The following is a 57,671-nucleotide window of genomic DNA, read 5'->3' as shown; positions in this document are numbered from 1 at the left end:
CGCGCGCACGCTCATGGATGCGCATAACTGCTATCCCTATTACGAGTGGTGGTCGGATCGCATTGACCGCGCGCTCTCTGCAGGAACACCGCTGGCGATCGAACAGGACCTCGCATGGTACACCGATGCGAAGACGGGAAAGTCCTGGTCCATCGTCACGCATGGCGTTCCTTCGAGCGGCCATGAGCCCACGATGAAGCAGTATTTCTTTGAGCGCGTGCGGCCCATTGTGGAGAAGGCTATGCGCGAAGGCAATCATGGCGACTGGCCCCTTATTACGCTCAATCTTGATTTCAAGACAGAAGAGCCGGAGCATTTGCGCGCCGTGCTGGCTCTGCTGAATGAGTACCGCGACTGGCTTACGACAGCTCCACGCACTGATGATCCATCCAAAGTCGAACCGCTCACAGTTCGTCCGATACTTGTTCTGACTGGGGAATCGGATGCACAGGAAAAAGTCTTTTACGGCGAGACTCCTGTTGGCGGGAAGCTGCTTGTCTTCGGCTCAGCGCATACCAATGAAAAAGACCCGATGGCTGCGCCGGAAATTCTCGAACCAGGCAAGGCTACCAATTACCGCCGCTGGTGGAATAATCCATGGAACGTCGTCGAGCAGGGCGGCCAGAACAAGGCCGGCGAATGGACAAAGGCTGACAACCTGCGTCTACGCGCGCTGGTGGAGCACGCGCATCAGAATGGCCTGTGGATCCGCTTCTACACGCTCGACGGCGTAGACAACAAGCAGGACCTTAGCTGTCACGGATGGTTCAACGGATATAACTTCGGTTCATTCAACGCTGCTCAAGCCCGCTGGCGCGCTGCGCTCGAGGCCGGCGTCGACTACATTGCCAGCGACCAGTATGAGGCCCTGGGCAAGTTCATCAGGGAAAACCAAAGTGTAGCGAGGCAGCGCTCCGGACGCTGAATCCGCTTGGGTGTGCGCGCATGTTCGCGAAAGAATAAGCGCACATGGCACTACTCGAATCTTCCCGGCTGAGGCTTTTCGAGACCTTCGTCAATATGGCGTCACGCCGGCGCACCAGAGAGCCTGAACACCTGGCCACGGGCCGACGCGGGGAGCTGGCGGCATACTTTTACCTTCGCCGCCAGAAATACATCATTGTGGCTCGCGGATGGCGTTCTGCGCGTCTGCGTGGCGACATTGATCTCATCGGCTGGGAGGACGACATTCTCTGCTTCATCGAAGTCAAGACGCGGACCACGCGCGATGTAGCTACTGCAGAGGCCGCCGTAGATGAAGACAAACGCCGCACGCTGCGCAGGCTGGCACGTCAATATGTGCGCCAGATACTGAACCACGAGATCCAGACGCGCTTCGATATCCTCTCAATCTATTTTCAGGAAGAAAGAGCGGCAGAATTTGAGCTCTTCCGTGGCGCGTTCAGTGGCTCCTGAAATGGCATCAAAATATTGCTCTGGGGAAAGCGCTTACTCCTGTCCGGGGAATCAGGATTCCCTAAATATTTATCTGAATATTTATCCAGGAGTTCATCGGCGAGTCTAAGGTATTCTTCAATCATCGGTTTACGCTCTACTGCTGTCTACTGCACCCAAAGGCGCATGGATGTTGAAGCGGTCACACTGCCGCTCGTTGCCATTACCGCATGTATTGAGGCACGAGTTTTCCGTTGGCAGAAATTGTCTTGCTGAACTATCTAGCTCCTCTTTCGGGAGAGTATCTGCAAGGTAGCAGGCATGACGACACGAAACATCTCCCATTTGGGATATGTTTCATGGCAAAATAATTTCCCCCAATAAGCTCGGCCAGTTCGCGCCAGATCCACGTTGATTATGGTTTCGCTTGAGGCATTTTCGGAGCTTTTGGAAGCCCTATACTCTGCGCCTCTCCAGCCGGAGAAGTGGCAACATTTTCTTACACTGGTAAGCAAACATACGGGATCCCGGAGCGGCTTTTTTATCTCCGCAGATTCGCGTTCGGGACTGGCGATTCTGGCGGAGGGTGGAAAGCACCAGGACAGCGAGCTAGTCTCCTCCTACAACCAGAAATACGCGCAGAGCGACCCCTTCCGGCCTGCAGTGATACGTTATGCACGCACAAAAAATCCCGTGGGTGTTCTCACGGAAGAAGAACTGCTGCCGGATAATGGGCTGCTTCGCACGGAAATGTACCGGGAATTGCTCTCTCAAGCGAACCTTCGCCATGCGGCCATCATTACGCTTGCGCTTTCAGTTCGCCGCCTGGATGTAATCAGTCTGTGGCGGACTCCGGAAGAAGGCCCGATTGATGCCGACTCACGCAGGCTGCTCGATCTTCTGGTTCCTCACATTCAGACGGCACTTGAAGTGCGCCGCGTTTTTGGCGTGATGCAGCAACGCCTGGCCAGCGCTGAGGCCATGGCGAATGCCAGCTCGACGGCGACATTTGTGATGACGAAGAGAGGCCTCGTACGGCATTCGAACGCTGCCGCAGAATCTCTGATTCGCAGCGGCGACGGCCTCACGCTGGTGCATAACCATTTGACAGCGCGCGATGGGAAAGCAAATGCCGCGCTGGCAAAACTGTTTCAGGACGTGGCGGCGCCCTCATTCTCGCTTTCGGAGTCTCATCCCAGCCGCTTCCTTATGCTGGAACGTGCTTCAGGAAAGCGCCCATTGCAGCTCGTAGCCACTCCGTTGCCGGAAACGCACCGCAAGCACGCAGGCGGCGAGCTGCTGCTGCTCGTCACCGATCCGGAAAAACCTTCGAGCTTTCCTGATGATGTGCTGCATGCGCTCTTCGATCTCACTCCCGCAGAAACCGAAGTGGCCAATGGCCTGCTGATGGGTTATTCGCTGCAGGAGATTGCCAGCCTGCGCCGCGTATCGACGGGGACAGTGCGCCAGCAGGTGAAAAGCATGCTGAGCAAAACGGGAACCAGCCGGCAGAGCGATATGATCCGCCTGTTCATGACCCTGCCGCAGCTTCCACTGCAGACCCAGGATCGATGAGGGCAATAAATAATCAGACGGCGGGGAGGTTTTAGCGACACTTCAATATGTCAGGCGTGTACAGCCTTGATCGGTCTGATATTGTTCATTTTCGCAGAATCTGCATTGCGGGCTTGTGCTAACTCGTACTGCTTTTGCAGATCGAGCCAGAACTCGCCAGGATTACCGAAGAACTTCTCCAATCTCAATGCCATTCCTGCAGAAATACCTGCATGACCATTCAGAATCTGTGAAAGAGCCGTGCGTGACACCATGAGACGCTCAGCAGCGTCGGTGACATTCATGTCACTGAGTGCGGCCTTTAATATGATCCCCGGATGTACAGGATTCTTCATCCTCATATATGAATTTCTCTCCTTAGTGGTAGTCCAGGTAATCAACCACTTCCACGTCTTCATCTTTGAACGAAAATGTAATTCGCCAGTTTCCGCTGACTGACAGTCCGTAATGGTTCTTGAGGGCGCCTTTCAATGGGTGCACATCCCAGGCTTTCGCCAGTGGAGCTGGAATATCGCTGATCTTCTTGATAACACTTAAAACAGTCAATCGTTCGCGCAGTTTATCGGCGTGCTCAGGTCTGATACCGGCTTTCTTATCTGTCAGGAAGAACCTCTCCAGCCCTTTATGCCGGAAACTAACGATCATGCGTTAAGTGTAAACTACCACTTAACAGATAGAAAAGCAAACTCCTGGGCAGGAGAGAGTAACGCTTAACGCGTCATGTAAAAATCCGAAGACATGCACGAAGTGTTACTGCGAAGCGTCCGTGTATTCCTCGTGCCATGCCATCTGGATGGCTTCGAGTTTCGATTCGTTCGATTGTGCCGGGTCGTCGGCGAAGCCTTCGAGCTCGGTCACGTATTTGTGCAGATCGGTGAACCGCACTGTCAGCGGGTCGAGGTCGGGGAATTTTTCCTGCAGCTGAATGCCGATCTCTTCGGCATCGGTCCAGTGAATTTCGCGCGCCATTACTTCTCCTCCGCCAATGCCAACGGTTTGCCTTCAGAAACATAGTTGCGGTTCCACTTCGGAATCTCAACGACGTAAGCGCCAGGTTTTGTGATGACAGCCTGGCAGCCGAGGCGCGAATTGAGCTGCAGGTCCGCGGCCATGTCGAGGCGGTCAAGCTCATCTTCTTCTGCTTCATTGAGGCCCTGTGCGCCATCCTTGATCCACAAGTGGCAGGTGGTGCAGGCGCATGATCCCCCGCAGGCGTGGTCGAGGAAGATGCCGTAGTTTTCTGCCACATCGAGGAACGACATCGGCTTGCCGTGATGGTCATAGGGCATGGAGCCGAATTCAAACTCAACGGTTTTACCTTCGGGCATAAATGTGACGCGCACCATGTTGGGCGCGGGCGGCTTGCTCAGATCGATTTCGTTGTTCGTCTTCAAATTGCTCATGCTGTTCCTTACTGACTCTTACTGATTTCTGCGGGCGCAAATGGATGCGGCGCGGTTGGGCCTTCGCCCAGCTTCTCGCCGGCTGAATCCATGGTTTCGCCCTTGATTGCGCTGGAAACTGCGGCGTCCATCATCAGCTCTGCGAAGTGGCGCGTTGCTTTATCCAGAACCTCGGTTCCGGCGCGGAGCGCCTGCAGATCATCGCCTTGCTTCAGAACATGGAGCTCGTCTTTAAGGAGGCCGATCTGCGTCCGCTCTTCATCGGCCAGCTGCTGCCATGCCGGATTTGCCGGCGCTTTTTCGACTGCGGCCAGGATCGTATCCGCTTCATTGCGGGCTTCGATCAGTTGGCGCTGGTGGAAGTCGTCTTCGGCATGATCGAAGGACTCGAGAATCATGGTCTCGACCTGCTCGTCGGTGAGGCCATAGGTCGGCTTCACCTCAATCTCGGCTTCTTTGCCGGAGCGCTGCTCGCGCGCCGAGACATGCAGGATGCCGTTGGCGTCGATGAGGAGCTTCACCTCTATGCGCGGCAGTCCAGCAGACATTGGTGGAATGCCCTTCAGGTCAAAACGCGCCAGAGAGCGGCAGTCCTTGGCCAGTTCGCGCTCGCCCTGCAACACATGAATGGCGACGTTGGTCTGGCCGTCGACTCCGGTGGTGAAGTGCTCGGTCGCCGAAGCGGGGATGGTCGAATTGCGCTGGATGATTTTTGCCACTACGCCGCCGAGCGCTTCAATGCCGAGCGAGAGCGGAGTCACATCGAGCAGCAGCATGTCTTCGGTCGCCTTCGAACCGCCGCCGAGAATATTGGCCTGCACGGCAGCGCCGAGCGCGACGACTTCATCTGGATTGAGCTCTGTGTGCGGCTTCTTTCCGCGTTCGCTCAGATGGAAGACTTCATCGGTGAGTTTGCGCACGGAGGGAATGCGCGTCGAGCCACCGACGAGGACAACTTCGTCGATCTGTTCCGGAGTGACGCCCGCGTCCTTGAGAGCTTGTTTGCATGGGCCGATGGTCTTTTCGATCACCGGACGGATGATCTCTTCGAAGGCCTCGCGGGGAAGCTCGCGCTGGTACTTGCGTCCGTCGGGGAGATCGACATTGATGCGCGCCATGTCTGCGGAAGACAGCGCGATCTTCGCTTCGATCACGGCCTTGCGAATGGCCTGCACAGTCTCCGGGCTCTTGCTGACATCGAGATCAAGCTCGCCCTTGATGTCTTCGATCGCAATGGCGATGAGCAGGTTGTCGATATCGTCGCCGCCGAGGTGTGTGTCGCCATTCGTCGCGATGACTTCAAAGATGCCCTCGTGCAGCTTGAGGATCGAGATATCAAAGGTGCCGCCGCCGAGGTCGTAGACCGCGACAATGCCTTCCTTGTTGCGGTCGAGGCCATAGGCCAACGCTGCTGCTGTGGGCTCATTCACCAGGCGCAGCACTTCGAGGCCGGCCATGCGGCCTGCGTCCTTTGTGGCCTGCCGCTGCGCGTCATTGAAATATGCGGGGACAGTGATCACGGCCTTCGTGACAGGAGCGCCGAAGTACCGCTCGGCGTTGCGCTTCAGCTGGCGCAGCACATAGGCGGAAATCTCCGGGGGAGTGAACTCGGCTTTGTCCGAGTCGCTGCCCAGCTGGATGCGCAGCACTTCTCCGGGCTGGAGATCGGCAGCTAGACGGAATGGGAAGAGCTTCAGCTCCTCCTGAATGTCTTCGACGCCGCGGCCCATCAACCGCTTGACGGAGTAGATCACGCGCTCCGGCGTGCTGATCAGATGTTCGCGTGCGGCATTGCCGATGACAAATTTACGCTGACCATCATTCGCGGCCAGCGCGACGACTGAAGGCACGAGGTTCGAACCATCCTCGCCGGGAATCACAACGGGGCGGTCGCCCTGCATAAAGGCCACGAGCGAGTTGGTAGTGCCCAGATCGATGCCAACAATGCGTTCCTGTTTGTTTTCGCTCACACCAACGCCTCAGTTTTCTGCGCCTGCGCGGGAGGGTTGAGGACGTACTGCGCTTCGCCTTTGCCGAACGACCAGTCATCCAGATCGTTTTCCGAGAGCACGATCATTACGTCGTCGGGCGCAACTCCGGCGCGCTCCTGTGCCAGGCGCACAATTTCGCGGTACAGCTTCTGCTTCATTTCGGTCGAGCGTCCGCGCCTCAGAGTGATGTGAACCAGAGTGAATCCATCGGTGCGCTGCATGCCCATGAAGTTCGGGTCGGCCACAAGCTCGCCTTCGCCGTGAGCTGTCAGCACGACAAACAGATCCTTCTCGGGGATGGCAATGGCCGCGCGCATGGCATCATACACAGCCTGCGGAAGGTTTTTGCGCTTCTCCGGCGCCATCTTGTCTGAGACAGAAATACGAACCAGCGGCATGCAAAAACTCCTCTTTTATGAGCCCAGCGCCTCGTTTACGTCACGCACCAGGTTGCGAACATACCGGCGGCGATCGAGCAGCGTCACCATCTTTTCTTTTGCGTCCTGCGGATCGGTTCCCGCGTCCCACTTCGTCCAGAGCGATTGCAATTGCGCATCAGTATCGGCAAGCTGGCCTTCAAACTGTGTCTTCGCTTTTTCGAGGTCGCTTCTGAGCTGCGGATCATCTTCGCCCATCTTCCGGGTCATACGCATCTCTTCCAGCTGCATATTCAACTCGAAGACTTCTTCAAGCAGGTCGGGCGGCACGCGCGATTCCTTCTTTCCGTTGCCGGCATGCTCTTCGCCAATCTCGACGCCTTCGAGCTTCAGCAGATACTCGGTGCGCGAGATCGGGTTCTTCAGCGTGCGGTAGGCATCGTTCAGCAGCGAAGTCTGCTCGAGACTCCACTGCTGCTCCTGCGCGCTTGCCTGCGCGTACACATCAGGATGCAGCTTGCGGCTCAGCTTGTAGAAGGCGCGTTCCAGCGCTGCTGTGTCGAGCGCCAGCTTCCCTGGCAATCCGAAGACATCGAAGTAGGTTACGCCTGCCGTAGGAGCCTGCACTTTACCGCAGGCATCGCAGAAGGGCTGTCCGGCTGTCAAAGCAGAGCCGCACGACCAGCATGCCGTCTTCACGGATTGTTGTTCCACAGTTTGCATCGAAAATGCTCTAGCTAGTTTGCTCGCATTTTTTGCGCCGCAAGGCGTCCTTCGGCTCCGCTCAGGACAGGCTATGCCTAGGCGGAGAATGACGAGCCGCAGCCGCAGGACCTGCTCGAGTTCGGATTGATGAAGTTGAAGCCCTGCCGCATCAGTGTCTCTTCGTAGTCGAGGATCATTCCGCTGAGATAGATGAACGATTTCGGATCGACGAAGACGCGCACATCTTCGAACTGATAGACACGGTCGCGTTCGCGCGGCTGCGTATCAAAACGCACGTTGTACGACAGGCCCGAGCAGCCGCCGCCCTGCACGCCGAGACGCAGTCCACCCTCGGTGGGCGAGATGCCTTCCTTCGCCAGGGCGATGCGGATGCGCTTGATGGCGCGCTCCGTCACCTGAATGCCCTTCTGGCCCTGCGCCGGGCTTTCGGCGTTCAGTACGTTCAACTGTGTGCTCATCTTTGATCCCCGGTTGTCAGTTCCAAGTCCGGAATAGCGTTCCCCTCAGGGCTAAAGCCCCCTTCATTCTGCATTCCGGCGGCACGGCTAAAGCCGTGCCCTTTCAAAAAACTACGCAGAACTGACTATTATGCTACCGGCTGCGCAGCTTCCGCCGTCTCGGCAACGCCGTTCTTCTTCTTCCAGTCGCCGATAGCCGCACGGATCGCGTCTTCAGCCAGCACGGAGCAGTGAATCTTGACCGGAGGAAGCGAGAGCTCCTTAACGATGTCAGTGTTCTTGATCTCTAGCGCCTCGGAGACGGTCTTGCCTTTCACCCACTCGGTGGCGAGCGAGGAGGAAGCAATGGCCGAGCCGCAGCCGAAGGTCTTGAACTTCGCTTCTTCGATGACCTGAGTTTCCGGGTTCACCTTGATCTGCAGGCGCATCACGTCGCCGCATTCCGGCGCGCCCACCAGGCCCGTGCCTACTTCCTGGCTGGACTTGTCGAGCTGTCCAACGTTGCGGGGATTGTTGTAGTGGTCAATTACCTTGTCGCTATATGCCATGTGAGAATCTCCTCTGATTCTTCGATTCTGATTTCATTACTGAGTCGAAGCGGAAGAAAACAGATCCTTCGCTGCGCTCAGGATAACAACCGATCAATGCGCCTGCCATTCGATCTTGGTCAGGTCAATGCCTTCCTTCACCATCTCGTACAGCGGTGAAAGCTCGCGCAGCTTCTGCACAATGTCAATCACCTTGTCGGCCACGTAGTCCACTTCAGCCTCAGTATTGAAGCGGCCCAGCCCGAAGCGAATCGAGCTGTGGGCCACGTCATCGCCCAATCCTAGAGCCTTCAATACATAAGATGGCTCAAGCGTCGCCGAGGTGCATGCCGATCCGCTGGAAACTGCAACATCGTTGATGCCCATCAGCAGCGACTCGCCTTCCACGTGAACGAAGCTCATGTTCAGGTTGCCCGGGAGACGATGCTCCCATGAGCCGTTGACGTGGATGAAGTCGAGATGAGCTTCAAACTTTGCCTTCAGTCTGTCGCGCAGCCCTGAGAGCCGCTTGCCCTCGCTCTCCATTTCAGCTGCGGCGATTTCGCAGGCCTTGCCCAGACCTACGATGCCGGGAACATTCAGCGTGCCGGAACGCATGCCGCGCTCGTGGCCTCCGCCGTTGATCTGCTCGGAAATCTGCACGCGTGGATTGCGGCGGCGGACATAGAGAGCGCCGACGCCCTTGGGGCCGTAAATTTTGTGCCCGGACAGCGAGAGCACGTCGATGTTCATCGCATTTACGTCAACCGGGACCTTGCCGACTGCCTGCACTGCGTCAGTGTGGAAGATCACGCCCTTCTCACGGCAGAGCTTGCCGATCTCGGCCACCGGCTGCAGCACGCCGATTTCGTTATTCGCGTACATGATCGTGACCAGGATGGTCTTGTCATCCATGGCACGCTTCAGGTCTTCGAGGTCGATCAGGCCATCAGCCTTGACGGGAAGATAGGTAACGCGGAAGCCGGCCTTCTCCATGCGCTTACAGGTGTCGAGAACGGCCTTGTGCTCAGTGACCTGCGTGATGATGTGGTTGCCGCGCTCGCGGTACATCTCGCCGATGCCCTTGATGGCGAGGTTGTTCGATTCGGTCGCGCCGGAGGTGAAGATGATCTCCTTTGCCGTGGCGCCGATGATTTTGGCAATCTGCGCGCGCGCGTCTTCGACTGCGGCTTCAGCTTCCCATCCAAAGGAGTGGTTGCGGCTGGCGGCATTGCCGAACTTGCCGGTAAAGAAGGGCATCATCGCGTCCAGCACGCGCGGGTCAAGCGGCGTGGTCGCGTGATTGTCCATGTAAATCGGCAGCTTCACGCCTGCCGGCACGGGGATGTTGGTCTCCACTACGCTGCTCATTATTCCTCTTCTCCTCAAACTTCCTGTGTTGCTTATATCGCCTGCAAAATCTTTTCGCCCGACGCCGTGCGGATGGTCACCAGCTCGCGTACAGTGCGGCTGCGGCCTTCTTCGACCAGGTCCGAGATATGAATGTTCTTGAGTACGCTTGAAATCGTTTCATTTACGCGCGCCAATGGTTCTTTGATGGTACAGCTGTTCGTCAGGTCGCAGTTTCCCTCCTGAGTAAAGCAGGAGGTGATGAACAACGGCCCATCGATGGCGAAGATCACTTCAAAAGCAGAGATATGGCGGGGGTCCCTGGCCAGGGCGTAACCGCCATTCATGCCGGCATGTGACTTTATCAGGCCGACCTTGGCCAGCCGCTGCAGAATCTTGGCAAGCAGCTGCGCAGGGATATGATAAGCCTCGGCGATATCCTTTGCACTCATCGCCGTCGCCTCCGGATGCTCAGCAAGATACTTGAGAGCCATCAATCCGTAGTCCGCTTTTTTGGTCAGTCTCAGCACTGATTTGCCGCCATTCTGCTGGTCCAAGTATACGACCGCTGGGGTCGGAATTCAATGGATTCGTAAATAATAATAATTATCTTCTGATAAAAATTCATCAAGCTCTTTTTTATCTAGAGATGGAGGCCCCAGGCAGATCGAGAGGCCAGCCGGGAACACAACTTTAGCTCTCCGCGTACCTTTTTGCATAGGATTTACGTGATTCCGGATTGACATCATCGGTTGTCCGGATAAAATTTTGCCGATATCACCTGTTATCGAATACTACCCAACACCCCATGAGCGATCCCTGCAAACACCCTAGAGTACGCGTCGTTGCACGCGAAGATGATATCGAGTTCGTCGAATGCCTGGATTGCGGCGAAGTCTTCGACTCGAATGAATTCCAGGACATGGCTATCGAAGAACAGGTTGCCGAGGATGAGGAGGAGTAGGCTCAGGGCTCAGATTTATTTCTGGACAGCGGAAGATTTCAGCAAACACCCCCAGGTTAGCTTCGCCAAACCCATTCGACTTCACTCAGGGCAGGCTCTGGGGCACCCGTTTTCGTGGCTACCGATGCTGAAAGCAGGTCCTTCGCTGTGCTCAGGATGACAACATGTTTTTCTGAGCGCTGCACGCTGTACCCTGTTTTTTCTGAGACCTGTGCCCTGAGATCTGAGCCCTGTGCCTAGGCCCTGTGTGCCATGTCCGGCGAAGGCGATCCCAGCCGCCATGCCACACGCCATGCGTAGTGGAAGCCAGAGATGACGGTCAGGGCAATCGTCGCCTGGAGCGACCAGTGCCGGATAAAGAGTACCCATATGGGCGCATAGAACCGCGCCAGCAGGACGGCCGCCAGGGCCAGAATCTGTGCCACAGTATTTGCCTTGCCGAAAATGCTGGGGCGGTAGTCACGGATTCCCAGGCTGGCATAGAGGATCGCTGCTACGGCCAGGATTCCAAGGTCGCGACCGAAAACCAATACGGTCACGCGCCGGGAGATGAGTCCTTCATGATGCATCACCAGGAAGAGAGTGCTTAGCAGCAGCTTGTCCGCAACCGGATCAAGGTATTGGCCGAGCGCCGTCCGCTGGTGAAGCACGCGCGCCAGCAGGCCATCGAGAGCGTCAGTGATCCCGGCAACGACAAAGAGCGCGAATGCAATGCGGAAGCGGCCGTCCAACACGGCCAGCACCAGGAAAGGGATGATACAGAGCCGCAGAAAGGTCAGATGATTCGGAGTGGCCCGGAATGCGTTCATGCGTGCTCAATAGTGCGCTACAAAGTTTTGATGTTACAGGAAAAGCAGGGGACAGGGTGCAGCGTGCGGATTTGTTGCGGCACGGTTGGTTGCTTGCTTCCCCCTTTCGTCCAAGCAGGACGAGAATGGGCATGCATGTCTGTTGCTGTCGATGCAACTACCCCAGGTTAGCTCCGCGAACCTGGGGCACCCATTTTTGTGGCTGACGATGCGAACTGCAGGTCCCTCCGCTCCGTGCTCCGCACTCCGGTCGGGATGACAAACTAATTTTTCCTGCGCCATGTGCCCTGTACGTTGAACGCTGTTTTCTGTGCCCTGCGCCCTGTACGCTGAGCGCTGCACCCTGTATCTTGGTAGCCGATGAAATACGCGATTGGATTTCTGCTTCTTTCCTGCTCGATCGTTTCCGCGCAGTCTGCTCCTTCGCGCCCGCCGCTGACGGGCATCTCACACATCTCCGTCTACGCCGCTGACCCTGCGGCGGCGCAGCACTACTATGCAGATATCGTCGGGTGCGAAAAACGCCCCGATCCGGAGAACCCGCAGGGCGCTCGCTACTACATCAACAGCACGCAGTTTGTGGAAGTGCTTCCGCTCGCGGACAAGTCGTCCAATAACCGCCTCGATCATCTGGCATACAAAACTGCCGATGCCGAGAAGCTCCGGCTCTATCTCAAAGCGAAGGGCGTCGACGCTCCTGCCGCAGTGCAAAAAGCAAGCGACGGCAGCCGCTGGTTTGATGTGAAGGATCCTGAAGGCAACACGGTGCAGTTCGTCCAGCCGCCGGCGCATCCCAGGCCGGTCCATGCACCGAATCTCGTTGGAAATCACATCATTCACGTCGGCATGCTGGTGCACAGCCGCGAAAAAGAGGACACCTTCTACCGTGCCATCCTCGACTTCAAGCCTTACTGGTTCGGAGGCATGAAGCCTGACAAGATCGATTGGGTCTCGCAGCAGACCCCCGAAAGCCACGACTGGCTTGAATATATGCTCACCAGCGGCCCTTCCGGCGGCGGCATTCAGGATGTCTCACAAAAACAATTCGGCGTGCTGAATCACTTCTCGATCGGCGTCGTCAGCATGCAGAAGACGTTCGACACGCTCAAGGCGGCCAATCGCCTCTCCGGTCCCAACGACCACACGCAGGTTGGCAAGGACGGCAAGTGGCAGCTCAACCTCTTTGATCCCGACCAGACGCGCCTGGAGTACATGGAATTCTCCAATGTGCAGAAGCCCTGCTGCTCGGATTTCACTGCGCCGAACCCATCGCCATCGGAAAAATAACGCCCGCGCTCTGAGCGTAGTGACAAATCTCTTCGCTATGCTCAGGATCACAGCCTTAAAAAGGAACTATGCCTGACCGCCGCACATTCTTGAAGTCGAGCCTCGCAGCCGCTATGGTGGCACAGATGCCGCAAACGCCATCCACCCCGCGTAAGAACCGTATCCATCAGTCTGTTTCGCGCTGGTGCTATAAACAGATTCCCCTCGATCAGCTCTGTACCTATGCTGTGCAGATCGGACTCAAAGGCATCGATCTGCTCGATGTCGCGGAATTCGAAGTGCCGCGACGCTACGGGCTCATCTGCACCATGGGCTATGCCGGAGGAGGCACGATTCCTGACGCGCTCAATCGCGTTGAGAATCACGCAGCCATCGAAGAAGCATTTCGCAAAAATATCCCCATCGCGGCAAAGGCCGGAGTGCCCAATGTCATCACCTTCTCCGGAAATCGACGCGGCATGTCGGATGAGGAAGGCGCGCGCAACACCATCGCCGGGCTGAATCGCTTGAAGAAGATCGCGGAAGACAACGGCGTGAACATCTGTCTTGAGCTGCTGAACAGCAAACGTAACCATCACGATTACATGGCCGACCACACTGCATGGGGGGCGCGTGTGATGCATGAAGTCAACTCGCCGCGCGTGAAGCTGCTCTATGACATCTATCACATGCAGATCATGGAAGGGGACCTGATCGCGACCATTCGCGAAAACATCGATACTCTCGGTCATTTCCATACCGGAGGCGTGCCCGGCCGCTACGAAATTGATGACACGCAGGAGATCCAATATGCAGCCGTAATGCGGGCCATTGCCGATCTCAACTTCACCGGCTATGTGGCGCACGAATTTGTTCCCAAACGCGATCCGCTGACATCTCTTAAAGAAGCTGTCGATCTCTGCGACGTGTAAAACCCGGCACCCGGCCCTGCGCAGATCAGGGGCAGGTTCATACGTTTGCGCGTAACATGAAGAGACGAGCTGGAACGCCTGTATGAACCCGGTCGCAACACGCATTTCGCCACGAGCATCGTTTGAAAAGACGCTGGCCAGCGCCCGGCGCACCATGCTTCTGAGCGAGGTGATCCGCCTTGCGATCGACAGCTTCCGCGCGAGCAAGATGCGTTTCGCACTTACCGCGCTGGGCATGGTGATCGGCTCCGCGTCGCTCATTCTGGTTGTGACCATTGGCCTCACCGGCAAGGAGTACATTCTCCACCTGCTCGAGAGCATTGGGACCAACATGGTCTATGTCGAGTACTCAGGCGGAGGAACCGGCTCGGTCAATAATTTTCAAAATGATTATCTGACGCTCGATGATGAGCGCGCGGTCGTCGAGCAGGTCCCGACGGTTCTGTACTCGTCGCCCATGCTCGAGATGCATGACCGCATCAGCATCAATGGGGTTGAGAAAGAACTGCTTGTACTGGGCGTAAGCCCACAGTACCGCGATGTGCGCAACCTTAAGGTGCTTTCCGGCCGGTTCTTCGATGATGAGGACGAGAGCAGCCATACCAAGGCCGCGGTCGTCACCAAAATATTTGCCCGGGAGATGTTCGGCAGCGAAGATGCGGCGATCAATCAGAATTTTCAGATCAGCGGCATGCCGTTCACCATCATCGGCACTTTTGAAGAGAGCGTGGACACCTTCGGCCAGTCGGAGATTGCCGATCAGACCATCCTGATTCCCTACTCGGTAGGACGCTACTTTACCGGAACCGACAATGTGAAACAGATCTTCTTCACGATCCGAGACAAAAATGTGGAAGATGCCGCGACACAGATCGTGAATGTCATCAGCGCACGGCACCAGAAGAATTCGGTTTACAAGTCGAATACGCTGACTGAACTGCTGACGACAGCAGGAAAGATCGCCAACGGGCTCACCGTTGTGCTTACACTCGTCACCGCGGTCACACTGGCGGTGGGCGGCGTGGGCATCATGAACATCATGCTGGCGACAGTGCGCTCGCGCATTCGCGAGATCGGCATTCGCAAGGCACTGGGGGCCACGGCGCGCGAAATCAAGCTTCAGTTCCTGGTGGAGGCGGTCTTCATCTCGCTCTCCGGCGGAATTGTCGGCACGCTGCTTGGGCTTGCGCTTCCCTTGTCCGCGCGCATCTTTACTGATTTCCAGATTCCGATCTCTCCCTGGTCGGTGGTGATTGCCCTGGTCACATCGACACTGGTCGGAGTCGTCTTCGGAACGCTCCCCGCCAACCGCGCGGCACAGCTTGATCCGGTGGAATCGCTCAAGTACGAGTAACAGCGTACAGCGCTCAGGGGTTGAGACCTGTGTCTGGCTGGTTGCTTTCCCACCCTGTCACAAACTACGCGACAGGATGGGGCACCCTTTTTCCTGGCTACCGACGCGGAACTGCAGGTCCTTCGACTGCGCTACGCTTCGCTCAGGATGACAACATGTTTTTCTGAACGCTACACCCTGTTTTTCTGGGCCCTGAGCCCTGCACCCTGAGCGCTGTGCTCTGCACCCTGCTACTTGATCTGCGTATTCGGCGGGACCACCGCGAGCGCGATCTGCATCTGTGTGCCATCCATGAGATGGACATTCTTCCCCTTTGAGGTGAAAGTCCCTGAGTTCTGGTCATGGACGTCGCTCTTCAGATCGACTCCGGGAACGCCCTGCTGAGGCTGTTGCGGCTGAGAGGAATCTGATGACGGCATGCTTGACGCCATGCTGGGAGCCGGAGAGGACTGCATCCCGCCACCGCCGCTGCTGCCGCTCGACCCGCCGGAACTTGCACCGCCTCCGGAAGGCGATGGTGAGCTGGGCATCGCAGAGCCGCCACCGCCTGCGCTTGGCTGATTCATCATTGCGTTGGCTGGCGGCGCAATCTGGATAATCGTCGCCTTAATGGGAAGCTGCTGCCCATCTTTCGTCTGCGCCTTGTCAAACGTGACCTGGACGGTGGAATCGCCCTTGTTCTGCGAAGGCTGCACCTGGTCTATATGTCCGACGAGAATGGTGTTCTTCGGCAACTCGTTTGAGCCGGGAATCTGAACGGGATCCTGCAGTTTGGCGGCCACCGGATCGCCCTGCTTTGCTTTCTTGGCATCAATGCCCTTACTCAGCTCCGCGCGCGCTCCCACCAGTTGAATCGATTTCGTCTGAGACGCATCCGCAGCGTCCTGCGCAAGTAAGGGACTTGCCGCAAAGATCAGGGACGTGCTCAATACCCACGCACTCAACGTTTGCTTCATAAGCAGACTCCTTTATTCGTCTGATTCGTTTGTTGATTTCGTTCTTTCTCCGTTCTTTTCTTTCCCTTTTTGTGGGAAGAGCAATTACCGCATCAGCGTTGCCCGCAAAAAGCCGGTATCGCAACAGGAATCGCGTCTGCTGGTAAACTAAGGGAAGGAAATAAGTTCAGCTGACCCGTCTGCCTTTCGGCACTCCGTGAAATTTCTGAACGTTTTTTGAAGAGAAGAGGACATCTGCGCCCATGAGCACCACGATTCGCAATATCGCCATCATCGCCCACGTCGACCATGGCAAGACCACGCTCGTGGACGCCATGCTGCGTCAGGCGGGCACCTTCCGCGCCAATGAAGCCGTTGCCGAGCGCGTGATGGACTCCAATGACCTCGAGCGCGAGCGCGGCATCACCATCCTCGCCAAGAACACGGCCATCTATTACCAGGACACGAAGATCAACATTGTCGACACGCCCGGCCACGCCGATTTCGGCGGTGAAGTGGAGCGCGCGCTCAAGATGGTCGATGGCGTGATTCTTCTGGTCGATGCCTCGGAAGGCCCGCTGCCGCAGACGCGCTACGTGCTCTCGAAGGCGCTCGAAGCCAAGCTGCCGCCGGTGCTGGTCATCAACAAGATTGACCGCCCCGACGCGCGTCCGCAGGAAGTTCTGAACGAGGTCTATGACCTCTTCATCGATCTTGATGCAACCGAAGACCAGCTCGACTTCCCTGTGCTTTACACCAACGGCAAACTGGGCCTGGCGACCACCGATGTTGCCACTCCCGGGACCGATCTGCAACCGCTCTTTGAGACGATTCTGAGCGCCATCCCTCCGGCAAAGGGCGATGCGGAAGGCGCACTGCAGATTCTCGTTACGAACCTCGATTACTCCGACTACCTGGGCCGCCTCGCGATTGCGCGCGTCTTCAACGGAACGCTGAAGAACGGCGAAGAGGTCAACATCTCGAAGCGCGACGGCACGATGCAGAAGACACGCATCACCAAGCTCTTCAGTTTTGCCGGACTGAAGCGCGTCGACATCGAAGCCACCGAGATTGGCGACATCGTGGCCATTGCCGGCGTAGAAGGGATCACCATCGGCGAAACCATCACCGGCATCGAAAATCCTGCGCCGCTGCCGCCGATCATCATCGACGAGCCGACGATCGCCATGCAGTTCTCGGTCAATAACTCGCCTTTCGCCGGACGCGAGGGCCAGTTTGTCACTTCGCGCAACCTGCGCGAGCGCCTGGAAAAAGAGCTGCTGACCAATGTCTCGATCCGCGTTGAAGATACGGACAGCCCGGATGCCTTCAAGGTCCTCGGGCGCGGCGAGCTGCAGCTTGCCATCCTCATCGAAATGATGCGCCGCGAAGGCTACGAGCTGATGGTGGGCCGCCCGGAGATCGTGACGCGCACCATCGACGGCAAGGTGATGGAGCCGGTCGAGCACCTCACCATCGACATTCCGGAGAATTTCGTAGGAACGGTCATTGAGCGCCTGGGGCCACGCAAGGGCGAGATGGTCAAGATGCACAACCACGGCTCAGGCCGCGTGCGTCTTGAATTTCGCGTGCCCAGCCGCGGCCTCATCGGGCTGCGGAGCGAGCTGTTGACAGAGACGCGCGGCACGATCGTGATGAACTCGATCTTCGACGGATATATGCCCTACCAGGGAGAGATTCCGCAGCGCATGACTGGAGCGCTCATTGCCGACCGAGCAGGCACGGTCACAGCCTATGCCCTTGATGGCCTGCAGGATCGCGGCGTGCTCTTTGTACAACCAGGAGCTGAAGCTTACGAGGGCATGGTGATCGGCGAACACTCGCGCGACAACGATCTTGACGTAAATGCCGTTCGCGAAAAGAAGCTCACCAACATGCGCGCGTCGAGCGCCGACGATGCTATCCGCCTTGCTCCGCCGCGCCTGCTGAACCTTGAGCAGTCGATTGAGTTCATTGCTGACGACGAGCTGGTCGAGGTCACGCCGAAGTCGCTGCGCCTGCGCAAGAAAATTCTGCAGGCAAACCGCAGGCCAAAGCGTTACGCGAACGCCTGATAGTTTGATCCGACTGCAAACCTTACCCAGGGTTCCTGGAGCGCCGCATCCTCCCGATACGGCGCTCACTGTTCCCAATAACTACTGCAAAGCAAAGCATTTCGGCTCACCAGCGCTCTTCTCCCACTAACCACATCCGGCATTACCAACGGTGATTCCACCCACCGAATTGACCTTCCTTTCTTGTATCCGTAATGCCGCATTCATGGTGCAAATTGATACTGACAGCAGCAGGACGAGAATCCCGTAAACCCCGGCATAAGAGGTATCTATGACGGGGGGTGCCAGGAGGGGGAACATGACTGCACTGAAGCGCATCTCGTACTTATGGAAAGACTCGGAAGCAGCCAAAGGCTACACGACGGGTGTTTCCCTGCACAGTCATACCAATCAATCGAAAGAGACTCTGGATTTTCTCGCCAACCTGGGCGCGCAATACGGTTTCATGCGGCCTATTCTGCGCATGGCTGAGCGCCGGTCGCGCGAGCGCCACAATACGCCGGTCAACTATGCGGCCGCGTACTGGACACCGCCTCTGACACCGCGCCTCGCCTTTGATCTTGAAAACAAACAGATTGAAAAGAAGCTGGGGCTGATGCCGCTGGTCTCGATCACCGACCACGACAACATCAAAGCTCCCATGCTGCTGCGCACAGTAGCTTCAGCGCGGCATATTCCAGTATCGGTGGAATGGAGCGCTCCTTTCGGCGGCGACCAGGCCTTCCATCTCGGCATCCATAACCTGCCCAGCGAATCGGGCGCTTCCTGGATGAGGATCTTCGAGGAATACACGGCCAATCCGGATGAGAAGCAGCTGACCGAAATTCTCTCGGCATTGCACGAGCTGCCCAATGTCCTGATCATCTTCAACCACCCCATGTGGGACCTCTACCTGATCGGCCAGGCAAAGCACTGCCAGCGCGTCGATGACTTCATGAAGGTCAACGGCGAGTTCATGCACGCGCTTGAGCTGAACGGACTGCGTCATTGGCAGGAAAACCGCGAAGTCAAGAAGATGGCGCAGCAGTGGAACAAGCTGCTCATCTCGGGCGGAGACCGTCATGGCATTGAGCCGAACGCGAATGTGAACCTGTCCCATGCGACCAGCTTTACTGAGTTTGTCCATGAGGTTCGCTACGAAGGCCGCAGCCATGTGCTCTTCATGCCGCAATATGCTGAGCCGTGGAAACACCGCATTCTTGAATCAACACTGGATGCGATCCGCGACTATCCGGAATTCCCGCAGGGCTCGCGCCGCTGGGATGAGCGCGTCTATCATCCTGACGCGAACGGCGTTATCCGGTCACTGCGCGAACTCTGGCCTGGAAATGAACCGCCGACATACCTGAAAGTCATGCTTCAGGCCGTAAGGTTAATGGGCATCCGTCCGGTGTCCGGTGGACTGCGCTTGGCCTGGAGCGAATCACGCGAGCTGCAGTTTGCGCTCGGTGAAGAGCTGGTCTAAGAATTCACCACACTGAAGAGAAGTAACTTCCCCCTGGCGGAATGCCAGGGGGTTTTTATTTACAGACCGAGAAAGTATACCGGCGCCAGTGCCGCCAGTACGGCTCCAGCTTGCAGCACCAGCCTTCGCAACATGCCCAATGGCTGCGGATGGAGATTTTTCAAGCTGACTGCAGCGATTCAACCGCCTGCGCTACCCGCAATGTCATTGCCTCGTTGAAGTGCTTGCCCAGAATCTGCAATCCAATGGGCAGTCCCTCAGAGGATTTTCCGCAAGGCACGGACAATCCGCAAATACCAGCCAGGCTCGCGGTGACGGTGTAAATATCAGCGAGATACATGGACACCGGATCGTCCACCTTTTCTCCGAGCTTGAATGCAGGCGTAGGAGCAGTCGGCGTCACGATGGCATCCACTTCCGCAAAGGCTTTCAAAAAGTCTTCCGTAAGCAGACGGCGCACCTGCTGCGCCTTCTTGTAGTACGCGTCGTAGTAGCCCGCGCTGAGCGCATAGGTACCAAGCATGATGCGGCGCTTGACCTCAGGGCCAAATCCCAGATCGCGCGAGCGGCGATACATCAAGGAAAGCGTATTCGAATCCGGCGCTCGGAATCCGTAGCGCACGCCATCGAAACGCGCGAGGTTCGCGCTGGCTTCCGCCGTGGCGATGACGTAGTACGTGGGGATGGCATAGCGCGTATGCGGCAGCGAGATGGGCTTGATGGCCGCGCCTGCCGCGCGCAGCTGGTCAATCGCACGCTCGACCGCAGCGCGCACTTCGGCGTCGAGTCCTTCGGCAAAATACTCGGACGGAACGCCGAGCGTCAGTCCGGCAACGCCCTTGTCCAGATCGGCAGCGTAATCGGCAACCGGCAGCGGAGAAGAAGTCGCGTCCAGAGGATCGTGCCCTGCGATCACGCCAAGCACAGTCGCGGCGTCGCGGACATTGGCGGCAAAAGGCCCGATGCGGTCCAGGGACGATGCAAAGGCGATCAGTCCATATCGCGAGACACGCCCATAAGTAGGAAGAATTCCTACAACTCCACAGAAGGATGCCGGCTGACGGATGGAGCCTCCTGTATCTGTTCCCAGAGCAGCCACGGCCATGCCCGCAGCAACGGCTGCTGCCGAGCCGCCGCTTGATCCACCGGGCACGCGATCGAGGGCATGTGGATTGTGCACCGGGCCGTAAGCGGAATTCTCATTCGACGAGCCCATGGCGAACTCATCGCAGTTGAGCTTGCCCAGAATGACCGCACCCGCGGCTTCAAGCTTCTCGACGGCAGTCGCGGTGTATGGTGCAGTGTAGCCTTCGAGAATCTTCGATCCTGCCGTAGCCGGCTGTCCTTCGATATTCAGCACATCTTTAATGGCAACCGGGACTCCGGCAAGCGGAGGCAGCGGATCACCCTTGGTGGCAAGATCATCGATGCGCTGCGCCTGTTCAAGTGCGCGTTCGCGGCTCAGAGAGAGAAAGGCATGAATCTGTGGATCACGCGCCTTGATCTGCTCGAAGCCGGCTTCGGCGAGCTTAGTTGCTTTGCTGCTGCCGGATTCGATGGCATGGCGCACTTCGCCAATCGAAAGAGGCCTGGACACTGCGGTCTCGACTGTCATTACCGTTCAATCACCTTGGGGACTTTGAAGAAGGTTCCGTCTGTTTCCGGCGCATTGGCCATTACGCGCTCGCGGTCAAGGCACGGCTGTGCCTCGTCAGGACGCAGGTAGGTCTCCGATTGCTCCTCGTCGATGACCTGGCTCACCTGCGCCATCGGCTCCACGCTGGAGGTGTCCAGCTCATTCATCTGCGCGACGTGGCCGAGAATGGCATTCAGGTCGCGCAGCATGCACGTCTCTTCGTCGGCGGAGAGCTCGAGGTTTGCAAGCTCAGCCACACGCCGCATATCTTCAACCGATACGGTTCCAGTTCCGCTCATAGGCATGTAATCTCTCTTCAAAAGTATAGCGAGAGATGCAGCCTGATGGGGCTAGACGGCGCGGCTGGGGAACTCAATAATCGGCGGTGGAACGGATTGCTTTGAAAGACATGCGGTCACCGTGCACCAGATGAGGCCGAAGTCGCTCAAGCATGTAGCCCGCTGCATATATTCCCAGTCGAGCTTTGCCTTGAGGGGCTTGATCGTCCGGGCGTAAAAAATTTCGAGGCTTTGTTCCGGGATATGCCGCAACAGCTCTTCCTCACACCGGAAAGCCAGCGTGGCTGCGCCGGTAATCCCCGGACGGAAGGGCATATGCAGGCTTTCATGGTGCGGCAGCTTGGGCCTTGGGCCGATAAAGCTCATATCGCCCTTGATGACATTGATGAACTGCGGTAGTTCATCGAGCTTGAATTTGCGCAGCAGCCCGCCGACACGCGTCACTCTGGTGTCGCCCTGCACTGTAATGCAGGGACCATTCTCCGCATCGGCAACCATGGTGCGGAACTTGTAGATCGTGAAAAGCGTGCCCCAACGGCCCATGCGCTTCTGCCTGAAAAGAATAGGCCCAGGCGAATCAATGCCGATCGCGATCCCGATCAGGATCATGAGCGGGAAGAAGAGTAGAAGTCCAACCACGGCAGCAATAAAATCAAACAGCCTCTTTCCGTCCGAAAGGCTCCAAGCACCTTCGTCCAGCGGCTGATGAAGAAAGGCTCTGCTGTGCACCACGTTCGAGATCGGGTGCACTCGTATCACATCTTCCAGCAGTTCGATGCGGCCTTCCAGGCTGCTTGCAGAATTTGACTGCAAAACAACGGGAGATGAATTCATGGGCTCGTCCCTGGTACGGCAAACTCCAGTGTATTCAAGTTTTAAATTGATTCAAGTCTTTCAAAAGAAAGTGAGTAAAAATAAAAAAGATTTCAGAAATTTTATTCTATTTAGACTTCGCGAGCCGCCGGACCGTAAGTAACCGGAGTGAGTTGATCCGGATGCCTTCCCCGTAACCATGACAGCCTATCTGATCGTGATTCCTTAGACGCAGAACTGGTTGCCAGAACCTGTAAAGAGCATTATTTTGCACCCTTTACAGCCCTAAAGTCACCAAAAAATTTCCTACTTGTGCACAGAGTGCTGCAGTGGTTGCCTCGATATTCGAAGAAGCGCAAAAATTTACACTGCATTCATATTCCCGCTTTTGCATTCGTTCGTTAGAGTGCATTGACTACAGCCGCACCCAGAGCAAGCTGGGAGAAAAGCTGTGACCAGTCGAGGAACCCACGCAGAATCGTCGGACGGAAAGTCTTCTCCGGCACAACAATTGAATCTCCAGGATTGATCCGCATGGCTTCAAAGGAATTTCCCCATAAGCTGCTGTTCGTCGTCCGGCTAATAACCGAACCGTCAGCGCGAACAACAAAGATATATTTCTTGTCGGCATCGCGGTTTGGACCACCCGCCATCTTCAGATAATCGCCGACACGACGGTCGGGCTTAAACATGAAGGAGTTCTGGTCGTAGACCGATCCAACGACATTCACTGTGGCCGGTCTTGGCGGTACAACAAACACATCGCCATCTTCGAGCGGCAGATCAGGCAAACCGTCTACTCCGGCAGCATCCGGCTTAATCTGCAGGACAATCCGGCCAGTAGCGCGCAGCTGATGCAAGCGGTCCAGCAGATCGCGGGCACTTGTCTGAGCAGCTGCGGCGCTGGCGACGTCCTGCGCCGAAGCTGCTGACGCAGTACCGGCGAGCAATCCTCGTTGCATTTCCAGTTCCAGCTTCTGGACGTATTCATCCAGCCGCTGCTGCTGCAGCACGCGCGTCGATTCGCGGGTAAATTCTGAACCGTAGAGATAGGCCCCCGGCGTCAATCCTCCAGCCCTCTCAACAAGCTGGCGCAGCGTTTCGCCGGGCTGCACGCTGTAAATTCCGGAACCGGCAAATTCGCCCTCGAGCCGTACAAATTTTGTCTGCCGAACGAGAGGTACGCGAATATCGGCCTGCGAGAAGACAGTTACTACATCGCCAGGCTGTAATTCGAGATCCTGCGAAGGATCGTGTTCCAGCACCAGCTTTCCAAGGTTAAACGGAACCAGGGTTGTTTTCAGCGTGGCCGGGTCCATGCGTTCAATCACCGCATAATCCCAGTTGATCTCCGGCGCCGAGAGCTTGACGTCATTCCTTCGCGTTGCCGCGGCAGTGTTCTGCGTAACCACCTGGTTCTGGCGGCCGGCAAGGCTTCCGCTGCCGGTCAACTGCGCCGGATTCATCGGCTGCCCATTGGGATTCTGCTGCTGAGGATACTGCTGATTCGTATTTGTGCCTGTCGCATTGCTCTGCGGGGATGTCTGAGCCCCGGGCAGAATTGCCGAATACTGCTGATCTCCCTGCAGATAGACATTTCCCTGCGAGTATGGGTATTCATTCACAACCCGGTTGTTTTGACCGGGCTGGTTCGGCTGCCCCTGCTGGCCCGGGGTCTGGCCGACGACGCCATACTGGCCATTGGGCAGGCGCTGATAGTTGTTCTGCATCTGCCATTGCTGATAGGACTGCCGCGACTGCAGATCGACAGGATTTGACGGCTGATACTGCACCGGTCCTGCAACGTAGGGCTGAAATTCCGGCGTAGGAAGGCCGAGCTGTGCACGCCGCCAGTAGTAGTCGCGGGTGATGAGGGATTCTCGTTCGGGAATCAGGTCGCTCAGCTTCATTCCCGGATGCCAGGCAAAGCGTCCGGGATTGGCAGTGTTTCCGCGCAGCGTCACTGTCTTTTCATATCTTGCGGGAGTGGAAAATATGCGTAGAACATCGCCATCACGCAGGGGCGTCCCTAACCCTGTAGCGTTAAAGGCCACTTCCATGGCTTCGCGCGCGTGACGGCCGTCGGCGCGGTCAATGGAGATGCGCGCATCCGCTGCAATGGTCGATTCTCCGCCCGCATACGAAAGCAGCTGGCTGATAGACGTCTGTTCATTGAGCAGCTCGAAAATGGCGGAGTGATGGACACTGCCGGTGAGCGCGACCTGTGGCCCTGTCGGGGGGATAAAGATCACGTCCCCGGGCAGCAGCTGGACGTCCTTCGACTTGTCGCCATGGATGAGCAGATCGTAAAGATCGAAGTCAGTAATCGTATTGCCCTGGCGCTTGAGCTGGATGTGGCGCAGAGAACCCTCGCTCGATGGGCCGCCGGAGGCAAAGAGCGCGTTCACCAGTGTGCTCAGTGCGCTGACTGTGTACGAACCAGGACGCCGCGCCTGCCCGACCACAAAAATCTGGATGGAGCGGACCTGGCCTATATCGACCGTAAGGTCGAAATTACGATAGACGCGCCCGATTGCAGAGCGCATATGCTGGTCAAGCGCAGAAAAAGGAAGGCCGGCAACATGGATGTTTCCTACCTGGGGCAGATAGACTGCTCCGGTGCGGTCGACGCGCACGTCGGCATTGAAGCTGATCTGGCCCCAGACGCGGATACGCAGCGCATCTCCAGGACCAATCACGTAATCAGCTGTAACCGGTATCTCGTCGAGCGGCGCAAAGGTCGAGGGCACATTGCGGAACAGGTCCGCGCCAAAGATCGGGAGCACCTCGCCTGTTGTTCCAGCCACAAATTTCTGGAATTCGGTGAGCGGCTCCGGCGGCAGAGGAATGCTCTGCTGCTGAAGGTTCGTCGTCCTCTGGTTTGCATTGATTCCCAGGTCCGTATAGGACCGCGAGTTCAGCGGCGATCCTGTAGGAACATTTCGCTCTCCCGCACCATAACCACCCAAACCAGTGCCGCCCAATCCATAACCATAGTTGCTCTGATAGCCGCCGCAAATAGGGGTTGAGGCATTCGCCGGATCGGAGCAGTCCAGGGTTTGTTGCCCCTGCTGCCCCATGGACTGGGAATATGCCCCGCCTGTGCTCTGGGAATAAGGATCGTTTGTGCTCTGGGAATACGCACATGGCATGGCTGCCAGCAGAGACACAACCAAGGGAAGAACCAGTCGCTTACGCATATCAAAAGCAGCCGCATCCGGTCACTTCCGTTGCTGGCCTGCGTATCTACTCCTTAAAAGAAAACGAATGACATCAGAGCACTGCTTGCAGTGTAGAACCTTAGCAGCGCGAATGAAAACACATTGACGTCATGCAGGGTTGACCAAAGCGGTTACTGTTTTTCAACCACGTGCACAAGAAACTTCATCGAACCATGACCTGCTCCACAAAAGCGCGAGCAGGTTCCGGGAAAATCGCCTGTCTGCTGCGGCGTAACCGTAACTTCCACCTGTTTGTGCTTCGGCATGTCTTCGCGAATGCCCAGTGCCTTCACCGCCAGCCCGTGATCTACATCGTCTGAGACGAGGACGAGCTTCACTGCCTCACCCTTTGTCAGCGTAATCTCCTCGGGTAAAAACTTATAGCGTTTGGCATGGATGGTGACGGTACGCGTAGCCTCGGCGTAACCGGAATGGACAGCAAATAGAAGTCCTGCGATCAGGATGGCAAAGATTGCGCGGCGGAAATGATTCACAGACAGGAAGCCTTAAAGAACCTTGATTTTCAATCCTATTGTACAGACTGTTATTGGACGGTCAGGGTAACGGAGACGTTTTTCTCGAGCCCTCCCATAGCTGCCGTAATGTTTACGGTGTATACGCCGGATGGCGTAGTCGGTCCCGACGGCCCGTCTCCGCCTCCCGAAGAGCTCGATCCTCCGGAAGCATGCGTGCCACAGGCCACGGAAGTAAGCAGAGCCAGCGAGACCAGGCACAGCATCATGCCGCGCAGCAGGTTGCTGCGTTTTCTCAATCCCCAGAAGACGCAGGGTAGCAGAGCGGCAAAAGCAAGGCTCACTTTGAATGGAGTGATAAGGGAGCTTGTGCTGCTAACACCCGTTGTCACTGTGATCGTCGCGCTTCCTCCGCCGCTTCCAAAAGACAAGGGCGAGGGACTAATGGCGCAACTCGCATTCTGCGGAGCGCCGGAGCAACCCATCGTCAGCGTGCCCGTCGATCCGTTCAGGGAAATCACCTGCACGTGGTAGGTAGCCGTCTGGCCGGTGACGATCACTGCCGACGTCGATCCTTGCACAAGCAGCTGAAAGTCTTCTCCCGTTCCAGCAAGGGGAACCGTAAACGGCGCGAATAAATTGGAAGCTTTGACATTCAGCGTGCCGCTGCGCAGTCCCGCTTGAGACGGCGTAAAGGTCAGGCCTAAGTTGCATGATGTTCCCGGAGGCAGGATGCCGCTTGCCGGGCAGCTGTTCGCGGCAATGGAAAAATCAGCGGCTCCGGTCAATGAAGCACTCAGCCCGGTTAATGCGAAGCCCCCGTTATTGGTGATGGCAATGCTTTGCTGGCTGCTGGCTATGCTGACGCCCTGCGGGCCGAAGTCCACCGACGCCGGCAGTACCGATACCCCGGGAGGCGCAAGGCCGGAACCGGAAAGAGTGACGTTCTGCACTCCAAGTGCCGTGCTCACCGTGAGTGCTCCGGTCTGCTGCCCGATATGTTCCGGCACAAAAGTCACCAGGATGGCGCACGACGTATGCCCGACAAGAAGAGCAGTGCAGTCATTCTCGGCAGTAAAGTCGCCTGAAATGGAAACAGCAATCTGGCTGAGGGCGACATCGCCGTTATTCGTAAGCGTCACCACCTGCCCACTGCTCTTTTCCCCGACCATGATCGCTGGGAAGGTCAGGCTCATGGGCGACAGATTTGCCGTGGCGGGCAGCTGCCCGCTGCCGGCAAGCTGCACCGTCTGCGTGCCCTCATCGTCTTTGATCGAAAAGACCCCGGTGCGCGTTCCCGAGGCTTTAGGGGCGAAGACAACAGCCACGGTACAGCCGAAGTTGGGCGCCAGCGATGACGGGCAGGTGTTGGCGCTGATCTGGAAATCTCCGGTGATCGTGGGCGACTGCAGACCGACGCCGACTTCGCCTGTATTCGAAATGGTGATGTTCTGGGCCTTGGTCGTGGTTCCCACCAGGGCATTTCCGAATGCAAGGCTCCCGGGCAGAAGCACAATATTGCCGGCCTTCAATCCAGTCCCGGAGAGCGCTGCCGTCACCTGCCCTCCTGACAACAGGTTGCCATAGACTGTCAGCGTCCCCTGGATAGCTCCTGTCTGCTGCGGAGCGAAGCTCACCTGAATAGCGCATGTCGCAGCGGGCGCCAGCGGCTGCGTGCAGTTGTCGCTCTCGGTAAAGTTTTCGCTCACGGCAATGTGCGAGACCGTCAGCGTGAAACCTCCGTTATTTGTAACCGTCATTGTCTGTGCGCCGCTGGTTGTGTTCTGCTGCTGCGGAGCAAAGCTGAGCGATGACGGAGTGAGCGTAGCCGAGGTCATCTGCGTGCCCGCAGTGAGGAGCGGTATCTGCCAGATGCCCCGGCCATAAGTCGACGCCAGCAGAAGGCCTGTGCTCCCGAAGTTGACATATTTCAACTGCATCACCGGCGCATACGGCAATCCCGTACCAAGGCGGCTCCAGCATGGATTGTTCGTATTCGTGCAGAGGTCGACATTCTGCGTGGCATAAACGCCTGTATCGGTGGCCACGTAGACCGTCTCCGCATCGTTGGGATCGACCAGGACACTGTTTGCTGGAGCATTCGGCAGGGCGCCGGCCAGGGCGATCCAGTGAGCACCGCCATCCTGGGATCGAAACACCTGCGCAACATTGAAACCTGCCGTTGCAAACCCCTGCAGAGTGACATAGACGGTGTTTCCTGTTGGATCGTGCGGATCGACATAAATGCTGGATACATCAAAGCCGCCGGGGTTGAAGCCGGATCCCGCAATGTTGATCAGGGGCGACAATGTCCAGTCACTCCACGCCGGCTGTGCCTGCGATGCGCTGTCCACTGTCGCGGAATACACGTGGCCGGCTATCGTTGCCCCGCCGTCCACTCCCCCCGCCATGCCGGCATAGACGACTTCTTTTGTGCCCGATCCTCCGGAGGCCGCCAGCGAGCGAATCTGCGCATTGCCATTGCAAACGCCGTTCTGCTGGTCTTTGTCCAGAGGAACGCTGATGGCATCGGCCGCCAGCCAGCCCTGCCCGTTCGCCGGACCGCGCCACACGCGGCAGGTTCCGACGATGATGTTCGCCGTATTCTGCGGATCGAGAATCCATGGCGCCGTTCCAGTCAGGCCGTAACCGTCGTTCCCGACCTGAGCGTTGCCGATCACCGGCGATCCGAAATCTGTTTTGTTGCAGGACTCCCCTGCCGTACAGCGATTGATCGCGACAGGAGCAGCCGAGGTCGCATACCAGTTTTGCGGGTCTGTGGGATCAATGGCGTTGTAGTCGCCTTCGCCGTCGAGAACCTGTTCCCACGCGCCTCCACCATGGGAGGACGCAGCGGTCCCGAAGGGCCCCATCGCCGCCATGAGTACGCTCGCATCCTGCGGATGCACGGAGAACGCTCCCACCTCGGCAATCGAGCCCAGCCCGCCGTTCAGGTTGTCGAAGTGCGCCGCATCATCCGCAGAACACCGCGGCTGCTGCTGGTTGACTGTATCGGTGGTGCGCCACAGACCGCCATCCGTGCCAAAATACATCAGCTTCCTGGTAACGCCGAAGGTCGCATCGATGGCATGCAGTGACGGCGCGACTTTAGCTGCGGCACAGCCATCGGTATTCGTCGTGTTGCGCCAGACGCATCCGTTCAGAAGACTGCATCTGTAGAGATCCTGTGTTCCGACAAAGAGCAGGGTGTCCTGCTGGGCGGGCACGGCAGCCAACGAGAGATCATAGTCGCCCTCCGGGATGCTGCCGCTGCTCTCAATGGCCGCATCATTGATCTGTTGCGAAAAAGTGACCGCCGATCCGCCACAACTCCCGTTGCAGACATCCTGCCAGAGTCCCTGGTCAATCTTGCTGTGATCGACTGTAATGGCGAACATATCGCCGGTCACAGGCTGGGTGACGATGGTTCCGCGAAAAATGGGGCAGTTCGGCGACCCGACTCCTGCATTGGCCGGACACAGCAAAGTGGACAGATTTACCCCCGGCTGGTTCTGGAGGCGAGTAAAGGTCATGCCGTCTGATGATTCGTAATATCCGTGATAGCGTACGGCAGCATAAAAACGCTGGCGCACCGGGTTCCAGGTCACCGAGGTTGCCGCGCTGCCGGGGTTCCCGGAGCCGGAAAAATTAGAGGCCTGTACCGTCGCCCCGGGTCCATCGGTGATCGTCGCCAGGTACCAGGTCTTCCCCGTATCTGTAGAGTAGTAAAGCCCGGCAAAGCTGTTGTCCGTGCCTGCATCGACAGCCAGGCCTTCGGTGGAACTCGAAACCGCAGCCACCACCAGCCCGGGAGTTGCGCCGCTCCAGGCAAAACCGGAAAAGCCTTCTCCCACAAAGGTGTATTTCCTGATCAGGTTGTCTACCGCCTCTGAAATCATGCACCAGGTCCTGCCCCCATCGTCCGAACGCAGGAGCCCCATTCCGTAGTAGGAATCGAGTGAATCGTTGGGGTCGCCCGTGCCCGCAAGGATCACGCCTGTGCCCCCGGGCTGAACTGTAACCGCTCCGATACTGAGCGATGGGACGGGTGGCGTAGCGCAGCCGTTTGAGTTCGGCAGCGTATCCGTCAGCGGAGCGAATGAGACTGAGCCGGCATTCCCGGCGGCATTGGTCGATTTCCAGACACCCCCGCCTGTTGTGCCTACATAAACCGTGTTGCCGCTCGAGTCTGCGGAATCAACAGCGATGCTGGTCACGCGTCCACTTACCAGGCCGAAGGCGCTTGTCTGGAGAGGCGAGGGACCGACGGAAGTCCAGGGTGAGGTGAGTGACGACGAACTGTCCGCCGTAGCCTGCCGGTCTTCTATGCGTGCACGGCGGAGCAGTTCCGCCGGGTTTTGACCGCTGCCTGCCAGGGCTGAACTGCCCGCCCTTCGCTGAGAGAGAAAATTGCGGGAGCGCTGAAGCTGAATTTGTCCGGCGGATGGAGTGGAAGCCATCTGGGCCGCCAGAGACAGGCTCACCAGCGTGCTGAAAAAAGCCCGGAGGGCCAGCTTCCACAACCAATTCTTCGCCATGGGCTTCTCTATCCGCGTACAGGCCCGGAAAGAGGCTTCTGCGCCCGCGAGGAGCGCAGAAGCTGTTCCAATGACTTAGCTATGTTGCGGAAAGTGGCTTCATTATGCGTGAAGCATATCGCGACGCCAAGTTACTTCAGTTTGGCGAGTCGAAAGCGGATCAGGCGATGGTGAGATCCGGATATATCTGAAATGTCTGGAGATTTCCTCTGCGAGAACCTCTGTGCTCTCTGTGTCCCAACAACCTCTCTCTGCCGCGTAGATGCCTTGTCAATGATTCCAAAAGTAACATTTTGCCGTAAATGATTGGCTCCAAATGATAATCGTTGCAACGGATAATGACATGAGATTTCCTCTCTTTTTGATATCCTGAAAGTAAGACCGAAATAGAAAGCCCGCCTGTATTGGCGGTTTTTTTGTCTCCCGGAATCAGGACTTTACCTGGAACCTGCTTGTTTTCAATATTTTGCCGCATTGAAAACAGAGGCCATGTGTTTTCAAAGACTTAGCGCCTCCCCGGGGGGAGGGGGTGGACACCGTAAAAGTGAATCAGCTCCAGCGAGAAACAGCGGCCCAAAGGCCGCCGTTTTACGGATATCTTGAGTTTCGCTCTTACCAGAGCCCCCATGCGCGGCTGATGTAGTCGGTCAGCGACATGGTGATGAGGATCAGGAAGGTGAAGAATCCAGCCGCTACGGTCAGCTTGGTCAGGCGCGAGCTGTATTTCACGTGCATGAAGAAGAGGATGACCAGCACCGCCTTCGCGCAGGCAATGGCAATGGCAAGGATAGGATTGAAGATGCCAAGTTCCAGGTAGGATGCGATCACGGTCAATGCCGTGCCCACCAGCAGCGCGCCGAAAATCGCCAGATACACCGTCGGACTGACGATGTGGCTCTCATGCTGCGTTGGCTCGTTATCGAGTTGTTCTTGATGTGTCAATTCAGACATCGGCTTAAATTCCTCACTGGTGGCGGCTGATCAGGTACAGCAGCGGAAACAGGAAAATCCAGACAATATCGACGAAGTGCCAGTACAGGCCGAAGTTCTCGATGGTCGTCATGTGACCCTGGGTATAAGCCCCGGCCCATGCGCGCACCACCAGCACCAGCAGGATAGAGATGCCGACAATCATATGCAGCGCGTGCATGCCTGTCATGGCGAAGTAGAGCGAGAAGTAGACCTGCGTCTTGGCCGCCATATCTGCCGGGAGCGGCTTCTCTTCAGGATCCGTGGGATGGGTGAAATCCTGCGTGCTGAAGTTCAGTCCCGGGACGTGGTGTTTCTCCCACTTTTCGTGGTACTCAACCGCCTTGACGCCCAGGAAGGTAACGCCCAGGACAATCGTGGCCAGCAGCCAGCCTACCAGCGCTTTGCGCCGCTTCATTTCCGCCGAGTAGACACCCATTGCCATGGTGAAGCTCGAGCAGATCAGCACCGCCGTGTTCAGCGTGCCCAGGAAGATGGAAAGCTGATGGCTTCCGACGACAAATGCCGGGTAATACCAGTTGCGGTAGATGAGATAGGCAGTGAACATGCCGCCGAAGAACATGATTTCGGTCAGCAGGAAGAGCCACATGCCGAAGCTCGAAGCCTCGCGCTGCTGCTCCACCGTTTCGAAGTGGTGGCGCAGATGCGGCGGATGCGCATGCGCGTGCCCTTCGTGCTCGGAGAGCGGCTGAGTTGCGATCGCTTGACTATCCAACGGTCTCCACCTCTTGTGCAGTCTTTTGCGCCAGCCATTCGTAGTCGTACGCATCGTGGTCTACGATGGGCGTTTCGATAAAGTTTTCCGTCAATGGCGGTGACTGGATCTGCCATTCGAGCCCGGTAGCCTGCCAGGGGTTGCTGCCCGCAATCTTGCCATACTTGAGCGACCACGTCATGTAGAGCATGGGCAGCAGATAGCCGAAGCCCAGCACGGTCGCGCCGGCAGTCGAAAGCACATTCAGCACCTGGAACTCAGGAGGATATGCGGCATAGCGGCGCGGCATTCCCAGATAGCCCAGGATGAACTGCGGGAAGAAAGTCAGGATGAACCCGATGAAGGTCGTCAGCGCAGCCAGCTTGGACACACCTTCCGGATACATGCGGCCCGTCATCTTGGGCCACCAGAAATGGATGCCCGAGAGATACGCCATCAGCATGCCGCCCACCATGACGAAGTGGAAGTGCGCCACGATGAAGTAGGTCTCGGTCAGATGGATGTCCATGCCCAGCGAACCGAGGAAGACACCCGTGAGTCCGCCGATGGTGAACAGTCCGAGAAATCCGAAGGCATAGAGCATCGGCGTCTCGAAGGTGATCGAACCCTTATAGAGTGTTGCCGACCAGTTGAACGTCTTGATGGCCGAAGGCACTGCCACCAGCATCGTCAACAGCGAGAAGACCAGCGCCGAGTAGTTCGAGACACCCATGATGAACATGTGGTGCGCCCAGACGAAGAATCCGAAGACGGCGATGGCAACTGACGAGAAGGCGACTGCCGTATATCCGAAGACGCGCTTGCGTGAGAAAGTGCTGATGACCTCGGAGATCACGCCCATGCCGGGCAGAATCATGATGTACACGGCCGGGTGTGAATAGAACCAGAACAAATGCTGGAAGAGCAGAGGATCGCCGCCCTTGGCCGGGTCGAAGACGCCGATGCCGATCGTGCGCTCAAGCACCACAAGCACCAGCGCAATCGCCAGCACCGGAGTGCCGAGCACCATCAGGATCGAAGCCGCGTAATGCGCCCACACAAACAGCGGCAGACGGAACCAGGTCATGCCCGGCGCGCGCATGCGGTGTATCGTCACAATGAAGTTCAGTCCGGTGAAGATCGAACTGAATCCGGCAATAAAGATGCCGAGGCCCGCGGTGACAACGTGCGTATTCAGGTAATGCGTGCTGAGCGGAGTGGTGAAGGTCCAGCCCGTATCCACGCCGCCGAGAATCAGTGCCGACAACGTGAAAATGCCGGCCGCCATGTAGAGATACCAGCTCAGCAGGTTGATCTTCGGGAAGGCCAGGTCTTTGGCTCCCACCATGATCGGGATCAGGAAATTCCCGATGGTCGCCGGAACCGACGGCACCAGGAACAGGAAGATCATGATGACGCCGTGCATGGTGAACACCTTGTTATAGGTGTCCGTCGCCATCAGGTCCGACTGCGGCGTAAGCAGCTCGAAGCGGATGAGTCCCGCCATGGCGCCGCCGATGAAGAAGAAGAACGTGATCGAGATCAGATAGAGGATCGCGATCCGCTTGTGGTCGCCCGTGAGCAGCCAGCTCTTCAGCCCATACTCTTTGTTCAGATACGACACCTTGGGGAGACTCGCCGTCTCCTGCGGTGGCAGATTGACGATTGTTGCGGTGCTCATTGCTTCACCATCCCCTGCCCAGCCGCAGGCGCAGCGGACTGGACTTGGCTTGTGTTCAGTGTCTGCTGAACACGGTAATTCGTGTTGAGGTTCTTGATGTATTCGACGAGATCGATCAAACCTTCTTCACTGATCTGCCCCTGATACGTGGGCATAATAGGAGCGTATCCTGCGACCTGGTGCATGGTCGGGTTCAGGATCGAATCGCGCAGGAAAGCGTCATCCACCGTCACGGTAGATCCGTTGGCCATCTGCACCTTGCCGCCGTAAACCTGAGCCAGGTTCGGCCCGTGCGCGTCCGGATTACCTGAGTGGCAGGAGTTGCAGCCGAGACTGGCGAAAAGCCGCTCGCCGTTCTGCGCCAGCGATGCGCCGCTGGTCGAGCCTGCTGTCCATGCCTGGTAGTCTTCCGGCTTCATGGCGACGATCTGGCCGATCATCTGCGAGTGCAGCGTGCCACAGTATTGCGTGCAGAAAAGGTGATACGTTCCCGGCTGCGTCGCCTCGAACCACACCGTCGAGTAGCGGCCCGGAATCACCTCGCGCTTCACGCGGAAGGCAGGAATCGAGAAGCTGTGGAAGACATCCTGCGAGATCATGGTGAGCTGCACCGGCCGGTTGATGGGAACATGGAGCGCATTGATCTCGTGCTGACCGCCCGGATGCTCGGCCTTCCACATCCACTGCTTGCCGACGATGTAGATGTTCATCGCGTTGGTCGGCGGGTTGTAGATGCGGAAGTACAGCAGCGCACCCCAGACAAAGGTGACCATGAAGAGGGCCAGCGGAATGATGGTCCAGGTAGCTTCAAGCAGCGTGGAGCCTTCAATCTGCGTCGCCTCGGGGTTGCGCTCCTTGCGGTACCTGATGGAGAACGTCACCACCAGGATCAGCACCACCACGAGGCCCACCAGAGAGATCAGCACCAGGAAAAAATAAAGCGCGTCCGCATACGGAGCGATTCCCGACGCTTCCGGCGGAAACAGCGCCGCGTGCGTGAGCCAATTTACGAGAAACTGCCAAAGTACTGGACTGATGAAATGCATCGTTCCCTTATCCGATTACCTTTTTCCAGTTTGCTACCGGTTTCGTGTGCGCTTCCTTCACATCGCGCCGGAACATCACCAACATGTAAGCGCCCAGGCACAACAAGGTGACCAGGCAAGCCAGCTGCACCACGCGCGCAATGATCAGGCTGTGCCTGTTCAGCGTCGGGTCATAGTGGTAGCAGTAGGTCAGAATCTCATCGACGGGCGAACCGATCCTGTGCTCGGAGGCTTCAACCAGGCCGAGCCGCAGGTCCTTCGACGAATACTCCACGCCCAGGTAATACTGCGAGAGCCTTCCATCGGGCGTAACCAGCTCAATCGCGCTCGCATGGGCAAACTGCGTCATCTTGCCATCCGGCCCGGGCACACGCACATAACCAAACCCCGTAGCGCCGGCCAGTGCGTTAATCGCCGGCTGCTGCCCGGTGAGGAAGTGCCAGCCGTTCGCCGTCTCCGGACGCCCATACCGCTTGACGTAGAAAGCCTTCTTCTTCGCCGCCAGCTCCGGCGTCTCGCTCGGGTCGATGCTGATGACGACCACGTCGAAGTCCTTGCCTGGAGTGAACTTCACCATCTCAAGTGCGCTGGTGAGGCCATCCAGCTCTTCAGAGCAGAGCATCGGGCAGTTGTAATACACGAGCGACAGAATGACAGGCCGCTTGCTGAAGTAATCGCCGAGATGAACGGCCTTGCCGGTCTCGTCGCGGAATTCGCTGTTCAGTGGAAGCTGCGTATTCAGCTTCTGAAGAATGGTGACCTTGTTCAGCACAGAGGGCAGATGATCGCTAGGATCGCCCATCTGCTTCTGTCCATAATCGGAGACCTGCGCATGGACGGCGAGCGACAGCAGAAGCACAGCCATACCTATGGCTGCCCTGCTTTTCCGGATTGTCGCCCCTGCCTGCATTTCCTCTACCTTCTATGCTAATCCTGCTTTTACCGCATTTCCGTCGCTGGAGACACGGGCTATTGATTGTTTGCCTTGGTCGAGGCCTGCTCGCCCGGCGTCCTGGCCGCGCCTTCGCGCAGCTCCTGCTCGTAGCCTGTACGCGCAAATCCATCTGTCAGCGGAACTTGCACGGATGTCGGGTTGTCGCCAGCCATCAGCGATTCAGCCTGCTTCGTTTCCTGATGAACCGGCAGGCCGCGCTGCGCAATCAGCTCCATGGCGCGCTCAATCGGAATGCGCACCGTGCCCTTCGAGCGATCGACCCAGCTGTAGTTCTCAAGCAGCAGGTCTTCGCGCGCATGCAGATCGGCAGTGTCCTGGTTGCCGTCGTCGCCCTGCAGACGCGGCGTCGGAAAGGTCTGCGTCAACTGCTTCAGCTCCTGCTGTTGCATTGCCGGATTGGACTGCATGCGGTACGTCCTGGCCTCTGCATTCTGGTTCCACTTGTTCAGCGGGCCATCACGCTTTTCGAGAGCGTTGTTGATGACCTTGCCCATTCCGAAGCAGAAGACGAAGAAGACGCCGAGCGAAATGGCGAGCGCCAGCAGGAAGACCAGGACTCCCTGCACGCTTACGTCAGTAAGCTCGTAGCCCTCCCGGACAGAACCGGCTTTGTCGTGTGACTCGTGCTCGTTAGGCGTGTGCATGTTCTGGCTCCAGAATCTCCGCCACATGCGGATCGTTGGTGGCCACAAGAGGCCGTGTCTTCAGTTGCGAGAAGTAGTACGCCATCCAGAAGGAGATCAGCGCCACCGGCACCACAGCATATTCCAGAATGCCGATGCTGAAGTGCAGGTTGCGCGCCGCATCCTTGAAGTTCGGCTCAACGAGCCAGAACATATCCCAGCAGCGGGCAAAGATCATGATGCAGCAGACTACGACGAGACGGCTCTTGATACGCTTCAGATCGCGAGAGAGCAGGAGCGAGAACGGAATCAGCCAGTGGAAGACGAAGTCCAGCGTAGCGATGACGCCCCATCCGCCGCGAATGCGGTCGAGGTACCAGGGAATCTCTTCCGGCGAGTTGCCCGACCAGATAATCAGGAACGCGGCGAAGGCCAGGTACATGTTGAGCATGGTGAAGGCGAAGCAGAGCTTGCCGAGATCATGCTGCTCGGTGATACGGAAGACCGTCTTCATGGGTTCGGCCTTCGACAACCCGATCAGCGTCAGGATCACCAGCGCCAGCACAGCATAGCCCTGCCCGACGAGGAATTGCAGGCCGTAGACCGTCGAATACCACGTCGGGTCAAGCGACATGACCCAGAGAATCGCCACTGCCGTCAGCGTGAGCGAATAAAGCACTACGCCGAATCCGCTGAGGTTCTCAAACTTCTTCTGCCAGTACGGAACGTTTGGATCCGGGTCGGCGTCGCGCTTGAGCGACCAGCCGTTCAACAGCCATGTGTACAGCGCCCAGCTGGCAAAACAGACCAGCGAGGTGATCCAGAACGTCGTTGGGTTCAGCATCCCATGCTTGAAGTGGATCGCATGCGCCTGCTCGGCAGTAATCAGGTGGCTCTGAAGAGCTTCTTCAAAGTTGGGATATTGCGCCCACAGGTAAAGCTTCTTGAGATTGACTCCGAAAATCGCGACCGGCAGGAAGTAGAGGAAGACGAGCGGCAGCGTGCGTGTCATCGCTTCGAGCGGACGGCGCACCAGCAGGCCCCATTTGCCACCGGAAAGATACTGCACCATCAGCAATGCCATTCCGCCGCAGCAGAAGCCGAAGGAAATCATCAATCCGACCAGCCAGGCGCGCAGGAAGTGACTCCAGCCATCGCCGGCTGCGAAGCCGAGGATGATGCCGCTGACGAGGAAGACTGCGCCAATGGCGAGCGCCTTGCTGCGCCATCCATTTACAAAATCCGGGGCTCCCAGGTCATGGGGCAATGTTTTCGCGTGTTGTGCGTGTGCCATGTCTTCTGGTCCCTTACTGTTTCTCGCCTGCATTCACAGCGGGGCGGTTCTTCGAAGCCGGAGTATTCGGGTTCTGCACCGGAGCTCCTGCCGCCGTTCCCTGGTTCACAGGCTTGGCCTCTACATAAGTGGATTGAGCCACCGGCCACGGCCCGGCAAAGCTCGCCGGCAGTCCCTGCTGTTCGGCGACATCGCTCAGGTTATGCACCTGCGTGCCCGATGGAACATCCGACTCCTTGGCATTCTGGCTCAGTTGCAGCGCGCGAATATAAGCAGCCACAGCCCAGCGATCGGCCGGAGAAAGCTGCGCTGAATAATCAGGCATGGCGCCGAAGCCATTCGTCATCACATAGAAGTAGTGGCTCAAAGGCTGCGCCAGGCGCTTGGCGTCGTGATAATTGCCCGCGGGCTTGTAGCCACGCTCGACGATCATGCCCTCGCCGTTGCCGATGCGCGAATGGCAGGGTGTGCAGTAGACGTTGTACCGCTCCTGTCCGCGTTGAAGCACCGCCAAAGTCGCAGGAAACGGCAGCGCGTCCTGCTCCTTGCCGCTCACCAGTCCGGTATAAAAATAGTCGTCTTCGTGCAGCTGGCCGCGGGCCACCGTGTGTTCCACCTGCGGGCGTACTGAGCGTCCGTCGGCAAAGAACTCGCTGCCGCGCTGCGGAATCTCTTTCGGCTGGTTGTGCATGTCCTGGCGGCAGCCGGCAACGAATACCAGAGCTGCAAGCGCGCCCACGGACAACATGCGGATTCGGTTCATCGTCTTAATACTCCACCTCCACCACGGAGACGGGCCTGAAGCCTTCAAGAAATGCCCTCGATTCGCCCACATCGAACTTCGGATCGGTTGATTCGAGGCAGAGGAAAAATTTGTCTGTCGTCGCGCCATCGCGAAAGTTCGGAGCGTTGAAGAGGGGGTGGTAAAGCTGCGGCAGTCCATTGATCGCAAGCATCCCGAAAGCTGCGGAAAGGCCGGCCCATAGAATCGTCCACTCGTATGCCGGAATGACAAACGCCGGCCACGAATAGTACGGACGGCCCGCAATGTTCAACGGATAAGCCCAGAGTGAAATCCAGGTCTCGAGACTGAACATCGCCGCCAGTCCCAGCAGGCCGCCGATGAGGCAGACCAGCGAGACATTGTCGCGATGGAAGCCGATTGCCGCCGCCGCTTCTTCCACCGGATAGGGCGTATAGCAATCCATGCGCCGGTAGCCGGAATCGTATGCGGCCTGCGCGGCATGCACCAGCTCGCTTGGAGTATCAAACTCCGCAAGCAATCCGTAAGTTCCTTCACGTACAGGCATCAGTCACCCGCCTCCGGGAGAGGTTCCGCTTCCGAACGAATCTTCGCCTGAGGCAGCAGGATGCGCAGCTCAGACATGGGAATCATGGGCAGGAAGCGAACAAACAGGAAGAATAGAACCGTGAACAATCCGAGGGTCCCGGCAAAGGTCGCATAATCCCAGCGCGTGGCCTTGTAGGTCCCCCACGATGATGGAAGAAAATCGCGCGTAAGGCTTGTCACAACGATGACAAAACGCTCGAACCACATGCCGGTGTTCACAATGAACGACATCAGGAACATCCAGCCAGGACTGCGCCGGAACTTGCGGAACCACATCAACTGCGGCAGCGCGATGTTGCAGGTGATGAGCACCCAGTACGACCAGCCCATCGGCCCGAACATGCGGTTCCACATCATGAAGTACTCCCAGTGGCTCGCCGAATACCAGTAGGCCATGAAGACTTCCATCCAGTAGCCATAGGCAACGATGAGGCCGGTGGTCAGCATGACCTTGCCCATGTTTTCGAGGTGGCGGATGGTGATGAGGTCTTCCAGGTGATAGAACTTGCGAATCGGCACCGCCAGCGTGATGACCATGGCGAAGCCGGAGTACACGGCGCCAGCGACGAAGTACGGCGGAAAGATGGTCGTATGCCACCCGGGCATGAGCGCCACAGCGAAGTCGAAGCTGATGACCGTATGTACGGAGAGCACCAGCGGCGTCGCTAAACCTGCGAGCAGCAGCGATGCCGTCTCATACCGCACCCAGTGCCGTACAGAACCGCGCCAGCCAAGCGAGAGCCATCCATAAACAAACTGGCCGATCTTCGATTTCGAGCGGTCGCGCATCGTGCCGAAGTCAGGAACCAGACCGATGTACCAGAAGACAACCGAGATGGTTGCATAAGTCGAAACCGCAAAGACGTCCCACAGCAGCGGCGAGCGGAACTGCGGCCACACGTTCATCGTGTTCGGGTACGGGAAGAGCCAGTACCCCAGCCACGGACGGCCTACGTGGATCAGCGGGAACATGCCGGCGCAGACCACAGCGAAGATTGTCATCGCTTCGGCGAAGCGGTTGATCGAGTTGCGCCAGCTCTGCTTGAAGAGCAGAAGGATGGCCGAGATCAGCGTTCCGGCGTGGCCGATACCGATCCACCACACAAAGTTGACAATAGCGAAGCCCCAGGCCACCGGCTGCGTAATGCCCCAGATGCCGACGCCCTCAAGGAAGAGCCACGTCACGGCAATCAGCAGCAGCGTTGCGCCGCCGCCGGCCAGCAGGATTCCGCCAAACCACCCCAGCGGCGTATGGCTGGTCAGAACAATGCGCGAGACCTTCTCCGTAACTGACTTGAAGGTGTGTCCCGGCGCAATGACCCGGTCTTCGCCTGTGATCGGGTCCAGCATCGGATCGTTGATTGGGTTCTTGATTGCCATATTCCGTCCAGTGTCCTAGGCTTCCGTCAGCTCAGGGTTCACGTTGAGCACCTCGGCGATATATGTCGTGCGCGGTCGCGTGTTGTTGCCTGTCAACACGCCATAGCTGCGCGATCCTTCCTTGAGCTTGCGCACCTTGCTTGAGCGGTCATTCAAATTGCCGAAGATGATCGCATTCGTCGGGCATGCCTGCTGGCACGCCGTCACAATCTCGCCATCGCGAATCTCGCGGTTTTCCTTGTCCGCCTCGATCTTGGCCGCATTGATGCGCTGCACGCAGTAGCTGCACTTCTCCATGACGCCGCGGCTGCGGACCGAAACATCGGGATTGCGCATCAGCTTCAGGCTCTCGGTTTCAAAATCAGAGAAGAGCAGGAAGTTGAAGCGGCGCACCTTGTACGGGCAGTTGTTCGAGCAATAGCGCGTGCCCACGCAGCGGTTGTAGACCATTGTGTTGAGGCCTTCCGGCGTGTGCACGGTGGCGCCTACTGGGCAGACCTGTTCGCAGGGAGCGTTCTCGCAATGCTGGCAGGCCATCGGCTGGAAGTGCGCGCGCGGCGCTGCAAGATCCCCTTCGTAATAGGTGTCAATGCGCAGCCACTGCATGTTGCGCCCGACCTTCACCTGATGCTTGCCAACCACGGCAATATTGTTCTCGGCATAGCAGCTCACGATGCAGGCATTGCAGCCGACGCAGGCATTCATATCGATCGACATGCCCCAGGCATTCTTGTCGTATCTATAGGCCGGGAACATGCTCTCGTCTGCTTCGGGATCTTCCTTGCCCTCGCCCTCGTGCGCAAAGTTAGGATTCTTCTTGAATTCTTCGAGCGTGGCATAGCGGATAATTCCGCGGTCCATCGCCTCATTGCCTTCAAGCGAGTGCGTCCCGCTGCCGTCGCCGCCAACGAAGACCGCGCGATGATCGGTGTAGTGGCTCTTGGTAACCGCGAATTCGTAGGTATCGCCCGTTTTGCGCAGGCTCGCTCCAGTCGCATACAGCGGAGCGTCCGATGTGCGCACGGCATAGGCATTGAACCCGAAGCCGCTGCCCACGCGTCCTGCGCGGCTGCGGCCCTGCCCCAGCGTCAGCGTGATCGTATTGTCGGGATGACCCGGAACAGCAAACACCGGAGCCAGAACCTTGAGCCCATTCACGCTGATCTCAACCACATCATGCTCGGCAAGGTTGAGCCTGGTGAGCGTGGCATAGCTCATCTGCGCGGCGTTGTCCCATGAGAGATTCGTCACCGGACGCGGCAGCTCCTGCAGCCAGCCGACGTTGGCAAAGCGTCCATCGTAGAGGCTGTAGTCGGGGCGGAAGACAATCTCGAGAGCATTGGTCTGCGTGGGCAGGTTCTGCGCGTAGCCGGAGGCCTTCCCTGACGTGCTCTTCGGTGTAAAGGCCGTATCTGCGATGAACCCGTCATGCAGCGCCTTGCGCCAGTTCGCTTCAAAATCACCCTTGGCAGAGAGCGCCGATTTCCAGTTATCGCGCACTGCCTCATAAGGCGAGAGGTCAGGGTTGTCGAGCATTGCCTGCACAATCTCGTGCGCCGAATGTCCCGCATAGAGCGGCTCAATCAACGGCTGCACAACCGAAACCGTACCGTCATAAGCGCGCGCATCCGACCAGCTTTCGAGATAATGCGCGCTGTTGATGTGCCAGTGTGCCTGCGTGGCGGTCTCATCCACGTGCGAGCCTAGATGGACCAGCGTCTTCGCCTTGTTGGCCGCTTCTTCAAATTTCAGGTCGGCAGGAGCGGAGTAGACCGGGTTCGCATTGAGCACCACCAGCCAGTCCACCTTGCCCGCATTCAGATCGGCGACCAGAGACTTCAGGTCGTCATTCTGAATCGAGGGCAGAGGATTCACCGTCTCGGTATAAATCACCGTCTTGCCCACATTGCCAAGAGCTTCATTAATGGCAATCGCAGCCAGATGCACGGCGGGCGACTGCTGTTCGCCGGGAATCACAACGCACTTCCCTGCGCTGGCCTTCAGATCTTTCGCCACCGCGGCAAGAAGCTTCTTCGCATCATCCGACCCGCTATAGGTCGCAGAGCCATTTGTCAGCGTTCCGGCCAACGCCGCAGCAAATGCGGGAATCTCGCTCGCCCGCAACGCCAGCCGGTGTTCCGCCTTGAGGCCCGTCGTCGTTGTCCAGCTCTCGACGACATACAGGCGATTCATCTCGGTCGTGCTGTCGAGCCTGCGCTTGTTCGCGTAATCCTTCGCTAATTTGTGGAAGCCGGGATGCGTTGCGCCGGAAAGAAAATCTGCATCGAGCGACAGAACCACATCCGCTGCATCGAGCTTGTACTGCGCGTCGAGATAATCGCCAAACGCGGCCTTCGAAGCCGCATATGCCGAATCGCGATTTACCGGATCGTACTGCACCAGTTTCGCATTCGGAAACGCAGCCTGCGCCTTCTTCCACTGCGCCGCCAGCGTCGGCGAAGTAATGGTGCTGCTCAGAAAATAGATTCCGCTGCCGCCGGAAGATTTCTTGTCAGCCAGAGCTGAGCGCCATGCCGCCTGGAAGGCCGCCCACGTGCGCGTCTCGCCGCGATAAACCACATGCTGCGAGCGGTCAGGATCATACAAATCAAGCAACGTGCCCTGAGTAAATGCATCCGATCCGCCCTTGATGTAAGGATGCTCCGGATTGCCGTCCACCTTGATCGGACGATACGCATCGCTCTTCACCAGCACCGGAACCGCGCCTGTCGGGAACGGAAAAGCCGTGGCAAAATACATCGGCTTACCCAGGATCAGATCTTCCGGCGCCTTCACATACGGATAAATCGGCTCGTCGGGCTGCTTCGTGCAGCCAGCCAGACCGGCGAGCGCCAGCGACGCGCCAGCCATCTTCAAAAAGCCGCGGCGCGACACCGAATCGATCCACTCCGAAGCCTGCTGCGGAAATTCACGGCTGAGCATCTCCGCGAATCCGGGCTTGTCGGCTAACTCTTCGAGGCTCCGCCAATATTTCTTGCCTGTCTTGCCGTTCAGCTTGGCGCGAACTTCTTCGAGCGTCATCTGTGTTCCGTTGTTGCTCATTTCTTTTTTGTCTTCCAGGACGACAGGGAAAAGCTGCTTGTCATTCGACTTGTTATTCATCGATGGCAGACCTCGCAGCTCGACAGATCACGCGGCGAGCGGATGTGGTATTGATCCAGCAGGAACTTGCCCAGCGCTTCCTGGCTGGTGAACTTCTGATAATTCAGCGCTGCAGGAACCACCGCTCCACCCGCATCGCTCGCTGCAGCAGCCTGCGCGTGCAGACCCACTGGCATATTGAGTGCGGCCAGTTCTCCGCCGCCTCCGCTTGGATTGGACTCAGTGCAGGTCACATCCTGCGCTGTCGGCGTTCCGGTCTTCGACTGCTGTTTCACCGCGCACCATTCCGGCTTCAGCTCGCTCGGGCCGGTCCAGGCCATGTTGTAGATTTCGCTCGTAGGTCGCAGGTTTTTCGCCGGATTGCGATGGCAGTTCAGGCACCACTCCATCTGCAGAGTGTTCTGCTGATAGGTGATCGGCATCTCGTCGATCCGGCCGTGGCAGCTCGAACAGCCTATGCCTTTATTTACGTGGATTTCGTGGCTGAAATATACGTAATCAGGAAGGTCGTGGACCTTCGTCCATTTAATGGACTCGCCCGTCGCCCAGCTGTTCCGGACCGGTTCCAGCAGATTGGCATTGGTCCAGATCTGCGCGTGGCAGTTCATGCAGGTCTTGGTCGGAGGAATGCCGGCATAGCTCGACTTCTCCACCGATACGTGACAGTACTGGCACTGAATGCCCAGCCCCTGCACGTGGTGTTTATGACTGAATGGGACAGGCTGGTCGGCCCTTTGCCCCTGCCGCGTTACCCATGGTGACCTTTGCAGTTGATCCAGCGCCACGCCCAAGGCTATGACGATCAATCCCGTTAAGACCAGGCTCATGCGTGCTAGCGCGTTTGAGCTTCGGTCAAAAATCTGCGCCATGTATGCGTTCCTGTTTCCTCTGAATCCCTAGTAGTGGCAGGGGTTAGCGTTGCACCGGCATTTTCATGCGCCGGAAACTCTTTTATTTTTGCGAAGCAACACTATAGTGGCCTGATGGCACACTTCGCAAGTCACTCATGCGTTAATACATGGTGCAGCGCACACGACTCAGAGCCAAGTACAGTTTGCTGTGATTCAGTTTTCATTGAAATAGCTGGTGTTCTGTTCACACATACAAATTAAGACCTAAACAATCTGAAATCCCTATTCTCTAGTCACTAAGCTCGGCACGCTGTACCCTGAACCCTATACAGAATGAAGCGTTTTCTTTTCCCCATTCTCGGATTGTGGCTTCTGCTCTATGGCTCGTTCGCGCTTGTGCGTCCACCGCTCTTTGACGGCGAAGACGCGCTGCACGCCGAAGCTGCGCGAGAAATTCTCCAGACTCACGACTGGGTCACGCTTCACATTAATGGCGTGCGTTTTCTTGAAGCTCCTCCGCTGCTGCCGTGGAGCGTCGCAGCGAGCCTTCGCATCTTCGGCAGTCATGACTGGGCCGCGCGTTTTCCGCTGGCCCTTTCTTCACTGGCATTGTTTTTAGTTGCGTTCGCGCTGGGGCGCCGGCTCTTCCAATCCATCCCCGCGGGCTTCTACTCCGCAATCTGTCTCATGACGGCCAGCGGCATCTTCGGCTTCGCGCACATTCTTCTGCCCCAGGTGATGTTCTGCCTCTGGATTTCGCTCGCGGTATATTTCTTCTGGCAGTCGCTCGGCGAAGAAACGCCGTCTCTGGCCACTGCTCTCGGACACGATATCTGCTGCGCGCTCGGCGTGTTGACCATGGGCCTGATTGGCGCGCTCTTTCCGCTGGCCATCACCCTTATCTATTTGTTCCTCACGCGGAACCTGCGCCATCTTTTGCGCTGGCATCCTGTAACCGGCACTGTTACATTTCTGATCGTCGCCGCACCGTGGCACATTCTTGCCGCTATCAGAAATCCTGCACAGGGCAATGCTCATGGTTTTCTGTGGCTCTACTTCGTTAACGGACACTTCCTGCGCTATCTCGGCAACCGCTCGCCGCAGAACTATGACTCCGTGCCGCTATGGATCTTCTGGCTGCTGCTGCTCGTATTCATCGCGCCGTGGTGCATCTTCGCTATCAAAGCGCTCGCGCGGCTGCGCTGGAAAGAGACAAGCCAGACACAGCGCGCGCTGCTGCTTCTCGCGATATGGGCCGCAGTCGTCATGGTCTTCTTCAGCTTTTCCTTCCGCCAGGAATACTATCTGCTGCCCGCGCTTCCTCCGCTTGCTCTGCTTGCCGGATACTGGCTCGCCGATGATGAGACTTCTCCGACACCAGCGGGAATACTTACGGCGTGGATTCTCTTCATCGCCGGCGTGATTGCCGCTGTTGCTTCAGCCATCATTGCTGTCACTTTCAAGCCTCTCCCCATAGGAACCGACGTCTCGGCATTTCTGCAGGAAGTCACCCGCAGCCATCGCCTGTTCTTCGGACACTTCTTCGATCTCACTGAACGCGCGCTGGGAGCATTCCGCGTGCCCTTGTGCATTACTACAGCCGCGCTTCTCGTAGGGCTTACCGCGAACCTGTGCTTCCGTCTGAAAAAGAAAACCAGGCTTGCCAACTGCTTCCTGCTCGGAACAACAGTTGCCTTTCTCATCGCTGCGCATCTGGCGCTCAACACGCTCTCGCCCGCCATCTCTTCGCAGATTCTGGCCAGCGCCATACGGCCTGAGATGGACAGCGATGACGTTGTCGTGATCAATGGCCCGCTCGATCACGCATCCTCTCTGCCGTTCTACCTGCGGCGCAATGTACAGATATTGAATGGCACCGAATCGGACTTGTGGCCAGGCTCGCTCTTTCCGGATGCACCGCATATCTTCATCGACAACAGCGCACTCAACCAGCTCTGGGCAGGAGCAAACCGCGTCTTCCTCTGGACGCCGCTCGACCGAGCCCCACAGCTGCCTCAGCCCGTCTTCGTCATTGGACGCAGCGGCGGAAAAGAAATCCTGAGCAACCAGCCGAGCTCGAGAGGCGCCGAATTCTAGGGACTGGCCGTCCAGGCACACGCGCCTTTGGCGCCCTTCTTGCAGTAACTCTAGTTTTGCGGCAGACCTTCCCGCTCCCGTTGGTCGCTGCATCTTGCCTACGGTAAACGCAACATGGGTGCCCATGTTCATCCGCTTTAGCGGACTAACGTGGGAGGGTGGATGACAACCTGGCACAAAGCTGCGACCAACGGAAGCGAGAAAGTTAACTCGAACTCTAGGCTGCAGCAAGAAGGGTGCCAAAGGCGCGTGTGCCTGGACGGCTAGTCCCCTGCCAACAGCTTGCCGTCCTTCAGCACAAACTTCTGCCCGCGCCATGAAATGGTATTGCCCGCATAGCTCCACGCCCAGATGCACAGGGCAACCACATCGCGCAGCGGTAGCAGCCAGAGATCGCGTAGAACTTCGGCGGCACGCAGCAGCCCCACTCCGACTGCAAGCGCCAGCGTCACGCGCGCAGCAAAGACCAGGCTCAGCAGTGCAATGCTGAAAAGGCTTGCGCCCGATGCAATGAAATTCAGTAAGGCCCAGGGCAATCCAAAGGTAAAGATCACACCGGCGTAGCCTCCCTTGCGTGAATCGCGCATGCCGCGCGCCCAGCGCAGCTGATGATCGAGAAACTGGCGGAAGTTGTAGGCCGGGACTGTAGTCTCAACAACCTCATCGCTCAATTCAACGCGAAAGCCTTTAGCTGCGACGCGCGCCCCGAGTTCATAATCATCGGCCAGATAATCGGCGAGCGGGGCGAACCCGCCAATCGCATCGAGGGCTGCGCGCGAAACAGCCAGCGTCGAACCGAGTCCGAAACGAATGCCGCCTTCGAGCTTACGCGCTGTCAGCACTCCGGCTGCGAAATCGGTCGCAATGCCGAGTGCCTCCATCTTTGAGCCAAGTGTTCTGTGTGCGCGTCCGCGATAGAGCGCCGTGACCATGCCAACCTTAATGTCCTGAAAAGGCGCCATCACGCGTTCGAGGTAACGCGGCCAGACCTTGATATCGCTGTCATTGATGAGAATGTGATCGAATCGCGCGTGAGCGAGCATCTGTGCAAGGTTGCTGACTTTTCCATTTGGCCCGAGTACTTCAGGAGTCACGACCAGGCGAACAGCAGTCCTGGGATACTCCGTTTTGAGCTGCTCTACCGCAGCAACCGCTGGATCGTCCATGCTGTTGACACCGAAGAGGATCTCGTACTCACCCGCATACTGCTGGCGGCAGTGGCTGGCAAAGCTCGCATACATGTCGTGATCGAATCCCTTGAGCGGCTTCAGAATGCTGACCGGAGGATGAAACCCCTGAAGCGGAGTTCGTTTGGAGCGGACAAAGTCACGCGCACTCCAGAGAGCTGCGAAATAAAATCCCAGTCCGCACAGAGCAAGGATGGTGGTAAGGCTTTCAATCACGACGCCGAGCATGAATGCTCAGTTTACAGGGCACAGCGTACAGCGCTCAGGGTACAGCGTTCGGTTAATCGCCAAGAGCTGTCTGAACCCTGCCCCCTGAGCGCTGCACGCTACTCATATCTCAGCGCTTCGATCGGATCGAGATTCGCGGCCTTCCACGCCGGATAGATTCCGAAGACCAGGCCAATGAAGCACGAAACAGTGAACCCGATCATTGCCCACATACTCGACATAGTCGCGGGCAATGCGCTCAACAGCAGACGGATGATCAGCGTAATGATGCCACCAACCACAATGCCAATGATGCCGCCCAGGGCACAGAGTGTGACTGCTTCAATGGTGAATTGCAGCAGGATGTTGCGCTTGGTTGCTCCAATCGCTTTGCGAACGCCAATCTCGCGGGTGCGCTCCGTCACAGAGACGAGCATGATATTCATTACGCCGACACCGCCAACCATCAGCCCTACACTTGAAACGGCGACCATGAAGATGGCCAGTCCGCCAGTAAGCTGGTTCCACAGTCGCGACAACGAATCAGGGGCGAAGATTTCGAAATCATCCGGCTGCTCCACGCGTACCTTGCGGTGGCGGCGCAGCAGCTCGCGGACTTCATCCTCTACCAGATTGCGGTTTTTCGGGTCGTCATACTTTACGCTCACCCATACACCGCCCGTGACCGCATCTTCCGGATGCAGCTTCATAAAGGTGCCGATGGGGAAAAAAGCCGCGTTGTCATCAGGATTGCGGCCGCCCCCAAAGGCCTGTTTTCGCTTTTCGAAGACTCCGATCACAGTGAAAGTATTGTTCTCAATCGTGACTTCTTTGCCGAGCGCGCTGTCGCTGCCGAAGAGCTGCTGCGCCGTATCGTATCCGAGAATGACCACATTGGCCTTTCTCTGGTCTTCATCTTCTGTGTATACGCGGCCCTCGGTAAGAGAAACATCGGCAACTTCAGAAATTTGCGACGAATCCCCCTGTAGAAGCGTGCCCTGGGCCTTCTTCTGGCCATATTTCACACCAACAATACCGGCCTGAAAAATGGGGTTCACATGGCGCACGCCGCCGTCGGCGGCTGCAACATGAGGCAGCTGGCGGATGGCCGCGACATCGTCAAAGGTCAGCTTTTTGCGCGCCAGCATTTCTGCCGTGGGACGTACTCCGATGACCGGCATGTGATAAACCCAGAGCACATTCGTGCCCAGTGAGCTGACCCAGGCCTGCACATTGTTGTTGAGCCCGCTGATGATCGAAGAGATGGTGATGACGGTGGTCACGCCGATCACAATGCCGAGAATGGTCAGCCCCGAGCGCAGCTTGTTTGCGCGCAGCGTCTCAAAGGCCATCCGGACCGCTTCACGTGAATCAGCTACTCTCACCTCAGCCCCTCCTTTCCTATAGCTCCGACCGCAGGGCGACGATTGGATCCAGTATTGCCGCCTTGCGCGCAGGGTAGACTCCGAAGAAAATACCCACAGCTGCGGAAACAAACAACGCCAGAAATACCGACCAGATCTGAATATCCGAGGGGAAGCCGATGGCCACCGTCACCAGCTTGGCGACCCCAACACCACCAATTACGCCGATGGCACCGCCCACCAGCGACATGGTCGCCGACTCGATGAGGAACTGCAGCAGGATATCGGTGTACCGTGCACCTAGTGCTTTCCTCACGCCGATCTCGCGCGTCCGCTCGGTGACGCTCACCAGCATGATGTTCATGATGACGATGCCGCCGACAACCAGCGAAATCGAGGCAATCCCGATGACAACAAAGAAAAATGTGGAGCTGATGCTCTGCCATAGACCAACAAAGGTGGCGTTGGTATCGAGCGAGAAACTGTCCTCCGCTCCGGGAGCATCATGGCGGCGCTCACGCAGAATTGCCCGTGCTTCATCGGATGCGCGGTCAAGCGCAGGCCCTACCGACCCTGCCTTGATATAGACGATGATGCTCTTGTTGGTTCCGTACTTGCGCTGGTAAGTGCTGATTGGCACTGAGACGTAGTTGTCCTGGCTTTGCCCCAGCGTCTTGCCCTGCCGCTCGCCTACGCCGATCACGGTATAGGGTTCGCCGTCGACGCGAATCTCCTTGCCCAGAGGATCGGAGCCGGGCATCAGGTTGTCAATAATGTCGTAGCCGATAATTGCCGTGTGCGTGCCGTACTGCTCATCAGCAGGAGTAAAGCTGCGCCCCAGGACTACATTCAGGTTGGACATGGCGGGCATGTTCCAGCTCCAGCCGCGGATGCTGGTATCGGTGCTCGAATGCGAGCCGTAAACTACTTTGCCCGTGGTGCTCTGCAGCGCGCCTACATCGACACAGGACTTACAGAGCTCGTGGATCGCCTGGTAGTCCTCAAGATGAATGTCCTTGCGCTTCTGGTATTTCTCGTACTCTTCATAGCTGAAGATCACCGACGGCTGCTTGCTCAGAGTGAAAACATCGGCGCCATAGCTGTAGATCTTGGTCGCGACATATTTATTCACACCGTTGGTCAGCGTAATGACGGCAATCACCGAAGCCACGCCGATGACCACGCCAATCAGCGTGAGGATCGAGCGCAGCTTGTTCGCCCAGAGCGACTGCAGAGCGATCTTGATGGCCTCAATGAATTCCATGGATAAAAAAAGTTTCTTGCTTGTGTGCTCTGAGTGTACAGCCGATCATTTGTACAAGCGCACGTTACCTTGGCATTCATTTACGAGGCGATAGGTAAATTTGTTCCGTGGAATTTGCCTTCAGCGCAGCGTCTTGATCGTGTATATTGCATGCAATATCATGAAACTGCGGCTTGTGCTCGATACATCCGTGCTCGTGGCTGCTGTTAGAAGCAGTCTTGGAGCTTCCGCAATGCTCCTGGAAGGGGCTCTGAAGGAGGAATTCGTAATGTTGGCATCCGTTCCTCTTTTTCTGGAGTATGAAGCGGTTTTGACACGCCCTGAGCATTTGATAACAGCAGGACTTGAAATTGAGGAGATGGCCGTATTGCTCGATGCGTTGGCTGCAGTAGCGAAACCCGTCAAACTGGCGTTTCTCTGGAGGCCTCAGCTTCGTGATGCAAACGACGATATGGTCTTAGAAGCGGCAACGAATGGAACCGCCGATGCCATTGTTACCTTTAACACCAGGGATTTTGCTGCCATCTCTCCGCGGTTTGGCGTTGCAGTGCTAACCCCAGGCGAAGCTCTAAGAAAGGTGAGAGATATATGAGGAAGAGTAATTTCGCCTTGCGAGTGCAACCTTCTTTGCTGGACGAAGCGCGTAAAGTTGCCGAATCTGAGGGTGTTGCCCTCAATCAATTCATCAATGTTGCGGTGGCAGAGAAATTGTCGGCGCTTCGGACTGAAGCATTCTTTCGCGAGCGGGCGAAAAGAGCAGATATTTCGAAGGCTTTAAAAGTTCTGAAGAAGGCGGGCAGAGGAAATACCCCGCTTCCGGAAGATGAACTACTGTAGCGGCAACCCAACTCCGCTGGCGTGAGGTGTCTCCGGAGGCTTTTGGGCAAACTCGCGCTCGATGCGCTCGTTGATTCCTGCCTGGGCAAATTCCGCAGTCACGCGAAGGCCGTTGTAAATCGCGCGCTCGTTCGATGATCCATGGCCGATCACACAGACGCCGCGCACACCCAGCAGCGGAGCGCCGCCGTACTCCGAAGGATCGAGCCGCTTCTTGAAGGCATTGAAGGCCTTGCGGGAAAGCAATGCGCCTACCTGCGCGGTGACCGTCGTGGTCAGCGACTGCTTCAGCATGTCGCGCACCAGCTTCGTCAGTCCTTCGGAAGTCTTGAGCGCCACATTGCCGACAAAACCGTCACAAACGATTACGTCAGCATGGCCGTTGTAGATATCGCGCCCCTCGACGTTGCCAATGAAGTTGATGGGCAGCTGCTTGAGCAGGGGAAGCGTTTCCGCGGTCAGTTCGTTGCCCTTGCCCTCTTCTTCACCGATTGAAAGCAGCCCGACACGCGGGCGCGAAATTTTCAGCACGCTGCGCGCATACATCTCGCCCATGACGGCGAATTGCTCCAGGTTCTGCGGCTTGCAATCGACATTCGCACCAACATCAAGGAGGACACAGGGCGATCCGGCGGTTGTGGGCATCACCACGGCCAGCGCAGGACGGTCGACGCCCGGCAGTGCGCCGAGCACCATCTTGGCCGTAGCCATGGCGGCTCCGGTGTTGCCTGCGGTAAGGAATCCGGCAACCTTCTTTTCCCGGACGAGGCGAAGACCGACGCGCATCGAGCTGTCGCGCTTGGTACGGACAGCGTGGGCGGCCTTCTCGTCCATGCTGATGTATTCGCTTGCGTGAACGATGTCGATCGGGAGACGCTCTCCCGCCAGATACTCATACAGCAGCGGGCGCAGCCGCTCCTGCGGCCCCACCAGGTACACGCGCACCGGCAGCGTACGGCAGGCAAGGATCGCGCCCCGAATCTCCGGATCAGGCGCTTTATCAGCACCCATGGCATCGAGAGCGATGTGAGTCAGCATCGTAGGCTGGACTAGCTGGCTTCCTTCACTTCAAGCACTTCGCGGCCCTTGTAGGTGCCGCATTTGGGACAGGCACGGTGGGGCAGCTTGCGCTCATGACAGTTCGGACACTCTGACAGTCCTGTAGAAGTGAGCGCGTCGTGTGCGCGGCGCTTTGCGGTGCGGGCCTTGGAGTGGCGCCGCTTTGGATTCGGCATGGCAAATTCCTTTCAATCGAGCATCCGGGCTGTTTCGCCTCGCGGTGCTCGCAATTACGATTTCATCCGGCTGCGCAAGCTCGAACTTAAATCCGAAAGTGCTGACCACCTGGGGTCGGGGGGCGCTGCATCACAGGCGCAGGCTTCGGAATTCAGGTTCTGGCCGCAACGCGGGCAAAGTCCCTTGCAGTCCTGGCGGCATAGCGTTCTGGCAGGGAGGGACAAAAGCACCTGTTCGCGCAGCACGTCTTCCAGCACAAGGCCGCTCTTCTGATAATAACCGATTTCCGTCTCCGATGTGCTGATAGAATGATCGTCTGAGCCATCTTCGACGCCTAAGGGCCGAAAAATCAGGTCAAATTCTCCATCCAGCGCATGTTCCACCGGCTCCAGGCAGCGCGCACAGGCCACTGCAACCCGTCCCTGATACTTCGCCCGCACGCGGATATCTTCGACAATCTCGCGCGTCCCGCGATGCTCCTCGATCAGGTCTGCGCGTCCGGCCACATGCAGAGGGCCCTCCTGCTCGATTTCCGGGCCATAGTCGATACTCTCCGGCTGCAGATCGAGATCAAATTCGAGCGGCTCCCGTTCGAGTTCAGGCAGGGTGATCAGCATGGCGCGCCTCTTTTTCAGGGAATGGGATTCTTCCTAAAAGTATATCGCGCGGAAACGTTACCAGATTCTGATGCCCTGCCCTGCTCATTGCCTATTCCGGAATCTTCTTACGCTGCATTGGTTCCTCCCTTTTGTACCGCTACGCTGATCTGGTTGATGGTGCGGTAGGCTGAAAGCGCTGCGCCCTCCTGCCAGCCGATAATGTGGCTCGTATGATCGCCGGCGAAGTACACGCGGCGATCAGGCTCGATGATGCGTTTGTACGTCTTCTCGTATTCGCTGCTGTAGCCGTGGATCCACGAACCATAGTTGAACGGAATCTCACCCCAGTTGATGTAGACAGGATTTTTCAGCTCCTTCGAATGGCCGGGATGCAGTTTTTCAATCGCGGCACGCGAAGCTTCGAGCTTGGCCTGCATATTGGGTAAGCGGCCAAAAGGCGTTCCGTTCTCGATGGAATACCCACCAACAATGACGCCCGTCTGTGAGAAGAATGACGCACTCGGATACCAGACAACATCGACTGTCTGCTGCAGGTAAGAGAGCCCGCCGTAAATCCTGTAGTCCTGCTCCCAGAAGCGACGCGACTCCCAGGCCACCTTGTAGCCGGAATCGTAGCTGCTGGCATCGATCAGCGCCTTTACATCCGAAGCAAAGTCGGCGTCGAGATGCTTGACCACGCTGAAGGGCATCGCGCAGATGCAGTAGTCGGCGCTGACAGTTTCTGATTTTCCTGTTTTGCTGTCGCGATAAGTGACTGTGACACCCGTTGGCGACTGGCGAATCTGCTTCACTTCCGCGCCATAGCGGATCACGCTGCCCAGGCGCTTCTCAAAGACTGCAGGGATGCGGTCCATGCCGCCGATGGGCTGAAACATGGTCGCCTGCCAGTCGATGACGTCTTCCGCCAGAAGGCCCTGCCACAAATCAGCATCAAGCAGGGCATGCATGGGCAGAGGGTCTTTCGGCTCCGGCCTTTCCGGTCCAGCTCCGGGATAGACCTTGAAGCCCGACCGCTCCGAGCCTTTATAAAGAAAGTCCGGAGCCAGATCGCCATACGCGCGGAGGAAGGTGAGCATGCGCTCTTTGTCATCCGCCGTGACTTCCTCGTCGAGTGCGCCCTTCTTGATACTCTTGGCCAACAGTTCGGAGACATGTCCGCGCGTATCGTTCACCATCTGGCGCTGCTCGACGGCGACTCCGCCGTTCATCATGTCGCATTGCAGCAGCGTGCCGCGCGAGGTGTTCACTTCCACTTCAAGAGGGATTTCGAATTCCCGGCAGTAGCCGAGCATGGTGGTGTGGATAGAGGGCAGGCGCGCCGGACCTGCGTTGAAATAATGGCCTTCTTCAAAAGTGCATGTCTGTTCGGTGCCGTCGGCAAAGTTGATCTTCGCACCGCGACGGATGCTCCAGTTACGCCCGCCAACGCGCTGCCGGGCTTCGAGCAGAGTACATCGGTATCCGACTTTGCCCAGCTCATACGCCGAGACGAGGCCGGCGATGCCGCCGCCTAGAATCACAACACGCGTGCCCTTCCCTTGCGCAGGATTGAGGGCCTGCGTATAGGCTTCGGGAGCAGGCAGCAGACCGAGCGATTGCATCATCATGAATGCGGCGCTGTATCCGCCCGCCTGGCCAACACGCATCAGGAAATCGCGCCGAGTCAATCCCATAAACTTCTCACTCCATATTCATTCGTGCGCGCAGAGACTATCCGGCACATTGCACCGGATAGTCTCTCGTAGAGTCTGCGCTGCGTGACAACACACAGCATGGATGTGCGGGCTTTGCAGTTAGAAGATGACCTTCAGAACAAGCTGCGTGTTGAACGGCTCACCCGCGCCGATGCCGGGAGCACCATTGTAGTCGCCGATCGTATCATTCAGCACGAAGTTATTCGAGATGGAAGATGGAGGAGCAAAATTCGTACGATTGAAAAGGTTGAACATCTCTGCGCGGAACTGCACCGTTACCCTCTCCTTGATGGCCGTGTTCTTGAAGACTGAAAGATCCACATCGCTGTATCCCGGTCCATAGAAGGCATTTCGGCGCAATGTGCCGAATGTTCCATTTGCGGGCTCAGCAAAAGCTGCAGGATTGATCCAGCTGGCATTCACCTTTTCCTGATGGAAACCTCCGATAGCATTTCCAATCAGGTTCGGCCGTTGCACAAACTCATCCGTTCCGGTGCTGTCCGAGCCGGTGGTGATGTTGAATGGCTGGCCGTCATGGAAATTCATCAGGCTGCTGAGCTCCCATCCATGAGTGAGGCCTTTCCAGCGGTTTCCTCCCGGAATGGCGTAAGTGACCTGGACGATGGCGGTATTGCGCGTGTCAAAGTCGCTGTTGCTGTAGTCGCACGCAAAACCCGCATTCGAGATCGGCCCGCAGCCAGGCCCGGTGGGAAGGCTGTTCTGCGGCAGAGCTCCGCGGTAAGCCGTCACCTCATCCAGGCTGTGGCTCCAGGTATAAGCAACCTGCGAGCTCAGCCCATGCCAGGAGTTGATGCGCAAAGTTGTTTGCAGAGAATTGTAGTTCGAAGTACCGATGCTCTGGATCTGGTTGATGTTGCCGTAGTGAATTGCATATGGCTGGATGTTTGGCGTGTTGTAGTAGGGCCGGGTCGTCTGATCCAGCCCATTCGCATTCAGAGCGGCCTGGTTGATATCGAGCAGCGACAGAAGATGATGGCCCGAGGAACCAACATAGCCGATGGTGAAGACAGCCTTCGGTCCGAGGCTCTGCTCAATATTCAGGTTGTAGTTGTAGTTGTAAGACGGCCGGAAGTTCTTATCGGCTGAAAACAATCCGAAGACTCCGCAGCTTGTATCTGTTGATGAAAGGCAATTGAGATTTCCCTGTGAAGAAGGGAAGAAATCAGTGCCCGAAACAAATTGCTTCGGTCCCTGCTCGACTGTAAATACAGGATTGTTGCCCGCCGGGTTTCCTTCCACTCCGTTCGGCGCCAGATTGCCTGGGCGGTTATCGAGAAATGGATTCAGGTTGTAGGCGTCGAAGTACATGCCGAACCCGCCGCGCACCACGGTGCTGGGCTTTACCTGATAGGAGAAGCCCAGGCGAGGACTGATATTCGTCCACGTCCGTTTAAAGAGATTGCTGATCTGGTCTCCCTGGAATGCTATGCCATTGCCGCCAATCTCAGGACGGAAGACGGAAAGATTCTTCCAGTCATTATGGAAGGGACCAATGTAGTCGTAACGCACGCCGTAGTTCACGTTAAATTTCGGCTTGAACTGCCATGCATCCTGCGCAAAGAGCGTGAATGTATTTACGAATACCTGGCGGTCAGGGTCGCCTTGCGTAATGGACGACGATTGCGAAAGTCCTGCAAGAAAATCGGCCAGCGCCGGAACTGCATCGTCGTTTCCGGTGTAATTCCAGCCGCCCTGTGAGCCATCAAAGGTAAAGACGCCCTGCGTATGGCGGTTATAGAACTCATCAAGCTGCGCCTGCCTGTATTCGCCTCCGAATTTGAACTGGTGCTTGCCGACTGTCCAGTTGAGATCATCGGTCAGGTGTCCTGTAATGTCATTGCGTCCCTGCGGCGGGGTAAGACCGATATCGTCAAAACCGCTGATTGATATATTGGGCGCCTGCGGATAAGGAGAATTCGTAATCAGACCTGTCTGGTTGATATCGAAATTTGTCTGGTAGTCGCTGAAGACCTGATTGAAATAATTCACGCCAGCCAATACCTGGTTCGTGATCGAAGGCGTGAAGACATGGTTGTACATGATGGCGTAGTTGAATACGTGAAGGGGAGCGATTTCGTAGTAAGGAAGCAACTGCGACCCGACCGGCGCCACCTGGTTACCCTGCCCGCCAAAGCCTCGCGCTGAGAGCGTGTTCTTCTCGTTGATGTTCCAGTCGACCTTTATCAGGCCGTTGTAGCTGTAGCCGAATTCAGGATCGGGGCTGTGATAGTTGTTCGCAGTTGCAGGGCCGGTCAAGGCATAAGCAGGCCAGTACATCTTCAGCAGGTTCTGTGAGACCGGATTGACCGGAACATTCTTTGCCGTCAGCAACTGCTGCGCTTCTGCTTGATAAGCAGCCGAAGGCTCCGTTCCGAGACCGGGCAGCCCGATCACAAACCGCTGATGCTCATAAGTCGCAAACCAGAAGAGCTTGTTCTTGATGAACGGCCCTCCCGCTGAGAACCCATAGTTATAGTTGCGAACCTTTTGCTTTTCGCCGGGAGTAAAGGGCGAGCCCGCGCCGAAAAACTCATTGCGGTTGTAGTAGTAAAGCGATCCGTGCAGGCCATTGGT

At 57.3% G+C, this 57,671-nt stretch carries 51 protein-coding genes (2 of these 51 cut by a window edge); 12 read left to right on the top strand and 39 right to left on the bottom strand.

The genetic code is table 11. The features are described from left to right. From AC5S16_RS17910 to AC5S16_RS17900, 3 genes are all read left to right on the top strand, one after another. Window positions 1-925, top strand: partial view of a PI-PLC domain-containing protein gene (locus tag AC5S16_RS17910; RefSeq protein WP_493931472.1) — the 3' portion only. The gene continues 167 nt to the left of window position 1, outside the view; only the last 925 of its 1,092 coding nucleotides appear in the window; the start codon falls outside the window, past its left edge; the stop codon is at window positions 923-925. Window positions 926-969: 44 nt separating this feature from the next. Continuing rightward, window positions 970-1,416, top strand: coding sequence for a YraN family protein (locus tag AC5S16_RS17905; RefSeq protein ID WP_493931471.1), 447 nt, complete (start codon window positions 970-972; stop codon window positions 1,414-1,416). A 426-nt stretch (window positions 1,417-1,842) separates the two neighbouring features. Next, window positions 1,843-2,970 (top strand): helix-turn-helix transcriptional regulator, encoded by a 1,128-nt coding sequence (locus tag AC5S16_RS17900; protein WP_493931470.1) that lies wholly within the window; start codon window positions 1,843-1,845, stop codon window positions 2,968-2,970. Between the two features lie 50 nt (window positions 2,971-3,020). Here AC5S16_RS17900 and AC5S16_RS17895 read toward each other — a convergent pair whose 3' ends face one another. From AC5S16_RS17895 to AC5S16_RS17845, 11 genes are all read right to left on the bottom strand, one after another. Next, window positions 3,021-3,311, bottom strand: a complete 291-nt coding sequence (locus AC5S16_RS17895) for a HigA family addiction module antitoxin (protein WP_493931469.1) — start codon at window positions 3,309-3,311, stop codon at window positions 3,021-3,023. A gap of 16 nt (window positions 3,312-3,327) precedes the next feature. Next, complete coding sequence (locus AC5S16_RS17890; RefSeq protein WP_493931468.1) at window positions 3,328-3,615, bottom strand: type II toxin-antitoxin system RelE/ParE family toxin; 288 nt, start codon at window positions 3,613-3,615, stop codon at window positions 3,328-3,330. A gap of 105 nt (window positions 3,616-3,720) precedes the next feature. Then, entirely contained in the window at window positions 3,721-3,939 is a 219-nt protein-coding gene (iscX, locus tag AC5S16_RS17885; RefSeq protein ID WP_493931467.1) for a Fe-S cluster assembly protein IscX, read from the bottom strand. Continuing rightward, window positions 3,939-4,373 carry a 2Fe-2S iron-sulfur cluster-binding family protein gene (locus tag AC5S16_RS17880; protein ID WP_493931466.1) on the bottom strand — a complete coding sequence of 145 codons (435 nt, stop codon included), beginning with the start codon at window positions 4,371-4,373 and terminating at the stop codon, window positions 3,939-3,941. The genes iscX and AC5S16_RS17880 overlap by 1 nt, the downstream gene beginning before the upstream one ends. Window positions 4,374-4,381: 8 nt before the next feature. Next, complete coding sequence (gene hscA / locus AC5S16_RS17875) at window positions 4,382-6,274, bottom strand: Fe-S protein assembly chaperone HscA (RefSeq protein ID WP_493931484.1); 1,893 nt, start codon at window positions 6,272-6,274, stop codon at window positions 4,382-4,384. Window positions 6,275-6,339: 65 nt separating this feature from the next. Then, window positions 6,340-6,762: a tautomerase family protein gene (locus AC5S16_RS17870; protein ID WP_493931465.1), complete on the bottom strand. Its 423-nt coding sequence runs from the start codon at window positions 6,760-6,762 to the stop codon at window positions 6,340-6,342. A 15-nt stretch (window positions 6,763-6,777) separates the two neighbouring features. Then, complete coding sequence (gene hscB, locus AC5S16_RS17865; protein WP_493931464.1) at window positions 6,778-7,464, bottom strand: Fe-S protein assembly co-chaperone HscB; 687 nt, start codon at window positions 7,462-7,464, stop codon at window positions 6,778-6,780. A 77-nt stretch (window positions 7,465-7,541) separates the two neighbouring features. Beyond that, window positions 7,542-7,925: a HesB/IscA family protein gene (locus tag AC5S16_RS17860; protein WP_493931463.1), complete on the bottom strand. Its 384-nt coding sequence runs from the start codon at window positions 7,923-7,925 to the stop codon at window positions 7,542-7,544. Window positions 7,926-8,053: 128 nt separating this feature from the next. Continuing rightward, window positions 8,054-8,473: a Fe-S cluster assembly scaffold IscU gene (gene iscU / locus AC5S16_RS17855; RefSeq protein WP_493931462.1), complete on the bottom strand. Its 420-nt coding sequence runs from the start codon at window positions 8,471-8,473 to the stop codon at window positions 8,054-8,056. A 93-nt stretch (window positions 8,474-8,566) separates the two neighbouring features. Beyond that, window positions 8,567-9,823, bottom strand: a complete 1,257-nt coding sequence (locus tag AC5S16_RS17850; protein ID WP_493931461.1) for an IscS subfamily cysteine desulfurase — start codon at window positions 9,821-9,823, stop codon at window positions 8,567-8,569. A gap of 32 nt (window positions 9,824-9,855) precedes the next feature. Then, window positions 9,856-10,332, bottom strand: coding sequence for an RrF2 family transcriptional regulator (locus tag AC5S16_RS17845; protein ID WP_493931460.1), 477 nt, complete (start codon window positions 10,330-10,332; stop codon window positions 9,856-9,858). A gap of 278 nt (window positions 10,333-10,610) precedes the next feature. On the opposite strand from AC5S16_RS17845, the gene AC5S16_RS17840 reads away from it, so the two are divergent. Continuing rightward, entirely contained in the window at window positions 10,611-10,766 is a 156-nt protein-coding gene (locus AC5S16_RS17840) for a hypothetical protein (RefSeq protein WP_493931459.1), read from the top strand. A 236-nt stretch (window positions 10,767-11,002) separates the two neighbouring features. Here AC5S16_RS17840 and AC5S16_RS17835 read toward each other — a convergent pair whose 3' ends face one another. Next, on the bottom strand, window positions 11,003-11,575 hold the full coding sequence (locus AC5S16_RS17835) for a CDP-alcohol phosphatidyltransferase family protein (RefSeq protein ID WP_493931458.1): 573 nt from the start codon (window positions 11,573-11,575) through the stop codon (window positions 11,003-11,005). Between the two features lie 360 nt (window positions 11,576-11,935). Here AC5S16_RS17835 and AC5S16_RS17830 point away from each other — a divergent pair, with 360 nt between their 5' ends. The 3 genes from AC5S16_RS17830 to AC5S16_RS17820 all read left to right on the top strand — a co-directional run bounded on the left by AC5S16_RS17830 (window position 11,936) and on the right by AC5S16_RS17820 (window position 15,127). Beyond that, window positions 11,936-12,862 carry a VOC family protein gene (locus tag AC5S16_RS17830; RefSeq protein ID WP_493931457.1) on the top strand — a complete coding sequence of 309 codons (927 nt, stop codon included), beginning with the start codon at window positions 11,936-11,938 and terminating at the stop codon, window positions 12,860-12,862. Window positions 12,863-12,930: 68 nt separating this feature from the next. After that, the gene (locus AC5S16_RS17825; RefSeq protein ID WP_493931456.1) at window positions 12,931-13,773 is read left to right on the top strand and encodes a hydroxypyruvate isomerase family protein; all 843 of its coding nucleotides are present in this window, start codon (window positions 12,931-12,933) and stop codon (window positions 13,771-13,773) included. Window positions 13,774-13,855: 82 nt separating this feature from the next. After that, entirely contained in the window at window positions 13,856-15,127 is a 1,272-nt protein-coding gene (locus AC5S16_RS17820) for an ABC transporter permease (RefSeq protein ID WP_493931455.1), read from the top strand. Between the two features lie 230 nt (window positions 15,128-15,357). Here the strand turns inward: AC5S16_RS17820 and AC5S16_RS17815 are convergent, their stop codons facing one another. Next, the gene (locus tag AC5S16_RS17815) at window positions 15,358-16,083 is read right to left on the bottom strand and encodes a hypothetical protein (protein WP_493931454.1); all 726 of its coding nucleotides are present in this window, start codon (window positions 16,081-16,083) and stop codon (window positions 15,358-15,360) included. 242 nt (window positions 16,084-16,325) lie between these two features. Here AC5S16_RS17815 and typA point away from each other — a divergent pair, with 242 nt between their 5' ends. Together typA and AC5S16_RS17805 are read left to right on the top strand one after the other, a co-directional pair. Then, on the top strand, window positions 16,326-18,137 hold the full coding sequence (gene typA, locus AC5S16_RS17810; RefSeq protein ID WP_493931453.1) for a translational GTPase TypA: 1,812 nt from the start codon (window positions 16,326-16,328) through the stop codon (window positions 18,135-18,137). Between the two features lie 298 nt (window positions 18,138-18,435). After that, window positions 18,436-19,602 (top strand): hypothetical protein, encoded by a 1,167-nt coding sequence (locus AC5S16_RS17805; protein ID WP_493931452.1) that lies wholly within the window; start codon window positions 18,436-18,438, stop codon window positions 19,600-19,602. Between the two features lie 160 nt (window positions 19,603-19,762). Here AC5S16_RS17805 and gatA read toward each other — a convergent pair whose 3' ends face one another. From gatA to AC5S16_RS17715, 18 genes are all read right to left on the bottom strand, one after another. Next, the gene (gatA, locus tag AC5S16_RS17800; RefSeq protein WP_493931451.1) at window positions 19,763-21,217 is read right to left on the bottom strand and encodes an Asp-tRNA(Asn)/Glu-tRNA(Gln) amidotransferase subunit GatA; all 1,455 of its coding nucleotides are present in this window, start codon (window positions 21,215-21,217) and stop codon (window positions 19,763-19,765) included. Further along, window positions 21,217-21,537, bottom strand: coding sequence for an Asp-tRNA(Asn)/Glu-tRNA(Gln) amidotransferase subunit GatC (gene gatC, locus AC5S16_RS17795; RefSeq protein ID WP_493931450.1), 321 nt, complete (start codon window positions 21,535-21,537; stop codon window positions 21,217-21,219). Before gatC ends, gatA begins: the two co-directional genes overlap by 1 nt. 51 nt (window positions 21,538-21,588) lie before the next feature. After that, a complete protein-coding gene (locus tag AC5S16_RS17790) occupies window positions 21,589-22,371 on the bottom strand; it encodes a sugar transferase (RefSeq protein ID WP_493931449.1) in 783 nt (260 codons plus the stop codon). A gap of 380 nt (window positions 22,372-22,751) precedes the next feature. After that, a complete protein-coding gene (locus AC5S16_RS17785; protein ID WP_493931448.1) occupies window positions 22,752-25,550 on the bottom strand; it encodes a polysaccharide biosynthesis/export family protein in 2,799 nt (932 codons plus the stop codon). Between the two features lie 152 nt (window positions 25,551-25,702). Next, window positions 25,703-26,065: a cupredoxin domain-containing protein gene (locus AC5S16_RS17780; protein ID WP_493931447.1), complete on the bottom strand. Its 363-nt coding sequence runs from the start codon at window positions 26,063-26,065 to the stop codon at window positions 25,703-25,705. Between the two features lie 50 nt (window positions 26,066-26,115). Further along, window positions 26,116-30,582, bottom strand: a complete 4,467-nt coding sequence (locus tag AC5S16_RS17775) for a choice-of-anchor D domain-containing protein (RefSeq protein WP_493931446.1) — start codon at window positions 30,580-30,582, stop codon at window positions 26,116-26,118. A 612-nt stretch (window positions 30,583-31,194) separates the two neighbouring features. After that, window positions 31,195-31,533 (bottom strand): cytochrome C oxidase subunit IV family protein, encoded by a 339-nt coding sequence (locus tag AC5S16_RS17770; protein ID WP_493931445.1) that lies wholly within the window; start codon window positions 31,531-31,533, stop codon window positions 31,195-31,197. 13 nt (window positions 31,534-31,546) lie between these two features. Beyond that, on the bottom strand, window positions 31,547-32,287 hold the full coding sequence (locus AC5S16_RS17765; RefSeq protein WP_493931444.1) for a cytochrome c oxidase subunit 3 family protein: 741 nt from the start codon (window positions 32,285-32,287) through the stop codon (window positions 31,547-31,549). After that, window positions 32,280-33,947, bottom strand: coding sequence for a cytochrome c oxidase subunit I (locus AC5S16_RS17760; protein ID WP_493931443.1), 1,668 nt, complete (start codon window positions 33,945-33,947; stop codon window positions 32,280-32,282). The genes AC5S16_RS17765 and AC5S16_RS17760 overlap by 8 nt, the downstream gene beginning before the upstream one ends. Then, window positions 33,944-34,993 (bottom strand): cytochrome c oxidase subunit II, encoded by a 1,050-nt coding sequence (coxB, locus tag AC5S16_RS17755; RefSeq protein WP_493931442.1) that lies wholly within the window; start codon window positions 34,991-34,993, stop codon window positions 33,944-33,946. The genes AC5S16_RS17760 and coxB overlap by 4 nt, the downstream gene beginning before the upstream one ends. A 7-nt stretch (window positions 34,994-35,000) precedes the next feature. After that, the gene (locus tag AC5S16_RS17750; protein ID WP_493931441.1) at window positions 35,001-35,858 is read right to left on the bottom strand and encodes an SCO family protein; all 858 of its coding nucleotides are present in this window, start codon (window positions 35,856-35,858) and stop codon (window positions 35,001-35,003) included. Between the two features lie 104 nt (window positions 35,859-35,962). Then, window positions 35,963-36,592: a hypothetical protein gene (locus tag AC5S16_RS17745; RefSeq protein WP_493931440.1), complete on the bottom strand. Its 630-nt coding sequence runs from the start codon at window positions 36,590-36,592 to the stop codon at window positions 35,963-35,965. Further along, window positions 36,579-37,865, bottom strand: coding sequence for a hypothetical protein (locus AC5S16_RS17740; RefSeq protein ID WP_493931439.1), 1,287 nt, complete (start codon window positions 37,863-37,865; stop codon window positions 36,579-36,581). Before AC5S16_RS17740 ends, AC5S16_RS17745 begins: the two co-directional genes overlap by 14 nt. A gap of 13 nt (window positions 37,866-37,878) precedes the next feature. After that, window positions 37,879-38,628 (bottom strand): c-type cytochrome, encoded by a 750-nt coding sequence (locus tag AC5S16_RS17735; protein ID WP_493931438.1) that lies wholly within the window; start codon window positions 38,626-38,628, stop codon window positions 37,879-37,881. A 4-nt stretch (window positions 38,629-38,632) separates the two neighbouring features. Then, window positions 38,633-39,175 carry a DUF3341 domain-containing protein gene (locus tag AC5S16_RS17730; RefSeq protein ID WP_493931437.1) on the bottom strand — a complete coding sequence of 181 codons (543 nt, stop codon included), beginning with the start codon at window positions 39,173-39,175 and terminating at the stop codon, window positions 38,633-38,635. Continuing rightward, entirely contained in the window at window positions 39,175-40,596 is a 1,422-nt protein-coding gene (nrfD, locus tag AC5S16_RS17725) for an NrfD/PsrC family molybdoenzyme membrane anchor subunit (RefSeq protein WP_493931436.1), read from the bottom strand. The genes AC5S16_RS17730 and nrfD overlap by 1 nt, the downstream gene beginning before the upstream one ends. A gap of 15 nt (window positions 40,597-40,611) precedes the next feature. Next, window positions 40,612-43,719 carry a TAT-variant-translocated molybdopterin oxidoreductase gene (locus AC5S16_RS17720; RefSeq protein ID WP_493931435.1) on the bottom strand — a complete coding sequence of 1,036 codons (3,108 nt, stop codon included), beginning with the start codon at window positions 43,717-43,719 and terminating at the stop codon, window positions 40,612-40,614. Further along, entirely contained in the window at window positions 43,716-44,588 is an 873-nt protein-coding gene (locus AC5S16_RS17715) for a cytochrome c3 family protein (protein ID WP_493931434.1), read from the bottom strand. Before AC5S16_RS17715 ends, AC5S16_RS17720 begins: the two co-directional genes overlap by 4 nt. 315 nt (window positions 44,589-44,903) lie before the next feature. On the opposite strand from AC5S16_RS17715, the gene AC5S16_RS17710 reads away from it, so the two are divergent. After that, entirely contained in the window at window positions 44,904-46,667 is a 1,764-nt protein-coding gene (locus AC5S16_RS17710; protein WP_493931433.1) for an ArnT family glycosyltransferase, read from the top strand. Window positions 46,668-46,930: 263 nt separating this feature from the next. Here AC5S16_RS17710 and hpnI read toward each other — a convergent pair whose 3' ends face one another. The 3 genes from hpnI to AC5S16_RS17695 form a co-directional block, all read right to left on the bottom strand. After that, window positions 46,931-48,082 carry a bacteriohopanetetrol glucosamine biosynthesis glycosyltransferase HpnI gene (hpnI, locus tag AC5S16_RS17705; RefSeq protein ID WP_493931432.1) on the bottom strand — a complete coding sequence of 384 codons (1,152 nt, stop codon included), beginning with the start codon at window positions 48,080-48,082 and terminating at the stop codon, window positions 46,931-46,933. Window positions 48,083-48,180: 98 nt separating this feature from the next. Continuing rightward, the gene (locus tag AC5S16_RS17700; protein WP_493931431.1) at window positions 48,181-49,446 is read right to left on the bottom strand and encodes an ABC transporter permease; all 1,266 of its coding nucleotides are present in this window, start codon (window positions 49,444-49,446) and stop codon (window positions 48,181-48,183) included. Between the two features lie 16 nt (window positions 49,447-49,462). Further along, the gene (locus AC5S16_RS17695) at window positions 49,463-50,689 is read right to left on the bottom strand and encodes an ABC transporter permease (RefSeq protein ID WP_493931430.1); all 1,227 of its coding nucleotides are present in this window, start codon (window positions 50,687-50,689) and stop codon (window positions 49,463-49,465) included. A 160-nt stretch (window positions 50,690-50,849) separates the two neighbouring features. On the opposite strand from AC5S16_RS17695, the gene AC5S16_RS17690 reads away from it, so the two are divergent. Together AC5S16_RS17690 and AC5S16_RS17685 are read left to right on the top strand one after the other, a co-directional pair. Next, entirely contained in the window at window positions 50,850-51,281 is a 432-nt protein-coding gene (locus tag AC5S16_RS17690; RefSeq protein ID WP_493931429.1) for a putative toxin-antitoxin system toxin component, PIN family, read from the top strand. Continuing rightward, window positions 51,278-51,526, top strand: a complete 249-nt coding sequence (locus AC5S16_RS17685) for a toxin-antitoxin system HicB family antitoxin (RefSeq protein ID WP_493931428.1) — start codon at window positions 51,278-51,280, stop codon at window positions 51,524-51,526. Before AC5S16_RS17690 ends, AC5S16_RS17685 begins: the two co-directional genes overlap by 4 nt. Here the strand turns inward: AC5S16_RS17685 and plsX are convergent. From plsX to AC5S16_RS17660, 5 genes are all read right to left on the bottom strand, one after another. Beyond that, entirely contained in the window at window positions 51,518-52,564 is a 1,047-nt protein-coding gene (gene plsX / locus AC5S16_RS17680) for a phosphate acyltransferase PlsX (RefSeq protein ID WP_493931427.1), read from the bottom strand. The genes AC5S16_RS17685 and plsX overlap by 9 nt on opposite strands. 11 nt (window positions 52,565-52,575) lie before the next feature. Continuing rightward, window positions 52,576-52,761: a 50S ribosomal protein L32 gene (rpmF, locus tag AC5S16_RS17675; RefSeq protein ID WP_493931426.1), complete on the bottom strand. Its 186-nt coding sequence runs from the start codon at window positions 52,759-52,761 to the stop codon at window positions 52,576-52,578. Window positions 52,762-52,815: 54 nt separating this feature from the next. Continuing rightward, a complete protein-coding gene (locus AC5S16_RS17670; protein ID WP_493931425.1) occupies window positions 52,816-53,379 on the bottom strand; it encodes a YceD family protein in 564 nt (187 codons plus the stop codon). 107 nt (window positions 53,380-53,486) lie between these two features. After that, on the bottom strand, window positions 53,487-55,055 hold the full coding sequence (locus AC5S16_RS17665; protein WP_493931424.1) for a flavin monoamine oxidase family protein: 1,569 nt from the start codon (window positions 55,053-55,055) through the stop codon (window positions 53,487-53,489). A 120-nt stretch (window positions 55,056-55,175) separates the two neighbouring features. Then, a protein-coding gene (locus tag AC5S16_RS17660; RefSeq protein ID WP_493931423.1) for a TonB-dependent receptor crosses the window boundary here: on the bottom strand, window positions 55,176-57,671 show its 3' portion. It continues 693 nt past the right edge of the window; the window shows 2,496 of its 3,189 coding nt (coding positions 694-3,189); its start codon lies off the right edge, out of view; it ends in the stop codon at window positions 55,176-55,178.

The sequence above is a fragment of the Acidobacterium sp. FHG110202_01 genome, assembly GCF_059115305.1.
Note: the sequence above shows the minus strand (reverse complement) of the source record. Positions and strands in the feature narration are given on the sequence as shown.

Bases quoted from the DNA above. Each gene is read 5' to 3' on its own strand.
- AC5S16_RS17905 (WP_493931471.1), top strand. From the start codon at position 970: ATGGCACTACTCGAATCTTCCCGGCTGAGGCTTTTCGAGACCTTCGTC.
- AC5S16_RS17895 (WP_493931469.1), bottom strand. From the start codon at position 3,311: ATGAGGATGAAGAATCCTGTACATCCGGGGATCATATTAAAGGCCGCA.
- AC5S16_RS17890 (WP_493931468.1), bottom strand. From the start codon at position 3,615: ATGATCGTTAGTTTCCGGCATAAAGGGCTGGAGAGGTTCTTCCTGACA.
- iscX (WP_493931467.1), bottom strand. From the start codon at position 3,939: ATGGCGCGCGAAATTCACTGGACCGATGCCGAAGAGATCGGCATTCAG.
- AC5S16_RS17880 (WP_493931466.1), bottom strand. From the start codon at position 4,373: ATGAGCAATTTGAAGACGAACAACGAAATCGATCTGAGCAAGCCGCCC.
- hscA (WP_493931484.1), bottom strand. From the start codon at position 6,274: ATGCAGGGCGACCGCCCCGTTGTGATTCCCGGCGAGGATGGTTCGAAC.
- AC5S16_RS17870 (WP_493931465.1), bottom strand. From the start codon at position 6,762: ATGCCGCTGGTTCGTATTTCTGTCTCAGACAAGATGGCGCCGGAGAAG.
- hscB (WP_493931464.1), bottom strand. From the start codon at position 7,464: ATGCAAACTGTGGAACAACAATCCGTGAAGACGGCATGCTGGTCGTGC.
- AC5S16_RS17860 (WP_493931463.1), bottom strand. From the start codon at position 7,925: ATGAGCACACAGTTGAACGTACTGAACGCCGAAAGCCCGGCGCAGGGC.
- iscU (WP_493931462.1), bottom strand. From the start codon at position 8,473: ATGGCATATAGCGACAAGGTAATTGACCACTACAACAATCCCCGCAAC.
- AC5S16_RS17850 (WP_493931461.1), bottom strand. From the start codon at position 9,823: ATGAGCAGCGTAGTGGAGACCAACATCCCCGTGCCGGCAGGCGTGAAG.
- AC5S16_RS17840 (WP_493931459.1), top strand. From the start codon at position 10,611: ATGAGCGATCCCTGCAAACACCCTAGAGTACGCGTCGTTGCACGCGAA.
- AC5S16_RS17835 (WP_493931458.1), bottom strand. From the start codon at position 11,575: ATGAACGCATTCCGGGCCACTCCGAATCATCTGACCTTTCTGCGGCTC.
- AC5S16_RS17830 (WP_493931457.1), top strand. From the start codon at position 11,936: ATGAAATACGCGATTGGATTTCTGCTTCTTTCCTGCTCGATCGTTTCC.
- AC5S16_RS17825 (WP_493931456.1), top strand. From the start codon at position 12,931: ATGCCTGACCGCCGCACATTCTTGAAGTCGAGCCTCGCAGCCGCTATG.
- AC5S16_RS17820 (WP_493931455.1), top strand. From the start codon at position 13,856: ATGAACCCGGTCGCAACACGCATTTCGCCACGAGCATCGTTTGAAAAG.
- AC5S16_RS17815 (WP_493931454.1), bottom strand. From the start codon at position 16,083: ATGAAGCAAACGTTGAGTGCGTGGGTATTGAGCACGTCCCTGATCTTT.
- typA (WP_493931453.1), top strand. From the start codon at position 16,326: ATGAGCACCACGATTCGCAATATCGCCATCATCGCCCACGTCGACCAT.
- AC5S16_RS17805 (WP_493931452.1), top strand. From the start codon at position 18,436: ATGACTGCACTGAAGCGCATCTCGTACTTATGGAAAGACTCGGAAGCA.
- gatA (WP_493931451.1), bottom strand. From the start codon at position 21,217: ATGACAGTCGAGACCGCAGTGTCCAGGCCTCTTTCGATTGGCGAAGTG.
- gatC (WP_493931450.1), bottom strand. From the start codon at position 21,537: ATGAGCGGAACTGGAACCGTATCGGTTGAAGATATGCGGCGTGTGGCT.
- AC5S16_RS17790 (WP_493931449.1), bottom strand. From the start codon at position 22,371: ATGAATTCATCTCCCGTTGTTTTGCAGTCAAATTCTGCAAGCAGCCTG.
- AC5S16_RS17785 (WP_493931448.1), bottom strand. From the start codon at position 25,550: ATGCGTAAGCGACTGGTTCTTCCCTTGGTTGTGTCTCTGCTGGCAGCC.
- AC5S16_RS17775 (WP_493931446.1), bottom strand. From the start codon at position 30,582: ATGGCGAAGAATTGGTTGTGGAAGCTGGCCCTCCGGGCTTTTTTCAGC.
- AC5S16_RS17770 (WP_493931445.1), bottom strand. From the start codon at position 31,533: ATGTCTGAATTGACACATCAAGAACAACTCGATAACGAGCCAACGCAG.
- AC5S16_RS17760 (WP_493931443.1), bottom strand. From the start codon at position 33,947: ATGAGCACCGCAACAATCGTCAATCTGCCACCGCAGGAGACGGCGAGT.
- coxB (WP_493931442.1), bottom strand. From the start codon at position 34,993: ATGCATTTCATCAGTCCAGTACTTTGGCAGTTTCTCGTAAATTGGCTC.
- AC5S16_RS17750 (WP_493931441.1), bottom strand. From the start codon at position 35,858: ATGGCTGTGCTTCTGCTGTCGCTCGCCGTCCATGCGCAGGTCTCCGAT.
- AC5S16_RS17745 (WP_493931440.1), bottom strand. From the start codon at position 36,592: ATGCACACGCCTAACGAGCACGAGTCACACGACAAAGCCGGTTCTGTC.
- AC5S16_RS17740 (WP_493931439.1), bottom strand. From the start codon at position 37,865: ATGGCACACGCACAACACGCGAAAACATTGCCCCATGACCTGGGAGCC.
- AC5S16_RS17735 (WP_493931438.1), bottom strand. From the start codon at position 38,628: ATGAACCGAATCCGCATGTTGTCCGTGGGCGCGCTTGCAGCTCTGGTA.
- AC5S16_RS17730 (WP_493931437.1), bottom strand. From the start codon at position 39,175: ATGCCTGTACGTGAAGGAACTTACGGATTGCTTGCGGAGTTTGATACT.
- nrfD (WP_493931436.1), bottom strand. From the start codon at position 40,596: ATGGCAATCAAGAACCCAATCAACGATCCGATGCTGGACCCGATCACA.
- AC5S16_RS17720 (WP_493931435.1), bottom strand. From the start codon at position 43,719: ATGAATAACAAGTCGAATGACAAGCAGCTTTTCCCTGTCGTCCTGGAA.
- AC5S16_RS17715 (WP_493931434.1), bottom strand. From the start codon at position 44,588: ATGGCGCAGATTTTTGACCGAAGCTCAAACGCGCTAGCACGCATGAGC.
- AC5S16_RS17710 (WP_493931433.1), top strand. From the start codon at position 44,904: ATGAAGCGTTTTCTTTTCCCCATTCTCGGATTGTGGCTTCTGCTCTAT.
- hpnI (WP_493931432.1), bottom strand. From the start codon at position 48,082: ATGCTCGGCGTCGTGATTGAAAGCCTTACCACCATCCTTGCTCTGTGC.
- AC5S16_RS17695 (WP_493931430.1), bottom strand. From the start codon at position 50,689: ATGGAATTCATTGAGGCCATCAAGATCGCTCTGCAGTCGCTCTGGGCG.
- AC5S16_RS17690 (WP_493931429.1), top strand. From the start codon at position 50,850: ATGAAACTGCGGCTTGTGCTCGATACATCCGTGCTCGTGGCTGCTGTT.
- AC5S16_RS17685 (WP_493931428.1), top strand. From the start codon at position 51,278: ATGAGGAAGAGTAATTTCGCCTTGCGAGTGCAACCTTCTTTGCTGGAC.
- plsX (WP_493931427.1), bottom strand. From the start codon at position 52,564: ATGCTGACTCACATCGCTCTCGATGCCATGGGTGCTGATAAAGCGCCT.
- rpmF (WP_493931426.1), bottom strand. From the start codon at position 52,761: ATGCCGAATCCAAAGCGGCGCCACTCCAAGGCCCGCACCGCAAAGCGC.
- AC5S16_RS17670 (WP_493931425.1), bottom strand. From the start codon at position 53,379: ATGCTGATCACCCTGCCTGAACTCGAACGGGAGCCGCTCGAATTTGAT.
- AC5S16_RS17665 (WP_493931424.1), bottom strand. From the start codon at position 55,055: ATGGGATTGACTCGGCGCGATTTCCTGATGCGTGTTGGCCAGGCGGGC.